Annotated in this window: 49 protein-coding genes, 1 tRNA gene and 3 pseudogenes (1 of these 53 running past the window's edge); 6 read left to right on the top strand and 47 right to left on the bottom strand. The window is 39.2% G+C overall.

Annotated elements, in window-relative coordinates; genetic code table 11:
- The 22 genes and pseudogenes from ON073_RS04295 to ON073_RS04190 all read right to left on the bottom strand — a co-directional run.
- On the bottom strand, positions 1 to 264 hold the beginning of the coding sequence (locus ON073_RS04295; protein WP_274760629.1) for a hypothetical protein. 1,566 nt of this gene lie to the left of the window's left edge; 264 of the gene's 1,830 nt are visible here — the first part of the coding sequence; its start codon is at positions 262 to 264; the stop codon falls past the left edge of the window.
- Positions 265 to 273: 9 nt separating this feature from the next.
- A complete protein-coding gene (gene rfbB / locus ON073_RS04290; RefSeq protein WP_274760628.1) occupies positions 274 to 1,353 on the bottom strand; it encodes a dTDP-glucose 4,6-dehydratase in 1,080 nt (359 codons plus the stop codon).
- The gene (rfbA, locus tag ON073_RS04285) at positions 1,346 to 2,221 is read right to left on the bottom strand and encodes a glucose-1-phosphate thymidylyltransferase RfbA (protein WP_274760627.1); all 876 of its coding nucleotides are present in this window, start codon (positions 2,219 to 2,221) and stop codon (positions 1,346 to 1,348) included. Before rfbA ends, rfbB begins: the two co-directional genes overlap by 8 nt.
- A gap of 8 nt (positions 2,222 to 2,229) precedes the next feature.
- Positions 2,230 to 2,784 carry a hypothetical protein gene (locus ON073_RS04280; protein ID WP_274760626.1) on the bottom strand — a complete coding sequence of 185 codons (555 nt, stop codon included), beginning with the start codon at positions 2,782 to 2,784 and terminating at the stop codon, positions 2,230 to 2,232.
- Positions 2,785 to 2,839: 55 nt separating this feature from the next.
- Positions 2,840 to 4,243, bottom strand: a complete 1,404-nt coding sequence (locus ON073_RS04275) for a hypothetical protein (RefSeq protein ID WP_274760625.1) — start codon at positions 4,241 to 4,243, stop codon at positions 2,840 to 2,842.
- Positions 4,244 to 4,530: 287 nt separating this feature from the next.
- On the bottom strand, positions 4,531 to 6,600 hold the full coding sequence (locus tag ON073_RS04270) for a secretin N-terminal domain-containing protein (RefSeq protein WP_274760624.1): 2,070 nt from the start codon (positions 6,598 to 6,600) through the stop codon (positions 4,531 to 4,533).
- A complete protein-coding gene (locus tag ON073_RS04265) occupies positions 6,587 to 7,072 on the bottom strand; it encodes a hypothetical protein (protein WP_274760623.1) in 486 nt (161 codons plus the stop codon). Before ON073_RS04265 ends, ON073_RS04270 begins: the two co-directional genes overlap by 14 nt.
- A 1-nt stretch (position 7,073) precedes the next feature.
- Positions 7,074 to 7,622 carry a hypothetical protein gene (locus ON073_RS04260; protein ID WP_274760622.1) on the bottom strand — a complete coding sequence of 183 codons (549 nt, stop codon included), beginning with the start codon at positions 7,620 to 7,622 and terminating at the stop codon, positions 7,074 to 7,076.
- A complete protein-coding gene (locus ON073_RS04255) occupies positions 7,619 to 8,722 on the bottom strand; it encodes a hypothetical protein (protein ID WP_274760621.1) in 1,104 nt (367 codons plus the stop codon). The genes ON073_RS04260 and ON073_RS04255 overlap by 4 nt, the downstream gene beginning before the upstream one ends.
- The gene (locus tag ON073_RS04250) at positions 8,716 to 9,609 is read right to left on the bottom strand and encodes a general secretion pathway protein GspK (protein WP_274760620.1); all 894 of its coding nucleotides are present in this window, start codon (positions 9,607 to 9,609) and stop codon (positions 8,716 to 8,718) included. The genes ON073_RS04255 and ON073_RS04250 overlap by 7 nt, the downstream gene beginning before the upstream one ends.
- Positions 9,610 to 9,612: 3 nt before the next feature.
- Positions 9,613 to 10,302 carry a prepilin-type N-terminal cleavage/methylation domain-containing protein gene (locus ON073_RS04245; protein WP_274760619.1) on the bottom strand — a complete coding sequence of 230 codons (690 nt, stop codon included), beginning with the start codon at positions 10,300 to 10,302 and terminating at the stop codon, positions 9,613 to 9,615.
- Positions 10,299 to 10,709 (bottom strand): type IV pilus modification PilV family protein, encoded by a 411-nt coding sequence (locus ON073_RS04240; RefSeq protein WP_274760618.1) that lies wholly within the window; start codon positions 10,707 to 10,709, stop codon positions 10,299 to 10,301. Before ON073_RS04240 ends, ON073_RS04245 begins: the two co-directional genes overlap by 4 nt.
- Positions 10,696 to 11,106 carry a type II secretion system protein gene (locus ON073_RS04235; RefSeq protein ID WP_274760617.1) on the bottom strand — a complete coding sequence of 137 codons (411 nt, stop codon included), beginning with the start codon at positions 11,104 to 11,106 and terminating at the stop codon, positions 10,696 to 10,698. Before ON073_RS04235 ends, ON073_RS04240 begins: the two co-directional genes overlap by 14 nt.
- Positions 11,090 to 12,289 carry a type II secretion system F family protein gene (locus tag ON073_RS04230; protein ID WP_274760616.1) on the bottom strand — a complete coding sequence of 400 codons (1,200 nt, stop codon included), beginning with the start codon at positions 12,287 to 12,289 and terminating at the stop codon, positions 11,090 to 11,092. Before ON073_RS04230 ends, ON073_RS04235 begins: the two co-directional genes overlap by 17 nt.
- On the bottom strand, positions 12,289 to 13,947 hold the full coding sequence (locus ON073_RS04225) for a GspE/PulE family protein (protein WP_274760663.1): 1,659 nt from the start codon (positions 13,945 to 13,947) through the stop codon (positions 12,289 to 12,291). Before ON073_RS04225 ends, ON073_RS04230 begins: the two co-directional genes overlap by 1 nt.
- Positions 13,947 to 14,342 carry a type II secretion system major pseudopilin GspG gene (gene gspG, locus ON073_RS04220; RefSeq protein WP_274760615.1) on the bottom strand — a complete coding sequence of 132 codons (396 nt, stop codon included), beginning with the start codon at positions 14,340 to 14,342 and terminating at the stop codon, positions 13,947 to 13,949. The genes ON073_RS04225 and gspG overlap by 1 nt, the downstream gene beginning before the upstream one ends.
- Positions 14,343 to 14,404: 62 nt before the next feature.
- Positions 14,405 to 15,556 (bottom strand): polysaccharide pyruvyl transferase family protein, encoded by a 1,152-nt coding sequence (locus ON073_RS04215; protein ID WP_274760614.1) that lies wholly within the window; start codon positions 15,554 to 15,556, stop codon positions 14,405 to 14,407.
- 4 nt (positions 15,557 to 15,560) lie between these two features.
- Complete coding sequence (locus ON073_RS04210) at positions 15,561 to 16,598, bottom strand: nitroreductase family protein (protein WP_274760613.1); 1,038 nt, start codon at positions 16,596 to 16,598, stop codon at positions 15,561 to 15,563.
- 52 nt (positions 16,599 to 16,650) lie between these two features.
- Positions 16,651 to 19,285 (bottom strand): annotated as a pseudogene (locus tag ON073_RS04205) (SLBB domain-containing protein).
- A gap of 108 nt (positions 19,286 to 19,393) precedes the next feature.
- Positions 19,394 to 20,167, bottom strand: a complete 774-nt coding sequence (locus tag ON073_RS04200) for a DUF481 domain-containing protein (protein WP_274760612.1) — start codon at positions 20,165 to 20,167, stop codon at positions 19,394 to 19,396.
- 12 nt (positions 20,168 to 20,179) lie between these two features.
- Positions 20,180 to 21,001 carry a mechanosensitive ion channel domain-containing protein gene (locus ON073_RS04195; RefSeq protein ID WP_274760611.1) on the bottom strand — a complete coding sequence of 274 codons (822 nt, stop codon included), beginning with the start codon at positions 20,999 to 21,001 and terminating at the stop codon, positions 20,180 to 20,182.
- A 95-nt stretch (positions 21,002 to 21,096) separates the two neighbouring features.
- Entirely contained in the window at positions 21,097 to 21,459 is a 363-nt protein-coding gene (locus tag ON073_RS04190; protein ID WP_274760610.1) for a YbaN family protein, read from the bottom strand.
- 140 nt (positions 21,460 to 21,599) lie between these two features.
- Here ON073_RS04190 and ON073_RS04185 point away from each other — a divergent pair.
- Positions 21,600 to 21,675: transfer RNA gene (locus ON073_RS04185), tRNA-His, on the top strand.
- A 408-nt stretch (positions 21,676 to 22,083) separates the two neighbouring features.
- On the opposite strand, the gene lpxC is transcribed toward ON073_RS04185, so the two are convergent.
- From lpxC to mraZ, 16 genes and pseudogenes are all read right to left on the bottom strand, one after another.
- Positions 22,084 to 22,995 (bottom strand): UDP-3-O-acyl-N-acetylglucosamine deacetylase, encoded by a 912-nt coding sequence (gene lpxC, locus ON073_RS04180; RefSeq protein WP_274760609.1) that lies wholly within the window; start codon positions 22,993 to 22,995, stop codon positions 22,084 to 22,086.
- A gap of 92 nt (positions 22,996 to 23,087) precedes the next feature.
- Positions 23,088 to 24,262 (bottom strand): annotated as a pseudogene (ftsZ, locus tag ON073_RS04175) (cell division protein FtsZ).
- Positions 24,263 to 24,310: 48 nt separating this feature from the next.
- Positions 24,311 to 25,543 carry a cell division protein FtsA gene (ftsA, locus tag ON073_RS04170; protein WP_274760608.1) on the bottom strand — a complete coding sequence of 411 codons (1,233 nt, stop codon included), beginning with the start codon at positions 25,541 to 25,543 and terminating at the stop codon, positions 24,311 to 24,313.
- A gap of 7 nt (positions 25,544 to 25,550) precedes the next feature.
- Entirely contained in the window at positions 25,551 to 26,339 is a 789-nt protein-coding gene (locus ON073_RS04165) for a cell division protein FtsQ/DivIB (RefSeq protein ID WP_274760607.1), read from the bottom strand.
- Complete coding sequence (locus tag ON073_RS04160; RefSeq protein ID WP_274760606.1) at positions 26,340 to 27,254, bottom strand: D-alanine--D-alanine ligase; 915 nt, start codon at positions 27,252 to 27,254, stop codon at positions 26,340 to 26,342.
- A complete protein-coding gene (gene murC, locus ON073_RS04155) occupies positions 27,251 to 28,660 on the bottom strand; it encodes a UDP-N-acetylmuramate--L-alanine ligase (protein ID WP_274760662.1) in 1,410 nt (469 codons plus the stop codon). The genes ON073_RS04160 and murC overlap by 4 nt, the downstream gene beginning before the upstream one ends.
- Positions 28,661 to 28,693: 33 nt before the next feature.
- On the bottom strand, positions 28,694 to 29,752 hold the full coding sequence (gene murG, locus ON073_RS04150; protein WP_274760605.1) for an undecaprenyldiphospho-muramoylpentapeptide beta-N-acetylglucosaminyltransferase: 1,059 nt from the start codon (positions 29,750 to 29,752) through the stop codon (positions 28,694 to 28,696).
- Positions 29,749 to 30,921 (bottom strand): cell division protein FtsW, encoded by a 1,173-nt coding sequence (gene ftsW / locus ON073_RS04145; protein WP_274760604.1) that lies wholly within the window; start codon positions 30,919 to 30,921, stop codon positions 29,749 to 29,751. The genes murG and ftsW overlap by 4 nt, the downstream gene beginning before the upstream one ends.
- Positions 30,918 to 32,225 (bottom strand): UDP-N-acetylmuramoyl-L-alanine--D-glutamate ligase, encoded by a 1,308-nt coding sequence (gene murD, locus ON073_RS04140; protein WP_274760603.1) that lies wholly within the window; start codon positions 32,223 to 32,225, stop codon positions 30,918 to 30,920. The genes ftsW and murD overlap by 4 nt, the downstream gene beginning before the upstream one ends.
- Positions 32,226 to 33,308, bottom strand: a complete 1,083-nt coding sequence (mraY, locus tag ON073_RS04135) for a phospho-N-acetylmuramoyl-pentapeptide-transferase (RefSeq protein ID WP_274760602.1) — start codon at positions 33,306 to 33,308, stop codon at positions 32,226 to 32,228.
- Positions 33,302 to 34,687 (bottom strand): UDP-N-acetylmuramoyl-tripeptide--D-alanyl-D-alanine ligase, encoded by a 1,386-nt coding sequence (locus ON073_RS04130; RefSeq protein WP_274760601.1) that lies wholly within the window; start codon positions 34,685 to 34,687, stop codon positions 33,302 to 33,304. The genes mraY and ON073_RS04130 overlap by 7 nt, the downstream gene beginning before the upstream one ends.
- Complete coding sequence (locus ON073_RS04125; RefSeq protein WP_274760600.1) at positions 34,684 to 36,144, bottom strand: UDP-N-acetylmuramoyl-L-alanyl-D-glutamate--2,6-diaminopimelate ligase; 1,461 nt, start codon at positions 36,142 to 36,144, stop codon at positions 34,684 to 34,686. The genes ON073_RS04130 and ON073_RS04125 overlap by 4 nt, the downstream gene beginning before the upstream one ends.
- Positions 36,131 to 37,978, bottom strand: a complete 1,848-nt coding sequence (locus tag ON073_RS04120; protein ID WP_274760599.1) for a peptidoglycan D,D-transpeptidase FtsI family protein — start codon at positions 37,976 to 37,978, stop codon at positions 36,131 to 36,133. Before ON073_RS04120 ends, ON073_RS04125 begins: the two co-directional genes overlap by 14 nt.
- Entirely contained in the window at positions 37,975 to 38,301 is a 327-nt protein-coding gene (ftsL, locus tag ON073_RS04115; protein ID WP_274760598.1) for a cell division protein FtsL, read from the bottom strand. Before ftsL ends, ON073_RS04120 begins: the two co-directional genes overlap by 4 nt.
- Complete coding sequence (rsmH, locus tag ON073_RS04110) at positions 38,301 to 39,236, bottom strand: 16S rRNA (cytosine(1402)-N(4))-methyltransferase RsmH (protein WP_274760597.1); 936 nt, start codon at positions 39,234 to 39,236, stop codon at positions 38,301 to 38,303. The genes ftsL and rsmH overlap by 1 nt, the downstream gene beginning before the upstream one ends.
- 17 nt (positions 39,237 to 39,253) lie before the next feature.
- Positions 39,254 to 39,712, bottom strand: coding sequence for a division/cell wall cluster transcriptional repressor MraZ (gene mraZ / locus ON073_RS04105; RefSeq protein WP_010561177.1), 459 nt, complete (start codon positions 39,710 to 39,712; stop codon positions 39,254 to 39,256).
- A gap of 392 nt (positions 39,713 to 40,104) precedes the next feature.
- Between mraZ and ON073_RS04100 the strand changes: the two genes are divergently transcribed.
- Positions 40,105 to 41,724, top strand: coding sequence for a S41 family peptidase (locus ON073_RS04100; RefSeq protein ID WP_274760596.1), 1,620 nt, complete (start codon positions 40,105 to 40,107; stop codon positions 41,722 to 41,724).
- A gap of 45 nt (positions 41,725 to 41,769) precedes the next feature.
- Here ON073_RS04100 and ON073_RS04095 read toward each other — a convergent pair whose 3' ends face one another.
- Positions 41,770 to 42,588, bottom strand: a complete 819-nt coding sequence (locus ON073_RS04095) for a DMT family transporter (protein WP_274760661.1) — start codon at positions 42,586 to 42,588, stop codon at positions 41,770 to 41,772.
- A gap of 116 nt (positions 42,589 to 42,704) precedes the next feature.
- Between ON073_RS04095 and ON073_RS04090 the strand changes: the two genes are divergently transcribed.
- Positions 42,705 to 43,445: a ferredoxin--NADP reductase gene (locus tag ON073_RS04090; protein WP_274760595.1), complete on the top strand. Its 741-nt coding sequence runs from the start codon at positions 42,705 to 42,707 to the stop codon at positions 43,443 to 43,445.
- 5 nt (positions 43,446 to 43,450) lie between these two features.
- Here the strand turns inward: ON073_RS04090 and pmbA are convergent, their stop codons facing one another.
- On the bottom strand, positions 43,451 to 44,800 hold the full coding sequence (gene pmbA, locus ON073_RS04085) for a metalloprotease PmbA (protein ID WP_274760594.1): 1,350 nt from the start codon (positions 44,798 to 44,800) through the stop codon (positions 43,451 to 43,453).
- A 171-nt stretch (positions 44,801 to 44,971) separates the two neighbouring features.
- On the opposite strand from pmbA, the gene yjgA reads away from it, so the two are divergent.
- The 3 genes from yjgA to ON073_RS04070 are packed head-to-tail and all read left to right on the top strand — an operon-like array spanning position 44,972 to position 48,012.
- Positions 44,972 to 45,502 (top strand): ribosome biogenesis factor YjgA, encoded by a 531-nt coding sequence (yjgA, locus tag ON073_RS04080; RefSeq protein WP_274760593.1) that lies wholly within the window; start codon positions 44,972 to 44,974, stop codon positions 45,500 to 45,502.
- Positions 45,503 to 45,530: 28 nt separating this feature from the next.
- The gene (locus ON073_RS04075) at positions 45,531 to 46,781 is read left to right on the top strand and encodes an Ig-like domain-containing protein (protein ID WP_274760592.1); all 1,251 of its coding nucleotides are present in this window, start codon (positions 45,531 to 45,533) and stop codon (positions 46,779 to 46,781) included.
- Entirely contained in the window at positions 46,771 to 48,012 is a 1,242-nt protein-coding gene (locus ON073_RS04070) for an Ig-like domain-containing protein (RefSeq protein ID WP_274760591.1), read from the top strand. The genes ON073_RS04075 and ON073_RS04070 overlap by 11 nt, the downstream gene beginning before the upstream one ends.
- A 71-nt stretch (positions 48,013 to 48,083) precedes the next feature.
- Here ON073_RS04070 and tldD read toward each other — a convergent pair.
- The 7 genes and pseudogenes from tldD to mreC all read right to left on the bottom strand — a co-directional run bounded on the left by tldD (position 48,084) and on the right by mreC (position 57,554).
- Positions 48,084 to 49,495: pseudogene (gene tldD / locus ON073_RS04065) on the bottom strand (metalloprotease TldD).
- The gene (locus ON073_RS04060) at positions 49,485 to 50,309 is read right to left on the bottom strand and encodes a carbon-nitrogen hydrolase family protein (protein WP_274760590.1); all 825 of its coding nucleotides are present in this window, start codon (positions 50,307 to 50,309) and stop codon (positions 49,485 to 49,487) included. Before ON073_RS04060 ends, tldD begins: the two are co-directional and overlap by 11 nt.
- Positions 50,306 to 54,208 carry a YhdP family protein gene (locus ON073_RS04055; RefSeq protein ID WP_274760589.1) on the bottom strand — a complete coding sequence of 1,301 codons (3,903 nt, stop codon included), beginning with the start codon at positions 54,206 to 54,208 and terminating at the stop codon, positions 50,306 to 50,308. The genes ON073_RS04060 and ON073_RS04055 overlap by 4 nt, the downstream gene beginning before the upstream one ends.
- Positions 54,208 to 55,680 (bottom strand): ribonuclease G, encoded by a 1,473-nt coding sequence (gene rng, locus ON073_RS04050; protein WP_274760588.1) that lies wholly within the window; start codon positions 55,678 to 55,680, stop codon positions 54,208 to 54,210. Before rng ends, ON073_RS04055 begins: the two co-directional genes overlap by 1 nt.
- A complete protein-coding gene (locus ON073_RS04045) occupies positions 55,677 to 56,252 on the bottom strand; it encodes a Maf family protein (RefSeq protein WP_274760586.1) in 576 nt (191 codons plus the stop codon). Before ON073_RS04045 ends, rng begins: the two co-directional genes overlap by 4 nt.
- Positions 56,252 to 56,728 (bottom strand): rod shape-determining protein MreD, encoded by a 477-nt coding sequence (mreD, locus tag ON073_RS04040; protein ID WP_274760585.1) that lies wholly within the window; start codon positions 56,726 to 56,728, stop codon positions 56,252 to 56,254. The genes ON073_RS04045 and mreD overlap by 1 nt, the downstream gene beginning before the upstream one ends.
- On the bottom strand, positions 56,721 to 57,554 hold the full coding sequence (gene mreC / locus ON073_RS04035; protein WP_274760584.1) for a rod shape-determining protein MreC: 834 nt from the start codon (positions 57,552 to 57,554) through the stop codon (positions 56,721 to 56,723). Before mreC ends, mreD begins: the two co-directional genes overlap by 8 nt.
- Positions 57,555 to 57,671 lie beyond the last annotated feature (117 nt).

Below are 57,671 nucleotides of genomic sequence, written 5' to 3'. Positions count from 1 at the left end.
ATAAGTAAGCATTTTACTAGAATAGACATACTTTTCATCAGAAAGTAATTGCGTTAATAATACTGCCAAACGCTCTACTAATTGGTATGACTCCAAATCAAGCTGCTCTTTATTAAGCTCTCTTCCGGCTGGTGCTTGGTTAAAGTTCAGTTTATATAACATTTGGCCATTAAAAAGTTCTATCAATAACTTCTCTGCCGCGTCATATTTCTTTAAGTTTATTAAATAGTCTAATTCTGACAATGAAATAGGTGTTTGAGACATTTTATTTCCTTATTGATGGTAAAGTGGTAGCCACCAATTATTATTATTTAAATACCAATTAACTGTAGTTTCCAAAGCATTTGAAAAGTTATAATTTGGGCAATAACCAAGTTCATCCATTGCTTTTGATGCATCGATGGCATAGCGTACATCATGGCCCGGTCTATCTTGAACAAATGTTATTAGTTTCTCACTTTGCCCATTAATTGCACTTAAAGCATTTGGATACTGTGCTTCTAAAGATGCATTATTGGCAAACTTATAGTTCATCAATTCACATAATCGGTGTATTAAGTCGATATTCTTCAACTCATTGTTACCACCGATATTATACGTTTCCCCAACGATGCCTTTTTGCAAAATCAAATCAATGCCTAAACAATGATCATCAACAAATAACCAATCTCTTATTTGCTGGCCATTTCCATAAACTGGAATTGGCTTATCATGCAAAATATTAAGTATCGCTAACGGTATTAGTTTTTCTGGAAAATGCAGTGGACCATAGTTATTTGAACAATTAGACGTAGTAACATTTAAACCATATGTGTGGTGGTAAGCCCTTACAAGATGGTCTGATGAGGCTTTAGAAGCAGAATAAGGCGAATTAGGTTGATATTGGTTTGACTCTTTAAATGGTGCATCATCACTTGTTAAACTGCCATAGACCTCATCGGTTGAAATGTGATGAAAACGATGATTTTCTTTAAAATTTGGGTGCGTTAACCAAAACTGTTTTGCGCATTCTAATAATTCAAATGTACCAACAATATTTGTAAAAATAAAAGGTGTAGCTCCAGAAATCGAACGATCTACATGTGATTCGGCAGCAAAGTTTACAATACAGTTAATCTCATGCTTTGCGAGCAGTTCACCAACTAATTCTTTATCGGCAATATCACCTTGATAAAAAGAAAAACGCTCGTTTGATTTGAACTTTGAAAGGCTGCTTAAATTACCTGCGTAGGTTAGCAGGTCTAAAACTATCACATTACCTTGATTGTTCTTAAGCCAATAATCAACAAAGTTAGAGCCAATAAAACCAGCTCCACCTGTTACTAAAATGTTTTTTATTATTAATTTAGACATCTGTCTCTTGTAAAATATTTAGTAAATATGCGCCGTAACCACTTTTCATTAAAGGTTCAGCTATTGCTTTTAGCTGTGCTGCATCAATCCAACCATTTCTAAAAGCTTGCTCTTCAGGGCAGTTTATTTTTAAGCCTTGACGATTATCAATAGTTTCAATAAATTGGCTTGCGGCTAGTAAATCAGCATGAGTACCTGTATCTAACCATGCAATACCTCGCCCCATAATCTCAACGTTTAGCTCTTGCTTTGTTAAATACTGTTTGAGCACATCTACAATTTCTAGCTCGCCACGCTCACTCAAGACTACGTTTTTGGCAAAACCAACAGCTTGCGAGTCAAAAAAGTAAATTCCTGGTATAGCAAAATGCGATTTTGGCTGTTGTGGTTTTTCCACGATAGATTTAACAATCCCTGCTCTGTCAAATTCCACAACGCCATAATTTTCAGGGTGCGCGACATGATAACCAAAAATAGTACAACCCGATGTTCTATTTGCTGCTTTTAGTAAATTTGTTGGTAGAGTTTGTCCATAAAATAGATTGTCACCAAGAATCATTGCAAAATTATCATTTTTTATGAAATTTTCTGCAATAATGAGTGCATGAGCAAGCCCTTTAGGTTCATGTTGAACTTGATAGGATAATTTTATACCCAGCTGACTGCCATCATTAAGTAGCTTCTTGAATGAGGGTAAATCCTGCTCAGTTGAAATTATTAATATATCTTTAATTCCCGCCTGCATTAAGGTAGCAAGCGGGTAATAAATCATTGGTTTATCATAAACAGGCATTAATTGTTTACTGAGCACTGCGGTGAGTGGATATAACCGGCTACCTGTTCCCCCGGCTAAAATAATCCCTTTCATCTTAAAACCTAATTATTTTGTATTTTGAGTGAATTAATGGTGAATTCAAACTCTTTTAAATTTAAATCTGAAGTACTTTGTAATCCAGCCACGCTGGTTATGTAGATCGTATTTAATTGTTTATCAAACAAGTATAAGTTTAGATACTCAAATGGTTGTAAATCTTGATTTAGCGCCTTAATTTTATAAAAGTGAAATGGCAGTTTACCTTGGTAAGATAAATTGGTTGCTTCTAACTTTTCTACGCTAAAGTCTTTAAATCCTTTTTGCTTCAACTGTGAGAGGGAGCTTTGTACATAGCCTGCAACTTCCTCTGCATTTCCAGTGTAATCAGCACCATTTAGCGTTTGACAATTAACGCTATAAACAACCGTCTCACCCTTAATAACAGCTCTAGCCTTATACTGTTTTGTAAATAAACTAATCGATTCTGACAAGGAGTGTGTATTGCGCGCTACTCTGGGGGAATTTTTAAACTCAACACCAACACCACACAGATCTTTAGCTGAAGTATAAAAACTTGAAAATAGAATAGGGGTAAGTATTAAAAATTTATATTTCATTATTTCCTGCAAAAAAAAAGCCCGGTATAAACCGGGCTTTAATGTAATATAACTATTACTTACCGTCAACTTTGTACTGAGAGTTAGAAACTTCAGAACGACCAGTTGAACTTTGTACTGTAGCGTTAGCAGCAACGTCATCAGCATCAGCATCGATGTTGAATGTTACGCTTAGTTTACGGCTATCAGTAATTGAGAATAAAGCAGCAAGGTCAGCAGCTTTAACACGGTTTACAGTGTTAGCAGCAAGGTCTGAACCTAGGTCTAATGGACCGTACTCAACACCTTGGTCATCGATTGCAGAAACGATAACATCAGCAGTTGTGTTTGCTTCGTTAGCAATGTGTACTTGTGATACAACACCTGAGAAGTTAACTGGGAAGTAAGGAACATTGATAACTACTGCATCTAGTGCCCACTGACCAGCATCATCAGTGATAACTTTAAAGTTATCTGTGCCATCTGTGAAAGTTGCAGTTGCAACAATTTCACCAGTTACAGGGATTACTGTTGCGTTAGAAGAGCTAAATGTAACAGTACCACTTTCAACAGTACCGTCTACTGCGAAATCGCCATCAGCTAAAGTAAAGTTAACAGCATCTTCATCACCGTTTACAGTAGCAGTTGGTGTTGCACCACCTGCATTGTGGTTAACAGTGAAGTTAGTACCATCTAAATCTTCGAAGTTACCTGCAAACTTAATTTCAGCATCAGCATCTTCAATAGCTGCTGGTAGAGATTCGTTAGAAGAAATTTTGTAAGTTAATGTATCGTTGTTTGCATTATCAGTGTCACCGTCTTTAACGAAAGTGATTTGCTCAACACGCTCGATAATACCATCCCACTCTGTAGAAACAGTGAAAGAGTACTGAGACTCTAATTCAGAGATTGCAACACAACCAGTTTCGATTACGTCACCTTTCTCACCTGAATTATTTTGGAAAGAAGTATAACAAACTTCTTCTGAACCAGTAATCTCGATGTCATTTGTACCAGCAGTTAAATCAGCAACAGTTAGACGGAATGCTGAGTTAGCAACTAATGGGTTACCTAGGTTTACTTTGAAAGAAAGAACATCTTTCTTTTCTGAAGTATCTAGTGCAACGTTATCAAAGGTGAAAGAACCTGTACCGTAATCAAATGTCATGTTACCGTCAGCTAGGTTAACATTACCTTCACCGTTAGTTACATCATTGTCGATTGATGACTCTTGAATAGTTACGTTTGACCAGTCAACACCTTCACTGAACTCAAGTTCAATGAAAGAAGATGCTGGAGTAAGCGCGCCTACTACAAAATCAAGAACAAGGTTATTTGTTGCATTACCAACTGCACCAGAGTTACCCGCAGCAACACCTTCTTCAGATAGTTTAATTTTAGCACTTGAAACGTCTACTGCGTGAGCAGAAAACGCACCAAGAACAGCAGAAGCTACTAGCGCTTTATTGAATAGTTTCATTTTTTCCATTCTCCTAGTTTCATGAAACTGATGCACTGATTGGAGTTTCAATGCACCAAGATTTTATTATTTCGACAGGAGTAGTGTCGAATCATTGCAAATTTAAGTGTAACACTTAAACATGTCAAGTGTTAACTCTTTGTTTTTTGCTTTAGAAGCAACCAATATTTATTTTTATTTACATTGGGCTTTCTTAAACACACATTTGCAACTTATTATACTTATACAAATAATTTATTGGGTAAAAACCCACGAATAAATTAACGATTTATTAGCAATTTATCAAGTTAAAACTTTAGGTTTTGTAAGCCTTTTTTAAAACTTTCAGTGATCATTTTCCAATCTTCAGAACTTTTTACGATTTTTGGCGTTACAAGTACAACCAACTCAGTTTTATCTTGCTCTGAACCATCTGTTCTAAACATATGCCCTAAAACTGGAATATCCCCCAGTAAAGGGATTGAGTTTGATGACGTATTATAATTATCGCTAATTAAGCCTCCTAGCATAACAGTTTCACCATCGCCAGCAACCACTTCAGTACTTATTCTTCGTTCAAAAACAGATGGCGAACCACTCAAACTTGGACCTGATGTAGATACGTTAGATATATTTTGTGAAATCGTCATTATCACTGTTCCTTGTGCATTAATAGTTGGGGTTACAGATAAGTCAACACCGGTTTTTCTATATTGAATTGTTGTGGTTTCTCTATCACCGCTAATCGGGTCTGATGTTGTTGCACCAACTGTTGGAATATCATTACCAACATTTATAGTTGCTGAAACACCATCCCTAACAACTAATGTTGGACGTGATAATACATTAATCATGCCGTCAGTTTGATTAAGGTTGATATTAAAATTACCATTTAAGCCAACAATCGAATAACTAAAGCCACCTTCGCCATCGAAACTAAAGGTATTTGTTTTATTGCCTGCGGAGCCATTTCGTATTGCATATTCAACCCCTTTAGAAAAAGAGCCTGTCAAGTTAACCTCTGCAATAACCACTTCCATCATCACTTGCTTTGGCATTACATCAAGTTTTCTGATTATGGGTAACAGCTCTTGATAATGCTTACCCGTTGAGTGAAATATTAATGCATTGGCTCGTTCATCTACTACCATATTCATTTTATCACCTGTGATAAGTGATGATTGGCTTGAAGTACTTGGTGTAGTATTTTGGTTTTGCGAAGCTAAAGGAGCTGATGTCCCACCAGTGCTTTGAGTTTGTACTGAATTAACTCTTTGCTTAGCATTTATTAAAGGTGTCAGCGAAGCTCCTAAATCAGAGGCTCTAGCAAACTGAGGGTGATAAATATAAAAACTTTGCTCACTTCCTGTTGCAGGTTTATCAATAACAATACTCCAGTAGCGAACCCTTTCTAGTATTTCTTCACTATTTGCAAATACAACAACCTGACCAAGATGCTCTATTGGAATAAAGTTAACATTAGCACTTTTTAAATTATCATAATTTGTACTAATACCATCCTGCCTTAATAATTCAGTAGATTTATTAATAAATGTGTTTGAGTCAATGTATTTAAAACCTACAATTGCAACACTTTTGTTATACAGCAACTTACTATCAAAAATCTCAACTAAAGAAAGCGCCCTTAATACTTGCTCTCTATTACCATCTATTGTTAGTAGGCCATCCTCTTCATTTAAATATACTTTGGCTTCGACAAGCGATGATACTGCCGCTCTTATATTATTGGTAGCTTTGTACTTCAAAGGAACTGTATGGCTAATAGCACCTGATGATAAAGGCACACTTTGCTCTGTTCTGCCAAATCCAAATGCTTTGTCAGATTTCATCCCTTTTTTGGGCAAAGGAGAAATAAAATAAACCCCTTCACTACGCTGAATACTAACGCCATTATTTGCTAGAACTTGACTGCTAAGCTTAAATACTTCTTGTGCAGATACATCATTTTTAATCTCAAGAGTAACAGAAGTTTTATTGCTCTTGACTGCAGAATCCACAACATAAGATACACCTAAAAGCTCTCCAAAAGCATAGTGAACAAACTCATTTAATGGCATTGCATTGATAGCTAACTTATACTTTGCTTTTTGGTCAAACTCTTTAGCTAATTCTAAACCTAATTTAGCTGTTTCTTGGTTTGATTTAGCTAAAACTTCAAACGATGATTCAACCTCTGACTCCGATTTACCTTCTATCTGGTCTTGGATGTACTCGTCTTTGTTATCGTTCTTGATAAACGAAGGCGACACCTCTAGAGGTTCAGTTTTATTCGAATTCCCAGGATTGATTAAAGCGCAACCGTTAAGGCTCAAAATCAATCCACAGAAAATAACACTTTTTGTATTAGCTTTTATCATTGTACGTACTTTTGAATAATTCAAATTCTATTTCTTTCCCATCATTAATAAAAATGATGTACCTATTGTCCATTTCCTTTAAGTGAAAACCATCAACAATTTGTTCACCTATATATACTTTTTTAAACTCGGAGTTTTCAGTTTTAAAGATGGCAAAGGATTTTTCTGGTTGTTGAAAAATACCAACAAGTGAAAAACCTTTTCCATTTAACTCAAAAGCGAACTCACTTTTTGGTTGTTTTTTTTGCGTATTAGATGTCGCCTGCGTAAGGGAAAGATCATGATCTTTTTGTATTTTTAACCATTCAGACTCTACATTTAACAACTCTTCTTTAAGACTTAATGGAACATCCAAGGCTTTGCTAGCCAAACTAGTTTCTGAGTTTAATTGTTCTTGGTTATCGCTTTGTAACTGAAACCAAGTAAATACAATTGCAATAACTGAAAATAATATTGCTAATTTATTTATCATGTTATGCCTTATCTTGAAGAATTGTTAACTCAAGGATAGCTGTGATCTTAGTTCTAACGGCTCCGTTAATTCTTCTAGCCGTGTATCTGTAGTTATTTATATTAACAATTGGGAGTAGAGATTCTATTTTTCTACTAGCCTGAATAATACACGCTGGATTACCTTGATATCTTAAGTTCAAATTCCACCTATATAAATTTTCCAGATCAACTTTACCATTCCAGTCAAGCGTTTCTATTTCACAGTTAGCCTCTTGTAAAATTTCTTCAATCTGCTTTTGTAGCTCTAACTTAAACTCAGATTCACTTTCTGATTTATAAAAAAACGATTCTGCATTTTTCAGTTTTAGTTCATTATCATTTAACAAACTTATAATCTGAGCTTCACTTTCAATCATTCCGTTGATTTTAGATAGCTTTTTTTCATTTAAATCTATTCTGTTTTGTTGTTCTAATATTGAAATAAAAAGAGGTTCAGTTATGTACAAATAAACGAGTAAAGCACCAAGAGCAATAAAATAATGCTTATATTTTAACAAGTCTTTCTTCATTTAATTACTCTCACTACTTTTAAGGTAAAAGCATCTTTTCTTCGAGACTTTCGAATAGGAGTGGTGAAAATAGCACTATTTACCATTTCTGATTCATTCAGTTTTTCCAACACTTCTGAAGCTTTGGGGGCTACGCCTCTCATTTCAATAAACTCATCATTACCAACTAGGTTCTGAATTTCCATTCCTGAAGCGATCGCTATTGATATAATATCCCAATCAGTATGTTTTCGATTTATTTTGTTAAATTCATCATTAAGAACTTCTAACTTCTCATTTAATGAAATAAAGTTTTGACGTTTTTGAAGCACATTTGTGGCTTCGGAGTTTAACGTTTTAGATTCAGAGTTTATCGTTTCGATATGTAAATAATTCATTCCATAAACGGCTACCAGAAATAGTGTTGCGAAAGTTAATGGCGCCAAATATAAAACATGTATTTTGCTTAGATTTAGAGATTTGGTAAAAAATACCCTTGAAGATCGAACTAAGTCAACAATGGAAATTTGCTTGAGAAGCTTTTGAAGCAAATTAGAATACTCTAAACGAGAAATATACACAGCCTGAGCTTTATCAGAAAGACCAACACTTTTGATAAAGGTATCAACAGAGTTTAATAACCCGCCTTTATAATCACTTACTCCATATTTTAATGGTTTAGCAAAATAGAGTTCTCCACCAGGAGTATCTATTGATAAACACTGTTTATCTGAGCAATAAAAACTTAGTAATTCCGTCTCAGGTAAAAGCATGGCTGATGAAGGTATTTTATCAATTAGATTAACATCATACGTAATCGTTTTAACATCGAAGCCATCTATTTGAGAGTTCACTGATACTTTTGAAATAGACAAGTTATTACTTGCTATGGAATTAAGAGCAAGTATTGCATCTAGATCTTTTTTGCTAACAGCTGAATATGATTTACGAACTTCTTTATAATGCTTCTTTGAAACTATTATCAATCTAGGTTGAAAATTCTCAGCAGTGCTACTAAATCTATCTAGTGTTTGTAATTGCTGATTAAAATACCCTACTTTATTTTTTATAAATTTTTGTAAAAAAGAGAGACGTTCCAATAAGCTTAAATTAATTACCACGATTTGTTCCAAATATGATTACTGAGCACTAAAGGAGATGTATTACTCAAAGGATTGATATTAGCAATAAACTCTTTTTTAAGTTTTGTACTTCCTTCTGAGACCTCTAATATTACCCTTATTTTACGACCTGTTGCAAAGTTTACATAAATATCTTGTTCAATCCCTGTAAGCTGATAAAAGTCTAATTCTGTTAAGTTACCTGCTCTTCTTTTATTAATTACATTTTCTACTGCATCTTGATTTAAAATCATAACTTTTAATAATTCGTCTGGTGCATTAAAAGGGTTTAGCCCTTCGGTTAATATTACAGTAAAAAAATTTCTTAGATCTTCTGGTCGAATTATATCGCCGCCCTTAACCAAATAGATTTCATCTAAATATTGTAAATGACCATTCCTTGGTACAATCAATCCTCGACTCTCATAATAAGGCTTTTCGGCTCCATTTAATCTATTTAAATCATCACGATCAATCCAGTCTTTTAAGGAATCAACAAACTCACGTTTTTGTGAATCGGATAATTCGTACTGTGTTAAAAAGCTATTAATGAGAGTATCGTTTACATAATTAAGATTTATTAAACCTTTTAAATCTTGTAACTGCACTTTTACACCATTACTCAAAACAAAAGGTGCATTATGAAAATTCCATTTGCTTGCAAGACCTGAGTCTAAGTTATTTCTGTAGAGATTTTTTGAAAGAAGTTCAGAAAGAATTAAGCTTTCTGCATTTTCAAGTCGTACTCTTAGCTGAAAGGAATGCTTAACCTGCTCAGTAATACCAACTTGCCTTTGCGTATTTTTAGAAATAAACATAGCTAATAGTGTCAGTACAATAGAGATAATAAGTACTTGAATAAGAGCTATTCCATTTTGTTTTTTCAAAATTTAAGCCCCCGACTCAGCATACAAAAATAGTTTTTTATGTGAATCACTTTTTAAACTTATTTCTAATAGATGCTGACTTCCAACAAACATGTTTATTTTCAAAGGTAAGATTTCATTTTCGTTAAAGTCATACACTTGAAACACTTTAGGTTGCATATCCTGCTGGAGTTGTTTCATTTCTAAATTAGAACTTTCATATTCACTTACCGCCTGCCAAGAAGGCCAGCCATACGCGTTAAAATAACTCTGTTCTTCAAGCTCCATAACAACAATTTCATGTTGCCAGTTTATTATACTTGCTGCTGAGTAAATAGGCTCTTTAGCAAGTGACTTTTCTTTATAGACCAAATAAAACTTATCTTCTTTGATAATTTCTAACTCAGCAACAGCAATTGCATTAGAAAAAATCGGCGAAGTTGTAATAAAGCGAACACTGGATGATGTCAAATAAAAATAAGCTGATGGCTTATCATTATTGTTAATAACGATATAGTCTGAGATGGCATTAATTGAACGATACACTGATTGGAGAGTTAGTCCTGCTTGAGCTTGTTGCCAGTAGTGTTGAGATCTTTTCTGCCAAGAAGATGAATACAAACTATAAGCACTGTACCCTGAAAGCATAACCGCTACAAGAATACTTGACGCTATAAGCAGCTCAACTAAAGTAAATCCTTTGACGTTCTTCACCACACAAAGACCTCAAAGTTAAAACTCTGACGTAAGCTACCCTGTTCAGCTAATACATTTACATTATAAGTATGAAATTTAATAGGGTATGGACTGGTATCATCAAACTGCATTGGAGGTCTGAAGCTATTAATTCTAGTTGCACTCCAATAGAAAACACCTTCGGCTAGTTGAACTTTTCCATTAAGTTGAATGCCATCCTGTGTACTGCTTGTTCTGAGTTTTTCCTTGATTTGCTCTATAGCTATAGGTGCCATTTGATATAAACTTGTGACATTTGTTGCTTTTCTTGAGCTTAAAGAAGCAGCTGAGAATATATCAGCCACAACTGCTATTGACGAAAATAAAATGATAGCAGCAATTAGCACCTCGATTAACGTAAAACCTGAAGAGCTAGACTTTTTCATTTTCTTTATATGGGCTTGGTAAGTTGATTGTAATCACTTCTTCACCTATGAGGGTTTCAAAGTATTTGTTATTTGAAGTACCGTTAGAATATATTTCTAACTTTTGAGAAGAAAAAATCAGCTGATTAAATACAAATTCTTTTTTTTCATATATTCCTGTTATTAAAATTCTATTTTCAATAAAATCGACTTTAAAATCACTACCAGTGTAAAACGCCTTGTATTTAAGAGATAAAACAAGTTGTTTTACTTTTTCTATTTCAACGAATCGCTCTTGTTTTGATACAACATTAGTAATCAAACCACCAGTTAGGCTCATTGAAACAGCCATAATCGCAAGCACTACCATTAATTCAATGAGCGAAAAGCCAAGTTGTTTTTTAGAGTGGAACATCATTGATTGATACCATACTCATCAACATTGTGATTACAATTCCACCAACAAAGCCACCCATAAACAAGAGCATTAACGGCTCTAACATAGTGGTTAGTTTTTTAATAACTTGTTCTAAATCAGTGCGTGAACGATTTGCAACTTCACTAAAAACACGGGGTAAACGCCCTGTTTCTTCACCTACTTTAATAATCGATAAAAAGAAATCAGGGAAAATACGCGTTTTACTTAATACAAAACTGAGTTGCTTGCCTGATTTTAACTGTTTAAGTGCCTGTTTAGCATCACGTTTAAAGTCTGGGTGTTTTAAGGTTTCTGATGTTAGCTCAAGGGTTGTATCTAATTGTAAACCTGCCTCTAACATCATCGACATACTTTGCGCAAAACGAATACGTTCAGCAGTTGTAATTACATTACCAACCAAAGGTAACTTAGAGCCTGTTACATAAAACCAATTTTTCACTTCTGACTTTTGTAAGGCATAAGCCAGTAAACCAATACCACCAATAACACCACCAACAATGAGTACTTGATAGTCGATGAAAAAGTTACTGGTGTTAATGATCATTTGCGTATACCAAGGTGCCTGTTCTAGGTCGGTAAAAATGCCCGCCATTTTTGGCACAATGAAGGTAAGAACAAAATATACCGCCATAATACACACAAAAAAGATCACTGATGGATAAGTAAGCGCAGTACTTATTTGAGAGCGAAGATCTTTTTGGAATTTTAGATCTGCGGCAAGGCGATTAAGTACTTCAGGTAAATTACCCGATGTTTCACCAATTTTTAATAAACTAATGTAAAGAGGGCCAAACAAGGTTTCATGCTTTGCAAATGCATCACTTAATGATTCTCCCTTTTTAATAGAGCTGGCAATTTGATTAAGTAAGCGACTAAGGGCAGGATGAGCATTCGATTGACGAATAATATCAATACCCTTATCAACACGCACACCGCTTTCAAGTAGCAATGATAATTCGCTAGTGAAAAACTCTAGCTGATCAAGCGTTACTTTTTGACCAAATAGATCAGCTAGCGTTGTACCTGACGTAATCGCTTTAAGCTCTATTGGGTGCAACCCATCAGCGACGAGTTTTTGCTGAGCCTGCGGTTTATCATTGGCTTCAATAGTGCCTTGATGACGCGCGCCAGAGTTATCAATCGCCTTATACTCAAACTCCATTAGCCCGCAACCCTTAGCACTTCATCAATGGTGGTTACACCTGTAATCACTTTATAAAAGCCATCTTCCATAAGGTTACGACGTTTTAAACTTGCGTTATGTGCTTGCGCTTTTGGAATAAACTGGTCGTTTTTAGGCGTCGCCTTTATTTCATCATCACAGCGCAAATATTCGTTTATTGCAATTCGCCCTTTATAACCTGCATTATTGCAATGCTCACATCCTACTGCTTTTTGGATAGTTAAATGTTGAATGCCTGCATTCTCAGCAACTCGTTGCAGTGGGTATTTTGCTAATAATTCGTTGGCATTTTCGTCTGGTGCTGCACAGTGCTGACATAAGCGTCTAGCGAGTCGCTGTGCGACTACAGATACAAGTGCCGCATTTAGTAAAAACTCTTCAACGCCTAAATCAAGTAATCGAGTATAAGCACTTGCGGCATCATTAGTGTGCACAGTACTGAATACAAGGTGACCTGTCAGCGCTGATTGAAGGGCAATTTGCGCGGTCTCTTTATCACGAATTTCACCAACCATGATGATATCAGGATCTTGACGAACAATTGAGCGCAACCCTGCCGCAAAATCAAAACCAATTTCACTGTTTACTTGAACTTGGTTAATACCTTCAAGCTGATATTCCACAGGGTCTTCAAGTGTAATAATTTTTACATCTGGGTTGTTAAGCTCATTTAAGAAGGTGTAAAGCGTAGTTGTTTTACCTGAACCTGTTGGGCCTGTTAGTAAAACTACACCGGTGGTTTTTTTAAGGTCTTCACCAATGAGCGTTTGCGTATCACCTGACAATCCGAGCACCGACATATCATAGCGAATTGAGTCTTTACGCAAGAAACGCAAAACAATACTTTCGCCCTCGTTTAAAGGCAGTGCCGACACACGAATATCTAGTTCTTGATTGGCAATTCGCATTTCAATTTTACCATCTTGAGGACGACGCTTTTCGGCGATATCCATACCAGATAGTATTTTTAAACGTGTTGTAATTGGCAATTGCATTTTAGGTGCAAGTGAGTCTACTTCATGCAGTACACCGTCTATGCGATATCGCACTCTAAAGCGACCTTGATAGGGTTCTAAGTGCATATCGGATGCACCACGTGCTAACGCTTTAGTGATAAGTGAATTTAGTAAGTTAACCGTTGGCGCTTCAGATGCGAGTTCCCTTAAACGTGCTTCTTCATCACCTGTTAATTCTTCTATTTCAACATTCGCTTCTGTTTGACTTTGAATTTCAAAGAAAAAAGCTTGTAGTTGAGATTCAGTCGCAACTAAAACGTTTAATTCAACATTATGAGATAACAAATATTGTGACAGCTCAATACTTAAGGGATCTTTACATGCAAGTGTCCAACAATCTGCGCTAGCTTCTACCAGCAAAGCATCATATTGTTTTAACTGCTCATATACTGAAATAGTTATCTGTTCATTTAATTGCCAGTTTGGGTAATCCTCTGGATCAAAAAGCGAGTAACCAAGCAGTTGATGATATAAAGGTGCCAAGTCATCCTCGGTTAAACACCCCATATTAACCAATATATTCTCTAAACGACCACTGTACCTTTCTTGATAGGTAGTCGCTTTTTCTAAATCGGATTGGCTTACTGCAAACTGCTCAGTAAGTAGCTTTTTAATATCCATCATTGATGAACAACATCCTCACTTTCGCCTTCTCCGCCAGGCTGTCCATCTAGACCATAGGTCATTAATCCATAAGGATTACCATTTTGACCAGGAACAGTATAAACATAAGGCTTACCCCATGGATCCATAGGGATTGCTTTTGGTAGATATGGACCATCCCATCCTGGAGCATCACCAGTACGTAATTCTTCTAATTTAGTTGGTACTGTACCCACATCTAAGCGATATGTATCAATAGCCGTTTCAAACATTTGCATTTGAGCAACTGCTGTTTTCTTTTTTGATGAACTTACTTTAGAAAAAAGTTTAGGCGCTACTAAAGAACCTAAGAGACCTAAAATAATTAGTACGATTAATAGCTCCATCAAGCTAAAGCCGCGCATCTTTTTCATTTTTACAACTCCCATAAATTCGACTTGGCAGTTTATCAAGGGCGATTGCCTATGTCGATAAGTCACGATTTGATGATTGCAACAACTTGTTGCCACATCTTTTTGTTCTGTAATTTAACTTTTTCAGCGTGTTCTAGACTGACACTTGCCTGATTAGTCAAGTCATTCAAAAACTGGTTCAATTTATTTTTTAATTCATCGGCTTCAAGTTGAAAATCAATCACATTTTCAGATAAACCATATTCTCCGTAGAGCATTTCGTATTTATGACTCCAACTTGTGGCTAAGCAAGGAACTCCCTGACAAAGTGCACTTACGCAACCATGAAAGCGGCTGCTTACAACGGCATCACAGCTGCCAATAAGGGCTTTAATTTCGGTTGAGCTTAAACCATCTATCAAAGCTATTTGCTCACTGCAAATAGCGTCAAAAATTGCGTTGCAAATATCTCTATCTTCTTTGCCTTCATGGTTTAATAGTTTTACAAAAAAGCCTTTATCGATAAAAAACCTTGCAGTGTCTATCCAAAAATCATAATACGCTTTCTTTTGCTGCTCTGCATTCGCATGATTAAATTTAGACACCATTTTATTATTAGGAATTAAACAAACGGTTTGCTGCTCTGTTGTGTTAAATCGTTCCACTTCAAGCAATGCTGTAAAGTCAGGACTTTGAAACAATTTATTGCTTTTATTCAATTTTTCACATTCAGCAAACGACGTATCGTCTCTTGCAAAAGTAAGCGCGGTATCGTTGATTAACGACTCTGCAAATTCTTTTAATTCTTCACGCTGAAACGGTCCTAATGCTTGAGGCAATAAAATGTATGGCTTACCTAATGCTTTAAATCGTTTAATTTCTTTAGCTGTATTTCGCAGATCAGCCAAAGGCCACTGGTCGCCATAGGCAAAACCACTGGCATTAAGAATAACATCCACATCAGCCTCAGTTACGATGCCATAACGCTTAAGAAAGTTACGCATTTTCTTTGGTAACTTAGCAAAGATACCTGTCAAATCTAAATTGCCACGGCGAAAGCTAAGCTTTTGCCATGCCCCTAGTTTGGCTCTTTTTACATAGGGTAAATTACGGCCAGGAGAAAGTGTAAGCTGATACTCATCTAAATGTAGGTCCAGCTGCTGCAATATTGCTTCTAACATTAACTCAGCCCCTTTATTCGAGAACTGAACACCTTTAATTTCAATATTTAGCAACAACTTACTCCTTTATAAAATTCATCAACTGCTGTGCTGATTTTTTTTCTGAAAATGGAATTCCACCGGAAGGTTTTGCATAACCAATAGCAATAAACATCACAACCCGTTTATATTGAGGTAGCTTTAGTAACTTGCTAACTTTTTCATCTAGTTTTTCAAGCTCTGGCCAATTAATTGCACATGTAGACAAGCCAAGTGTTTCAGCAGCAAGCATTAATTGCATACTCGCCAAGCCTGAATCGATATAAATAACATGCCTATCTCGATCCGTTGGATAATAAGATTGATCACCAACAACAGCGATTAAGCAAGGGATATTGTCTGAAAAACCAACTGTGCCGCCTGGCAATTTTGCAACTTTCTTTCTAAAGCTGTCACCTTCGACAACCATAAATTCAAACGGTTGGCGATTACATGCACTTGGTGCTTGTGATGCAACAGAGACTATTTTCTCAAGTTTTTCTGATTCAACAGGTTTATTTAAAAACCAACGAGTTGACCTTCGAGCCTGGGTTAAATTAGAAAATGATTCAAAATCGATATTATGTGTTTTACGACTTTCACTTGAGTAAGGCTTTGATGAAATATCAACTCGTGGCGAAATAGAATCAAAACGTTGCTTAGCCTGAAGCACCTCTTTATGAGTTGTTTTAACCGCCTCAAAGTATTCAATTAAAACAGAGTAAGCCCAATCTAATTCTGTTTTTGAAAAATCCGCTGATTCACTCGCAAGCAAATAAACATCTACTGTTTCGAGAATGTAGTCCAAGGCAAAAAAATCTCGTCTTGGCTCCATTATCAAGCCTTTTTCTAAGCGATGTATATTCCTACGCAATAGAGAACTTGTACCATTTTGAATGCCTTCTTTGGCAAAATAAGCAAGTTTAGCTTTTATTAATGCCTGTTGCTCGTAACCAAAGCTCCGATCAAAAAAACAATAATATACTCTACAAAAAAAACGAGACTTTGCGGCAAGTGGCCAAATTAATTTTTGACCTTCAATAATGAAATGTTTTACGAACTTTTTAAGCTGTATCAAAAGCCACTCCACAGATTTAAATAGAGGCCCTAAAATATAGGGCCAAACATGTTTATAGAGCGGATATAGCTGCAGCAGCTAAGCCTAACTGATAAACAATCTGAGTAGCTGTGCTCCAAAGTGTTAATTGGTTCATATATTCAGCATCTAATGGCACAACAATAGTATCACCTGGTTCTAAACGATTTTTTGATTCATTAACTGCAAACCAGCTAGAATCATTGGGAATGTAAACAGAACCATTTGCCTTAATAACATAGATACGCTCTTCATCTGCACGTTGTTTCAAGCCACCACTATATTCAAGATAATCGTCAACAGAGAGGTTATCGTTGTATAAATGAGAAGTCGAAACATTTACTTCACCAATAACACTTACTGTGTTCTGTTTTGCTGGAATATATAACGCATCACCATTTTCTAACTCTAATGATACAGACCCAGATTGGATTTTTGGTAAATCAATAACTAATCTTCCTAAAGCTTGAACTTGTCCTAAGTCTTTAAGTAGTTTATCCATATCATCGTAGCTTAAAGACGCATCTGTAACTGAGTTAGAAAAACTCTTAGAAGCGATTTCACGGCGTAAATCATCTGATAATTTTTGTAGCTGAGCACGCTCTTTTGTTCTGATTGAAGCGCGTGTAAATATGGCTCCATTTTCTGCAGCAAAATCAGTTAAACCACCAGCTCGCTCCAGCACATTTTCTAAGGTTTCACCTCGCTTAATAGAATACGTCCCAGGGAAGCGCACTTCACCGTATAAATTAACTTTATATTCTTCCGACCAATTAGGAGTAGGGAAAACATTTAATGAATCTTTGCTTTGTAAAATAAAAGAGTCGGTCTGTCCCATTGTCTCGGTTAAATTAACCGCGATATGCTCAATACTCACATTATCACCTTTAGTGATACGTGTTACCTCAGCACTTTGCAAGTAAGCAGATTCTAATAACCCACCTGCAGCATTAATTGCATGCTTAATTGAAGCTTTTGAAACTAGAGGGTAAACACCTGGGTAACGCACTCGTCCATTAACAGCAAAAAGAGCAACATCCTCAAAGATTGAAGCTTGTTTTTGTAATTTTAAAATAATTGGTGCAAGTAATTTTTTTCGGCTAAATACAGAGTATTCGTCTTCATCCAGTTCATCTTTTTGACCCGTCAACAGCTTAGTTAAGCTATCTAATTGCTTGGAATCGACTTCCCTTGCTTCTTCTACGCTTTCACCAATAAACTCTAAGAATTTACGATTTTCAAATTTTTGCCATTGCTCCACTTTTGCTTGATGCGAAATTTCTTTCTCACTTAAAGCCAAATCGCTTAACAAACGCTTTTCTTCTGCTTTTTCTTCAAAGCGACTAAAAATAATAACTGTATCTCGCGGCATTAATTCATAATTAGTCACTTGACTCTCTAATGCATCAACTAACGAGAATTGTAGTAATTCAATATCTCCACGGATACTTTTCTCACGTACAATTAGTGAATAGTCAAAATCAGCAATAGGTAACACATCTGATTTTAATGATGTTATTAAATCTGAAATACGATCGCCTTTTTGCCACTGGTAATTACCAGGATGCGATACAGCGCCCATAATAGTCACAGCATTTTCCAGTTCTTCACTAGAACCCTGTACCTTTATTACATCACCATCATAAGGTTTGTAGCTGATTTCTTTTTGCGAAAAGTCTCTTGTTAGAACCGTTTTAAAACTATTGCCTGCATAGCGTTCTATCACTGTTTTTTGAGGAAAAGCCTCCGCTTTAAAACCACCGGCTAAGCGAATTAAATCTTGCGCTGTTTCATTTTGCGTTAACTCAAAAATAGCTGGGCGCTTTACTAAACCAGAAACTGTTACCTGCTTACCAACTGGCGGAATAAAAACAACATCACCAGATTGCAATACGATATCGTTTGAGCTATCGCCTTTTGTAAGCAAGTCATACAAATCTAAAGTTGCAACAACCTTGCCTTGACGCTTTACCTGAATATTACGTAATGAGCCAATCTCAGTAATGCCGCCACTAACAAATAGTGCATGGGTTATAGAAGCAAGTGACGTTACACTGTAAGCACCTGGCTTATATGCTTCACCTAAAACCAAAATACGCATTGAGCGAAGACGACGCTTGAACACCAATAACTTCTTGTTCAATTTTGGCTTTTACAAGCGCTTTAACTTCTGAAAACTTTAGGCCTGCAACATTCACAGGGCTTAATTTAGGTATAGTCAAGCGACCTTCGCGGTCAACTTCAACTTCAAAGCTATCACTTTCTTTACCGTAAAAATTGATTTGAAACTCATCACCAGGACCTACAATGTAAGAATCAGGAATAGCTGCATTTTCACTTGGCATAAACGTCATAGGTTCGCCAGCAAACAATTCATAGCCAAATGGTTTTAATTCTTCCATTTGCGGTTTGAACTTTTCTTCTTCAGTTTTCTCTTCTTCAAAACGTGGCTGTACTAAGAGGGTTTCGTCTTGCAATGCTTCGTTAACTTGCTTGTTTGACTTATCTAGTTGATTAAGGTTAATGCCGTACTGTTTAGCGAGGGCCTTTTGTTGCGATTTTGGCAATTTTTTAAATTGCTCGATTTGTTGCGAGGTAGGCGTCATAGAAAAAGACGGCTGACTGAATGATACGACTAACAAGCAAAGAAAAAGCTTAAGATAACGCACAGGATCCCTTTAAAATTTAAGTTCAAATTCAACCAATAATTGTACCTGAGTTAGTAGGTAAAAAAAAAGAGCGTTAAACGCTCTTTTACAATTTTGTTAAGCTAGAAATTAAAAGCTATATACTAAAGTCAGCACAGTTTCTGTATCTGTATTTACTTTATCAGTATCGACATCTGAGTTGTGAGTAACATTAAAACCAACTTTCATTTGCAGTGAACCATTAATTTTTGTTAATAGGGCTGTTTCAGAAATACTTTTGGTGTTAGTGCTACCTGATTCAACTTTGATTCCCTGAGTAAATTTAGCATTATCATTAATGGTCCAGCTGAAATCAGCTTTCGCTAATGCAATCCACTCATCATCACGCTCACCCGCTTTTGGGCGACCATCTTTGAAAAAATCATTATTTTTTTCAGAGTACTGAAAATACTTATAACCCGGACCAAAATCAAAGCCCAAGGTCATATTCGATTCATCAATTAAACGGAAACCATAACCGCCTGAAAGCACTGTTTCGTGTCGATATGCACCAAAGTAATCACTATCATGCGTTAAACCAACGAATAAATGCGAATGTTTTTCCCCTAGATTGTAGTTTGCTTGAATTGCAGCGCCGTATTTTTCATTCGTGCGCTGCGTTTCTTTTAAACCACTTTCTAAAGTTACTTCATCTTCTTTATAAAGTGCATTCAGTTTATATTCGTTAGTCCACTGACCAATATCATGTTTAGCATTTGCACCAAACTTAAACGTTGTCGTTTCTGTGTTACCACTGGTGATAATAGCACCTAATTCACTACTCGCTTCCCATGCTTTTTCTTCAGCAATAGCTACATTAGTAAGTGTAAATGCCATTAGAGACGCTAAATATTTTAATTTCATTATAAGAGCCTATTACTCGCTAATTTTATTTAAATGCACATCCATTTGCGGGAAAGGAATTGAAATACCAGCTTCGTCCAGAGCCAGTTTAAAGTTTTCTTGTAGGTAGAAGTACACCGCCCAATAATCTTCAGTTTTAGCCCATGAGCGTGTTACAAAGTTAACGCTTGAATCACCTAAAGAGTGTACACCGATGAAAAACTCAGGATCTTTTAGCACTTTATCATTTGACTTAATTACATTTTCAAGTACTTCGCGTGTTTGTTTAAGACAAGCATCATAACTTACACCAACAGTAATATCGACACGACGTGTTGCTTGACGACTGTAATTTACGATTGCACCACCCATAATAGCAGAATTAGGTACTACTATTGTTTTATTATCCGGTGTAAGTAATTCTGTTGAGAAGATTTCAATTTTAGACACACTACCCGAATGCCCTGCCGCCTCGATAAATTCACCCGATTTAAATGGGCGTAAAATAATAATCAATACGCCAGATGCAAAGTTTGATAATGAACCTTGCAATGCTAAACCAACCGCTAAGCCCGCAGCACCCAAAATAGCAATAAATGATGTCGTTTCAACACCTACTTGAGAAAGCGCCATCAGTACTGTTGCAGCAAAAACTAACGCATACACTATACTGGCTAAAAATGAGCCTACAGCTTTATCAACTTTCTTTTTCTCAATCGCTTTTTTTGTCAGTTTTTCGCACACTTTAGCAACGCGAATACCAATCAAAAAGATTATTATCGCAAAGATAACCTGCAAACCATAATGCAAAATTAGATCTGAGTTATCGTTTAACCATTTTGTAGCATTGTCCATGTTTAATTCCTTTTTTGGAGGTGAAATAGGTACTCACAAAGTATAAAGTCTTTTATTATCAGCGTCATTCACTTTTATTATTTTACATCAAGTTATCAGCTTTTTATCTCTGGTTTTGTTGGTCGCGTCCAAATAAATACAAGTACTGATACAATACTTATAATTACAATTGCTTTTAACCAATTAGCAAAGGGCATAAAAATCAACGGGTAAGAAACCAGTAACAACATCGAGGTCGTTGCGATGATTTTTACCTTAGTGCGTATGACACCATGCTTTTCCCAATCATTTATTAAATGCCCAAACAACTTGTGATTTAACAGCCATAGATGTAACCGAGAGGAAGACTTCGAAAAGCAAAAAGCTGAAAGTAAAACAAACGGAGTAGTCGGTAACAAAGGCAAAAATACACCAAGAATTCCTAACGATAAACTCAACAAACCAATAGCTAACCACATTGAACGAATTACAGTTGCTTTTATCACCATCAAGCCATTTAAAATAAATTATTTACCAAAAGCATAACATAACTCTTCCCATAGTAAGATTTTTTATGTATTATGCGCGCCACACCAAACAAGGTGTATCTCTTTTTGTGGCGGCTGTAGCTCAGTTGGTAGAGCCCTGGATTGTGATTCCGGTTGTCGCGAGTTCAAGTCTCGTCAGTCGCCCCACTTCTTATTTGATGCTTCAATTTATCTTCTTTAATACTTTCGAATCACAAGTAATTCCGACAATATAAAATTATCGCGAACTCAAGCCTCTTCAGTCGCCCCACTTCTTTCTAGTTCCAAAATCAATTTACTTTTAAAAAACTAGTTTTAATACAATTCTTTCGCTCTGAATTTAATTCAAGCGCACTTAAATATTAATCTCCATACTTGCAATTTAATCATCATGTCATCTGTATTTGAGTTTATTAATTTAGTGAAACTACATTAAAAGTCACGCATTGTGATCTTTTTAAATTATTTCACGATAGCGCTCTTTATGAAATCAAAAGGGTTAAATAAGTCTCTTCTTAATTTTATCCATAAAAAAACGCGACCTAAGTCGCGCTTTCATGTTTATTTTTTAAACTATTATGCTTTTGCAGTTTCTAAACCTGGCGCAGCCATGGTAACTGACTCTTCGAATGTCGCCCATTCCCATGCTGTTTCAGTCGCCATTAACTTGCGCAGTAGCTTATTGTTAAGGTCATGACCAGATTTGTATGCAGTTACCTTACCTAACAAGTTATGACCTGTCATAAACAGATCACCAACACAATCTAAGATTTTGTGTTTAACAAACTCATCAGGGTAACGTAAACCATCAGGGTTAAGCACTTTAAAATCATCAAGTACTACTGCGTTATCCATGCTGCCACCTAATGCAAGGTTATTAGCGTGCATGTATTCAATATCACGCATAAATCCAAATGTACGCGCACGGCTTATCTGCTCAATGAAGTTTTTTGCTGTAATGTCTAAACCAATACGTTGACGGCTCTCATTAATTGCTGGGTGGTTAAACGCAATTTCAAAATCGATATGAAAGCCATCGTAAGGTTCAATTTCAGCCCATTTATCACCGTCTTCTACACGCACTTTTTCGGTAATACGAACAAAACGCTTCGCGGCATTTTGTTCTTCAATACCCGCTTTTTGAATAAGGTAGATAAATGGCAATGAACTACCATCCATAATTGGTACTTCAGGGCTATCTAATTCAACAATTAGATTATCTAAGCCTAATGCAGCAATTGCCGCAATTAAATGCTCAGTTGTCGATAAGCGAACGCCGTCTTTATTGATTAAGCATGTACATAATTGAGTATCGCCCACGGCTTCAGGTGTTGTTTCAAAATCAACAACAGGATCAAGGTCTACTCGGCGAAATACGATCCCCGTATTCGCACTAGCAGGTCGGAGAGTGATAGATACCTTTTCACCCTTATGTAATCCAACACCTACGGCACTGACTTTTTCAGTTATGGTACGCTGCTTTATCATAGGCTATCCACTTATTCGTTAAATTGGGCGGCGATCTTACCACAGATAAGACCAGCTGCCAAATTATGCATAATATTTAAACAATCGAGCAATTAATCTGCTTGATTACGCAAGAAAGTAGGTACATCAAAGTAATCTGCTTTCTCTTGTTTTGTATCAAGCGATGCGTTTTCTTTGACTTCAGATTGAACACTTGGTTCAACTGTCTCAGGTGAATCAACACTGCCTGATTGTGCAAAACTTGGTACAAACACACCCGGTGTAGCTGTACTGTTTGTTTTAATGTTGCTAACTTGGTTTGTATCTGAGCCTGATACCTTCTGGAAATCAGTACCTACGATACCAAATTGTGGTTTACGCTCACCACCTAAACCAGTTGCAACTACCGTTACACGTAACTCTTCAGACATATCTGGATCAATAACTGCACCCACTACAACTGTTGCGTTTTCAGAAGCAAGCGCTTTAACGTGGTTACCCACTGTCTCAAATTCTTCAATCGCAATGTCCATACCTGCGGTGATATTAACAAGAATACCTTTAGCACCTGTTAAATCGACATCTTCAAGTAGTGGACTTGAGATTGCTGCTTCTGCAGCCTCTTGAGCACGATCAGGGCCTTTTGCTGACGCAGTTCCCATCATTGCAGTGCCCATTGCTGACATAACTGTACGTACGTCGGCGAAATCCACATTGATTAGACCAGAGCGTGTAATTAATTCTGCAATACCTTGTACCGCACCAAATAGCACATCATTTGCTTTTGCGAATGCGTCTAATAATGTCGTACCTTTACCTAAAACTTTTAGCAGTTTATTGTTAGGAATTGTAATTAATGAATCCACATGCTGAGAAAGCTCATTAATACCCTCTTCAGCTGAAGCTGCACGTTTCTTACCTTCAAATTCAAAAGGGCGTGTTACAACTGCAACAGTTAAAATTCCCATTTCTTTTGCGATACGTGCAACTACAGGTGCAGCGCCAGTACCTGTACCACCGCCCATACCAGCAGCGATAAAAATCATATCCGCACCTTCTAGGCTATTGCGAATCGTATCAGCATCTTCCTCGGCTGAATCACGACCCACTTCTGGGTTTGCCCCAGCACCTAAACCTTGCGTAATTTGCGTACCTAATTGCACCGTTACATCTGCAGATGACTTACGTAATGCTTGTGCATCTGTATTGGCCGCAATAAATTTACACCGCCAACACCGATTACTTTAATTACGGCTTCTTCGCCGTGTTGTTCCATTAAATCAAACATGTTTAACTCTCCGACTAACTACCAATTGAAAACTCAAAAGGTAAAAGCTTAAAACTCCCCTTGAAACCATTTTGTTAAACGGCTCCACCAATTTCCATTACCAGATTCTGTGGTGCGGTTGCTCTGGCTATGTTGCATAGTTCGCCCATACTGCAACAATCCAACTGAAGTTGCGAATGACGGATCATTCACATAATCAGTAAGCCCAGCGATCCCTACCGGTTGACCAACGCGCACTGGCATTTGGAAAATCTCTTCTGCTACTTCAACAACACCTTGCATTTTGGCTGTACCACCAGTTAACACGATGCCTGCAGCTATTTGTTCTTCTAATCCCGAGCGGCGGATTTCATTCATCGCCAACTCAAAAATCTCTCTCATGCGCGGTTCTACGACTTCCGATAACGTATGACGCGACATAATTCGTGCAGGTCTACCACCCACACTTGGTACTTCAATACTGTCTTCCTGACTCGCTAAACGACTTAGCGCGCTGGCATATTGTACTTTAATTGCCTCAGCATGCGAGATAGGAGTACGAAATATTTTCGCAATATCGCCTGTGACTTGATTTCCCGCAACAGGTAGTACTGCTGAGTGCCGTAATGAGCCTTGTGTATAGATAGTGATATCCATTGTACCACCACCAATATCAACAACTGCAACTCCGAGTTCTCGCTCATCTTCAGTTAATACTGAATCGCCCGATGCAAGCGCAGAGAAAATAAACTGGTCAACATGTAAACCACAGCGCTCAACACATTTTTCAATGTTTTTTGCCATGTCGTTTGAGCACGTAATAATATGGGCGCGAGCTTCCATTCGTACACCACTCATACCTAGCGGGTTACGAATACCTTCTTGCATATCTACGGTGTATTCTTGCGGCAACGCGTGCAGCATTTTACGTTCAGCTGAAATAGGTACTGACTTAGCAATATGAATAACATTATCAATATCATCATGGGTAATCTCAGCATTATTAATAGCCACTACACCATTTTCATTTTGGCATTGGATATGCTTACCAGAAATACCAAGGTAAACAGAGCTAATACGACAATCCGCCATCAATTCCGCTTCATCTAACGCACGCTGAATTGATTCTGAGACAAGATTAAGATCGTTTACACCACCTTTATCCATACCTTGTGCGTTCTGACTGCCAACACCAACAATACTCAACTGATTATCAGGCGTTACTTCCCCAACAACAGCAACCACTTTAGATGTACCAACATCTAAGCCGATTATGAGATTACGTTCAACTGCCTTGGTCATACCCTTGTTATACCTTATTATTTTTAGTTTGCTGTTCAGTGGGCTGCAGCCAACTTACAGCCAATCCCGTATCATACCTTAAATCTATCGACTCTACCTCTTTATCCGATGAGTTTTTTATCTCCGGATATAAATCGATAAAACGCTGTACTCTGAGAGCAATATCTTTACGCCCTAAATTCAATTTCACACCACTTTCGAGCCATAACTGCCACGAAAAGCGTTCAGATAAAGCCAAACTGCTGAGCTTAATTTCATTTAGCGCTAGCAATTCTTTGAAGGTTTTAAATGTCTTCCATGCTTCATTTTCACTACCTTCAGGGCCATACAACATAGGTAGCTTATTAAAAAACTGCTCAGCTGGTGCTTGGAAGATATCACCCTGCGTATTTAACAATAAATCTTGGTTCCAAATTGCCACAGCTTGGTGCTCAGTAACATACACACGCAACGTATCAGGCCATTGTTTGCGTACAGAAACACTGGCAACCCAAGGAAGCTCTAATAGTTTCTCTTGTACTTGGTTTACATCAACATCAAAAAACGTTTTAACTTTTAGTGACTTAATTTTAGCAACAATAGCTCGCTCACTTGTATAGACAGGATCGCCATGTACCAACACTTTGCTCAACTTACTATTTTTTTCAGTTGCTAAGTAATCGGTTAATGCGTTTACTCCTTGCCAAGTAACAAATAAAGTTAAAACAAAAAAGCTCACACCAAATAGCAAAGACCAATTGGTTGCAGCAACCAATCGTTTTACTAAATCTGTAGCAGTGAGCAGTTTTTCTTTCATTTATAGTGTCGAATCCAAAATTTCTAATACCAGCTCGGCAAAACTTCTGCCGGAATCTTTCGCAGCCATTGGCACTAACGATTTTTCTGTCATGCCTGGTACCGTATTCACTTCTAAAAGGTAAAATTGACCATTTTCATCACGCATTGCATCAACACGCCCCCAATCTTTAGCACCAACAAGCGCAAACGCCTGCGTTGCAATACGTTGTAAGTACTCCGTTTCAGTTGACACTAAGTCCGCAGGGCAATGATAGCTTGTGGTCGAAGCTTTATATTTTGCCTCGTAATCATAAAAACCACGCGGCGTACGCATTTCGATCACAGATAACGCTTGGTTATTCAGCATGCTTACGGTGTATTCAGAGCCAGTAATCCACTGCTCTAACAATACCTCATCATCAAATGAGAAGGCATTTTCAAGCGCGCTATTTAACTCTTCAGCAGAACTTGCTTTCGCCATGCCAATACTCGAACCTTCATGACTTGGCTTGACCATCACCGCACCAAATTCAGCAATGATTTCTTGCGTATTATAATTCTCGCCTTTTTTGACTGTGGTAAATTTCGCAGTTGGTAGGTTATTGGCAATAAATAGTTGCTTACAACGCACTTTATCCATTGCTAAGGCACTACCAAGTACACCACTGCCGGTATAAGGTAGGCCCATAAATTCAAGCGCACCTTGAATTGTGCCATCTTCACCACCACGACCGTGCAACGCGATAAATACGCGATCAATGCCAAGCGTTTTTAACTCAGCGAGCTCTCTTTCTTTTGGGTCGAATGCAATTGCATCCACTCCATTTGCTAACAAAGCATTTAAGATGGCACTTCCAGAATTGAGCGACACTTCTCGCTCTGCTGAATTACCACCCAATAAAACGGCGACTTTACCATACTGCTTTTGGGTCATTGTGCTACCTGCTTTAGCTTAGTTATATTCATTTCTGTTTCTGCTATTTGTTTAACCAATTGACCAATATTACCGGCCCCTTGCGTTAACACTAAGTCATTGTCTTTTACCGCATCAGCCAGTGCTGTAAAAAGCTCATTTGGCGTTGCAACATATCTTGGCTCTTTACCACGTTGCCTTAAACTTCGGCACAAACTCTTACTGTCGGCACCAACAATTGGCTCTTCACCCGCAGCGTAAACTTCAAGTAGCAGTAATTCATCTACTTGGCTTAGTACATCAACAAATTCTTCGTATAGATCACGAGTACGAGTAAAACGATGAGGCTGATAAGCCATTACTAAGCGTTTATCAGGCCACCCTTGTTTTGCGGCTTTAATTGTTGCTGCAACTTCAGATGGGTGATGACCATAGTCATCAACTAACATTATTGAGCCAACTTCATTATTGAATTCACCATAATGCTGAAAACGTCGACCTATACCTTCAAACTCTTTAAGTGCAACTTTAATAGCACTTTCATCAACACCTTCTTCGTACGCAACAGCAATTGCAGCGGTCGCATTTAACGCATTGTGCTTACCCGGTAAGTTCAATGTTATTTCAAGTGACTCTCCATTAGGCAGCACAACTTCAAATGCGCTACTGCTTGCCGATTGAGAGAAATTAATTAGTTGATAATCTGCATCATCTGACTCACCATAAGACACAAACTTTCGGCTAAATCGCGGTAATAATTCACGCACAACAGGGTCGTCTATACAAGCTACCGCCAAACCATAAAATGGTAAATTATGAATAAACTCAATATAGGTGTCTTTCATATTTTCAAAGTCACCTTGATAAGTATCCATGTGATCAGCTTCAATATTTGTAATCACACTGATCATTGGGTTTAAGTGCAAAAAGCTTGCATCACTCTCATCCGCTTCAGCAATCAAATATTGACCACTACCAAGCTTGGCGTTTGTGCCTGCGCTATTTAATAAACCACCAATCACAAACGTAGGATCAAGCTCTGCTTTTGCAAAAATACTCGCCACCAAACTGGTAGTGGTTGTTTTTCCATGGGTACCTGCTACGGCAATGCCCTTTCTGAAGCGCATTAACTCTGCAAGCATTTCAGCACGGCGAACAATTGGAATATGCTTTTCTTTTGCACAGGTAATTTCTGGGTTGCTATCGTCAATTGCACTTGAAACAACAACCACATCTGCATTCTCTACATTTTCTTCTCGATGACCAATAAATACGGTCGCGCCAGCAGCACTTAAACGCTCAGTCATTGCACCACGATTAATGTCAGAACCAGTGATTGAATAACCTAAATGTAATAATACTTCGGCTATGCCACCCATACCTGCGCCACCAATTCCAATAAAATGGATAGTGTTGATTCGTCTCATGGCAGGTAAATTATCTTTTTTCAATGTGCTTCTCTACTTACTATATTCGATACATAAATTTGCAACATCACGGGTTGCATCTAACTTGGCAGCCGCTTTCGCTTTATCTGCCATCTCATTAACCAATGCTTTATCAACAACAAATGGTTTTATTAAATTAACTAAACTGTCTTTCGACATGTCTTTTTGCTGAATAAGCAATGCTGCATTTTGCTTGACTAAATAATTTGCATTGGCTGTTTGGTGGTCATCAACTGCGAACGGAAATGGAACAAACACCGCCATTTTTCCGGCTGCAGCAATTTCACTTACAGTAAGCGCTCCAGCACGACATACAACAATATCAGCCCATGCATATGCTTTATCCATATCATGAATAAATTCGCTCACTTCAGCATTTAAATTCAGCTTTTCATAACGTTTTGTCACTTCTGCTAAGTGACCTTTGCCTGTTTGGTGGCGAATTGCAATATCGGTTTCGCTTGCCAATTTTTTAAACACATCAGGCAGTTGATCGTTAAATACTTTTGCCCCAAGTGACCCACCCACAACTAACAAATTGCAATGTACATTATTTTTTTCAACTTTAGCGTCGGCAACGCTGCTGCGAACTGGATTACCAACAATTTTACAATTTGGTTTATCAAATGCTGAAGGAAATGCCGCCATAACTTGATTTGCTATTTTTGCTAGCAATTTATTACTTAACCCAGCTACCGCATTTTGCTCATGAATAAGTACTGGGATGCCTAGCAACTTGGCTGCCACCCCAGCAGGGCCTGTTACATAGCCGCCCATGCCGAGTAAAACGTTTGGCTTTTCTTGTTTCATCACTTTGCATGCTTGCCAAATTGCTTTGATCACCATAAACGGCGCTTTTAATAAACGCATCAAGCCGTTACCGCGAACACCTTTAACGTCGATATAACGAATAGCAATATTGTGACGAGGAACCACGTCCGCTTCCATACGATCAGACGTGCCAAGCCATACAATTTGCCAACCCTGTTCTTTTAAATAATCTGCTACGGCAATGCCAGGGAAAATATGACCACCAGTTCCACCTGCGACAATCATTATCTTTTTGCTCATGATTTTCGCCCTCTCGTTGTGGCCTGTTTTGTCGCCATTTTCACCTCAAAATCAACTCTTAATAAAATGCCTGCAGCAATAGTCATCACTAATAAACTAGACCCGCCATAAGAAACAAACGGCAGTGTTAATCCTTTGGTTGGCAAAATACCTGCACTGGCTCCCACGTTAACCATACTTTGAAAGGCAAACCAAATAGCAATACCCAGCGCCAAATAACCTTCGTATTCTTTACCGGCTTTAAGTGCGTTAAAGCCAATATTTAACGCTCTAAAAATTAAAACAAACAGCACAGTTAACACACTGAAAACACCGATAAACCCAGTTTCTTCTGCCAAAATCGCAAATATAAAATCGGTATGAGCTTCAGGTAAATACTGTAGTTTTTGCACACTGTTTCCGAGCCCTTGACCAAACCAATCACCTCGGCTATACGCCATTAATGACTGAACTAACTGGTAACCTTTACCAAAGGGATCATCCCACGGATCCATAAAACCAGTAATTCGCGCGCGACGATAAGGCGAGCTTGCAATCAATAGAACAACGAGGCCAACACCCGCCATCATTAACGCAAAAAATTGCCAAAGGCGTGCCCCAGCTAAAAACAACAGACCAATGGTGGTTACAAACATAACCACTACAGTACCTAAATCTGGCTGCATTAAAATTAAAAATGCATACACAGTAAAAACAGCAAGTGGCTTAATAAAACCTTTAAGGTTTTCTTGCACTTCAGATCTTTTACGAACTAAGTAACCCGCTAAATAGCAAAAGAAGAAAAGCTTCGCCACTTCAGAAACCTGAATATTGATTGGTCCAACACCAATCCAGCGTGTCGAACCATTAACTTCTCGACCAATCACCAATACCGCAATCAGCATTGGAATGCCCGCAAGCAAAAGGGGTAAGTTGGCTTTTTTCCAAAAACTCATAGGTAGGCTGGTTGAGATCATTAATAGAGTTAAACTCAACACCAAGTAAACCACATGGCGAATAGTGAAATGAAATGGGTTATCAAACATGCGAATAGCCGTTGGCATGGATGCACTTGTCACCATAATAAAACCAACGCCTACCAAAATAACCATACAGTAAATCAGTGGTACATCGTATAAATTATTTGAGCGCACATGAAATTGTGCTTTTAAAAACTCTAAAGCCTTCATGCGTTTACCACCTTGTGCACAAGCTCACTAAATACCTCACCACGATGTTCAAAGCTTTTAAACATATCAAAGCTTGAACACGCAGGCGCTAGTAGCACAATATCACCGGAAACAGCACATTCATTTGCTAGTTGCACTGCCAATTCAAGTGATTCAACTTGTTTAGTATTATCACTTAAAGCGGCTATTTTTGCTCGATCTTCCCCAAATGTAATAAGTTGCTTAACGTAGGTTTCAATTTCGCTTTTTAGCGGAGAAAAATCAGCACCTTTACCCACACCACCTGCGAGTAAAATAATGTTTTTACTATTTGCTAAACTCATTAATGCCGCTTGTGTTGCACCTACATTGGTTGCCTTAGAATCATTAACATAAAGCACATTATTATGTTCAGCTATTAACTGACAACGATGCGCTAAACCAGAAAATTGATTAAATGCCGCTTTAAAAACGTCTACTGATAAATCTAAATTTTTCAAAAGTGCCATAACAGCAAGGGCATTAAGCTGATTGTGTAAACCAATTACACTGAGTTCGGCTGTCGTTAGCAAAGATTCACCAAAGGCAGAAAAATACTGATTGGTGAGTTGGTAATCACCTTGCTGAGCTGAAAAGCTTACTTGCGGTTGATGTGAAGTATGAGTTAACGCGTCATCACAATTAACCACAGCGAGTTTACTGTTTAAATGAATACGCTGCTTAGCATTAGCATAATCAACAAGGCTATCGTAACGATCCATATGATCTTCACTGATATTAAGCACACAACTTGCTTCACATACTAATGAATAAGTAGTCTCTAATTGAAAACTTGATAGTTCCAAGACGTAACAATCAAAATCTTCATCAACAACATCTAAAACTGGAGTGCCAATATTGCCAGCCAAGGCAACGTTAAATCCAGCTTGCTTTAAGACATCGCGAGTAAGTGTAACTACTGACGATTTACCATTAGATCCTGTCACGGCATAAACTGGTTTTGTATTGAGTCTTGCAAAGAGCTCAACATCACCAATGACTTCAACGCCACGCGAAATTGCATCTTGTATATACATGTTAGATAACGCAATCCCTGGGCTAATCACAATCAACTCTGCATCTTCAAATACAGAATTGGTAAGTTTTCCAAAGTGAAAACTATTTGCTAGCTGTTTTGCGACATCTTCATTTGGAGGCACTTCTCTGCTATCAACAACACTAAAATCAATATTTTTACGAGCAAAAAAACGCATCGTGCTCAGGCCGGAAACCCCCAACCCAAGCACAATAATTTTTTTGTTTTTTAGTTCGTCTAAATAATTCATTTATCTCAACTTTAATGTTGCCAAGCCCGCTAAAACAAGGACCACAGATATAATCCAAAAACGCACAATTACACGCGGTTCAGGCCAACCTTTTAATTCATAATGATGATGAATTGGTGCCATACGGAAAATACGCTGACCACGTAATTTGTAAGAGCCAACCTGCAAAATAACCGACAGTGCTTCCATTACAAACACACCGCCCATAATCACAAGTACTAACTCTTGGCGAACTAATACGGCAATAATGCCAAGTGCGCCACCTAGGGCGAGTGATCCCACATCACCCATAAATACTTGTGCAGGATACGTGTTAAACCATAAGAAACCTAAGCCTGCACCAACAATCGCAGTACATAGCACCACTAACTCACTTGCTTCAGGGATATAAGGAATATGAAGATAGTTAGCAAAATTCACATTACTAGTGACGTAGGCAATAAACGCAAAAGCACCTGCAACTAAAATAGTCGGTACAATAGCAAGACCATCTAAACCATCAGTTAAGTTAACCGCATTTGATGTGCCGACAATTACAAAGTACGCCATCACGATATAAAACAGACCTAACTGCGGCATAATTTCTTTAAAGAACGGGACAACTAATGCCGTTTCTTGCGGAAGTGTTGCGCTATAAAATAAAAATGCTCCCGCCGTTAATGCAATGACTGATTGCCAAAAATACTTCCAACGTGCAATAAGTCCGTCGGTGTTTTTTCTCACAACCTTGCGGTAATCATCAATAAAACCAACAGCACCTAACGAACCAATCACAAATAAAGTGACTAACACATAACGGTTACTTAAATCTGCCCACAATAATGTACTTGCGAATATAGAGCCTAAGATCAGAATACCACCCATAGTTGGTGTACCCGATTTAGATAAATGCGATTCAGGACCATCATCACGAACAGTTTGGCCAATTTGCATTAGTTGTAAGCGGCGAATTAATTTAGGGCCAAAATAAAGCGACAACATAAGCGCTGTTAACACGCCCAAAATTGAGCGGAAAGTTAAGTACGAAAATACGTTAAAGCCGGAGTAAAATTGGGTTAAATATTCAGCCAACCACATTAACATGACTGTTCACCTTTCTTATTATTCAGCTCGTCTACTAATAGTTCCATACGAGAACTACGCGAACCTTTTATGAGTATTGTTGTGCGCTCTAGAGTATTTGCTAAGTCGCCATCTAACGCTTGCTTTAATGCTTCAACGAGCTTTTCACGTGTTGAGAAGTGACGACCAGGTTGCTCAAAAACATCACTGGCAGATTGGCTTAATACACCTAATGTATATACATGATCAATGCCTTTTTCTTTAGCATATTCACCCACTTCTTGGTGATAGACACGCGCATCTTCGCCAAGTTCAGCCATATCACCTAAAACAAGGATTTTTTCGCCATTTATACCACTTAATAGGTCAATTGCTGCACGAACAGAACCTGGGTTAGCATTGTAGCTATCATCAATTAATGTTAAGACATCAGACACTTCAATAATATTTACGCGACCCTTAACCTGCGGCATATTGCTGAGTCCTGATGCCACCTCAGATAGGCTTACACCAAGTGGTAACACTAATGCTGCGGCAACAAGACTATTTGTTACATTATGCGATCCTGGAATTGGCAATTTAACAGATACAGATTCACCTTTATAAACAAGGTTAAACTGTGCACGGCCAAAATCATCAAGCACGATGTTTTCAGCCCAAATATCTTTTTGTTTGGTTGCAGAGAATTGCGTAACCTGTTTATCTTCAAGGCGCGCTAACCAATAATCAATAAACTCACTGTCGGCGTTAACAACTGCAACACCGTCATCTGGCAGGCCTAAGAAAATTTCACCTTTAGCACGTGCAACGCCAAATAAATCACCAAAACCTTCTAAATGTGCTTCAGCAACATTGGTAATGGCAGCCACATGAGGTTTAACTAAATCAGTAGTGTAGGCAATTTCGCCTAAGTGATTAGCACCCAATTCTATCACTGCATATTGGTGTTTTTCTTCAAGGCGTAATAGGGTTAGAGGTACACCAATATCATTATTAAAATTACCATTGGTCGCTAGCACTTCACCCAGTTGTGACAAAATTGCAGCGGTCATTTCTTTAACGGTGGTTTTACCCACACTGCCTGTCATAGCCACTGTTTTAGGGCTGACATGCGCCATTACAGCTGCACCGAGTTTACCAAGTGCAAGACGAGAGTTTTCTACAACAAATTGAGGAATATCTACATCTTGAAGAGTTTCCACAATCAATGCTTTAGCGCCAAGTTGTTGCGCCGTTTTAGCAAATTTATGGCCATCAAAGTTTGGCCCTTTTAGCGCTAAAAAGACTTCACCTGCTTGTAGCTGGCGAGAATCAGTTACGATGGTTGAAAATGGCGTATTTTCACCTTGATATGACACACCTAAGACATCCGCTATCCAATTTAGATCAGCCGAAATCATGCATTTTCCCCTTTTAAAATCTGCTGTGCAGCTAAACTGTCACTAAAGTGAACAGTATTAGTGCCTATAATCTGGTAGTCTTCGTGCCCTTTTCCGGCAATGAGTACAATGCCATCAGGTGAAGTAGAAGTAATCGCAAGCTTTATTGCGGCAAAACGGTCATGCTCTACCACCGCTTTTTCTGGGAATTTAAATCCAGTGAGAATTTCCGTTGTAATAGCCTCAGCATTCTCTGTACGTGGATTGTCATTTGTGACAACCACATTTTTTGCATATTTTTCTGCAATCTGAGCCATTAATGGACGTTTACCTTTATCGCGATCACCGCCACAACCAAAAACACATGTTATGTTGTTACCAACATGGTGTGATAAAGCAACAAGTGCTTGCTCAAGTGCATCTGGCGTATGGGCATAATCCACAATACAGGTAGGGTAATTATCTGCGCTGAAAGCTTGCATTCTTCCGACTACCGCATCTAATCGCTCAATCTTATCAATTAACCAATCAAAGTCATATGCTAAATTCAGTAATGTCGCGAGCGCAGCTGTTAAGTTGTAAAGATTAAACTTACCAAAAAGCGGTAAGGTTATTTCACTAACGCCCCAGCTAGAACGAATTTGGCACTTTAATCCTTGCTTTGAGTAAATAGCATCATCAAAAGAAACAAAAGGATAGCCAATATCAGTTGGTAAGTTTTCACCAAACACTACTGGGTTAGGTATTCTATTATCAGCTAACCACTGTTCCACTTGCGCGTCATCAAAGTTAACGACATTACATTTTGTCGAAAACGCGGTAAGTAAAGTAAGCTTTGCTTCACCGTAAGCATGCATCGTGCCGTGATAATCTAAATGATCGCGACTTAAATTAGTAAATACAGCAATATCAAACTCACTGTGTTCCACCCGACCTTGCACTAACCCATGTGAAGACACTTCCATCGCAACAAGTTCATAATCCTGCATTTGCGAGAACAGGTGTTGTAATTCAATAGCTGAAGGTGTGGTATTTGCAAGTGGCGTAAGATCATCTGTTTGCCCCCAGCCAAGTGTTCCAATAACACCTGTGTTTTGCTCGGGTGCATTGGCAAGGTTTGCAATCATACTGGTGACAGTAGATTTACCATTAGTGCCTGTCACACCTACCAACTTAAATTGCGCACTTGGCTTGTTATAAAAAGCACTTGCAAAAAGGCTAAGCTGATTTGCCAAACCATCAATCACCAATACATTTTCACGCTCAGGTAAGTATTCGCATTGGCTATCAACCAAAACAAGTGATGCGCCTGCTGCCAATGCAGAATCAATAAATCGTGATGCATCAAGCTGATGACCTTTAATTGCAATAAACGCAGTACCGGGCGCAATGGCCCGGCTGTCTAAAGTCAGTGTGTTTGTTTCAATGCCGCAGCTAGGTTGACCTATTGCGAGCAGTGCGCGATCAATAGGTAACATAGTCTCGCCGTTGGTTTAGTTGTGCGACCGCCTCTAAATCAGGAGCAACATTTAGAATGCGAAGCGATCCAGACATTATTTCAGAAAAAGCAGGGCCAGCAACATCACCGCCATAATACACATCACCTGCGGGCTCATTAATCATTACTACCACTGCTAAACGCGGATCCGATACAGGGGCAATACCTGCAAAGTAACCGACATATTCGTCACCATAACCACCAAATGCTGCTTTTTTCGAAGTACCTGTTTTACCACCAACACGATAACCATCTAGTTTAACTCGGGTTGCAGTACCACCTCGTTCAAATACACTTTCCATCATTTCAAGCACAGCATAGGCATTACGCTTTTCAAACACACGTTCGCCATGCACCTTGCCATTTTGTTTTAGAATAGTCAGCGGGCGGTTGATGCCACCAGAACCAATAGCTGCGTATGCGCGCGCCATTTGCGCCGTGCTTACAGAAATACGATAACCATAAGAGAGCGTTGCAACTTCAAAATCAGACCAACGACCATGTGGTGTGAATAAACCATCACTTTCACCTACCATGCCCGTACCCGTTTCTTCACCAAAACCTAAACGCTGGAAGAAACCAATAAAGTCTTGTTTTGGCATTGTTTGCGCTATTTTTGATACACCGACATTTGACGATTTCTGTAGAATAGTTCGCAAATCCATTGGACCATTATTTTTACCATCAGTTACAATACTACCGCCAACACGCATCCAACCTTTCGTATTAATCACACTATCATGGTCGATAGTGCCATACTCTAAGCCCGCTAAAACTGAAATTGGCTTCATCGTTGAACCTGGCTCAAATAAATCGGTAATCGCACGATTACGACGTTTATGCGGTGCTGCGTTTTTTAAATTATTTGGGTTGAATGATGGACTATTTACCATCGCCAAAACTTCACCGGTATGCACATCAACGACCATGGCACTGCCCGAGGTAGCCTTGTAGCTTAATACAGCAGATTTCAGTGAACGATAAGCTAATGATTGAATTCGCTGATCAATACTAAGCTGAATATTTTCAGGCTCAATGCGCGCGCGCTCATCTAAGATTTCAATCTCTCGCCCTTGTGCATCTTTACGAATTGTTCGCTTACCCGCTTCACCAGTAAGTGCTTCATTGTAAAGTTTTTCAATACCTTCGATACCTTCACCATCGATATTGGTAAAGCCTAAAACATGTGCTGTCACTTCACCCGCTGGGTAAAAGCGTTTTGATTCATCTAGTAGGTAAATACCTGGTAATTTAAGTTCAGAAATATAACGCGCTACAGGAGGTGTAACTTGGCGCTTTAAATAAACAAAACGACGCGAACTGTCGCTTGTTAATTTACCATCGATAAGTGGCTTTTGTAGTCGCAAAACTTCAGCAAGATCCTGCCAACGTGAATCACTATTATAAATCTCTTCTTTTTGCTTTGCTAAACGAGCTGGATCTTTATCAAGTGCTGCAATTGCTTGTTTTAAATCTAATTGATTCTCGCGCGCATGCTTACGCGTCAAGCTATAAGCCTTAGCAGTTAATGCTTTATCAAGTTGCTTTGGATCACCATAAACACTCACTACTGGTACACTAATAGCTAACTCGTTACCGTGGCGATCTAAAATCAAACCACGCTGTACATTTACTTTTTCAACACGCACTGTACGTTTATCGTTTTCAGACACAGCAAAATCAGGTTCAATCACCTGTATATAGGCAGCGCGTGCTACTAAGGTGGCAAACACAGCAAAAATCGTGGCACACACTAATAAGTATCGCCAGCGAATTAATGCGCCTTGCTTAGGTTTTGTGTTATTTCGTCTCATGGCAGTACCACCAGCTTTTCATCCTTGCGTTCTGGTCGTTTCATATCGAGCTTTTTCTTGGCAATATCTTCAACACGGGCATGTTGTGCGTAAAATTCACTTTCTACCACTAAGTAGCCCCACGCCAAATCTAGCTCATCCTTTTGCTGTAATAATTTATCCTGTTTGATGACTTCTGCACGCGATGCATCAGTCACCATCACAACGGCAAGTGCCGATGCAAAAATAGAAAAAAGCAGCCCCAAAGTGACTTTCTCCCTAAAAAGTCCCTTAGCGATCTCGATAAAAAGGTTTGGCTGACGCGTATTATTTTTACTAGCCACTACAACCTCTTGGCGACCCTAAGTACGGAGCTGCGCGCACGGCTATTGCGAGCTATTTCTTGCTCGCTTGGTTTTATAGCCTTTCCTATCGCTTTAAGCGTTAGGTTTTTATTAAGCTGATCTTCTGTTAAAGGAAGGCCTCTTGGTACCGCCTCTCCTTTACTCTGTTTTTTTACAAACTGTTTTACAATACGATCTTCAAGTGAATGGAATGAAATCACTGCAAGGCGACCATCTTGCTTTAATACATCAAGAGAGCCTTGTAATGCCGTTGTGATCTCTTCTAATTCACTGTTAATGTAAATTCGAATAGCTTGAAAGGTACGTGTTGCCGGATGCTTATGTTTATCTTTTACAGGCACAGCCTCATCCACTAACTTTGCAAGTTGTCTTGTAGTGGTAATTGGCGTCTCATCACGGGTTTCAATAATTTTTGTCGCAATACGGCGACCAAACTTTTCTTCGCCATATTTTTTAATCACAAAAGTAATATCTTCAAGTTCAGCTTCCTGAAGCCACTCTGCGGCACTTCGGCCAGAGCTTGGATCCATTCGCATATCAAGTGGACCATCGTGCATAAAACTAAAACCGCGATCCGCTTCGTCTAGCTGTGGGCTAGAAACACCAATATCGAGCAAAATACCATCTACTTGATGCAACAGATTCAGGTTTTCTGCTACTTGACGAATATTAGAAAAGCGATCATGCACAATCTGAAAACGTGCATCATTTGCAAATTTTTTCGCGGCTTCAATTGCTGTTGGGTCGCGATCTATCGCAACTAAACGACCATTTTCACCTAAACGTTTTAAGATTTCGCCTGAATGACCGCCACGGCCAAAGGTACCGTCAATATAAATACCATTTGGCTTTATATCTAAAGCCTCGATTGTTTCATCGAGTAACACGGAAATATGTTGTTGGCTTTGAGACATAGGGCGCCTATTTATTATTAAAAATTGAAATCTTGAAGTCGTTCGCTAACGGTCAGATCTTTTTGTTGCTCTTGGGCGATATCTTGTTGAAGTTTTTCATTCCAAGTATCCTCGTCCCACAGCTCAAATTTATTCAACTGACCTACTAGCATTAATTTTTTATTGAGCCCTGCATGTGCTCTTAGTGGAGAAGACAATAAAATTCTACCGTTTTTGTCGAGCTGACATTCCATCGCACTACCTAGCAAAATACGCTTAACACGACGCTCAGCCTCAACCATGTTCGATAACTGGCTAAGCTTTTGTTCGACTTCTTGCCATTCACTTAATGGATACAACAACAGGCAGGGATCTTTTAAATCAATTGTGCACACTAATTGGCCTTCGCAATCTGCCTGCAATAAAGCACGAAACTTGGTAGGTATTGCCAAGCGTCCTTTATCATCGAGGTTAATTGCATGTGCGCCACGAAACATGTAAGCGTTCCCATTTTGTTATTAGTGCCGATCCACTGAGATCCATTTTTTACCACTTTTCTCCACAACGATAGAGTCTAGGGCTTGACACAGGTATTTGTCAAGAATTGTAACAATAATATTTTTCTCGCAAGCCCTTTATTGATAAGGGCTAGAGCAAAGTTGATGAATTTAGTGGAAAAAAGTGGAGAGAGATCTTAGATCACGCCTTTACTAGCCTTGCATTGAACCTTTTTGCATAAAAAGCGATCAAATTAATAATGTTTTTTGTACAAGCTGTTTACGCCATGCCTTATGGGCTTTTACAAATGTTAACTGTAATTAGTTGTTGTTATTTTGACCTTCTGGTAATTTGATGTCATAAATTGCGATCTTATTAAAGGAAGATGTTTATGAAGTTCAGTAAATTGCAAAAAGGAATTACCTTAGCATTATCGTTCTCGATTCTGGCTGCTTGTGGCGGTAGCTCAAGTAATGACAGTGAAACAGTTGTTGATGGTGGTACAACTGGCGGTGGAACAACAGGTGGTACTGACAACCAATGGGTTGCCAATGAGTTTAAAGCAAAAGAAGATTTTGCAAATAAATGCGCAATTGTTCGCACAGGTTCCGATCCATACACTGGCGAAGTTTATACAGATACTGCGGGTACATTGACTGATGAAAAAATGTGGCTGCGCTCATGGAACCATGAATCTTACCTTTGGTATAACGAAGTTGATGATGTCGATCCTGCCAACTACGATACACCGCAAACTTATTTTGAAATTTTAAAAACTTTCGCTAAAACCGATTCAGGTGCTGATAAAGATAACTTCCATTTTTACCAAGATACCGCAGAATACCGCGAGCGCACTCAAGGCGGTGCATCATCGGGTTATGGCATTCGTTGGCGTTTCGGCAGTACCACACCACCTCGAGAGTTATTTGTTGTACAAAGAGAACCTAATTCACCGGCTGCGCTTGCAGGTTTTAATCGTGGCGATCAAATTTTAGAAGTGGATGGTGTTGATCTAATCAATGGCGATGATGTCGATACTTTAAATGCAGGTTTATTCCCTCAAAATGATGGTCAGACGCATACAATTAAAGTGAAGGATACCTTCGGGGTAGAAAAAACACTAACGGTAACCTCTGGCAGCTATGAACTTGCTCCCGTTAAAGCGACGAATACTTTTGTACATGATGGCAAAACCGTTGGTTACATCCAATTTGATACCTTTAGCATTGCCGATGCACAAACTGATTTGATTGAAAAATTTACCGAATTTAGAAATGCAAATATTAGTGAATTAGTAGTCGACTTACGCTACAACGGTGGTGGTTTACTCGCGCTCTCATCGCAATTAGCTTATATGATTGCAGGTGATGTAAATACCAATAACCGCAACTACTACACCCTAAAATACAATGGTAAATGGTCTGAAGATCAAGCGCTAGGTTTTTATAATCAAGAAATTGATTGGGATAACAGCCGCTTTACCGGTGTTGATTTACCTACGGTTGCATTAAACAAAGTGTATGTGATTTCAAGTGGCTCAACTTGCTCTGCCAGTGAAGCACTGATCAATGGTCTTGCGGGCATCGATCTTGATGTGGTGTTAATAGGTGGACAAACTTGTGGCAAGCCTTATGGTTTTGTACCAACAGATAACTGCAGTACAACCTATTTCACTATTCAATTTAGCGGTGTAAATGCTAAAGGCTTTGGTGAATACTCAGATGGCTTTATTCCTAAGCAAAATCCAAATTTCCAAACTGAAATTAAAGGCTGTACGGTAAGCGACGACCTAACTCGTCCAATGGGGGATATTTCAGAAGGCATGTTATCAACTGCACTGTATCATATGGAAACTGGCAGTTGCCCAACAGTAAAAGCGACAAAAGCGGTAAAACAAGCTGGGCTAAGTAAGCAAATCACTGGACCTGCCATACATGTGCCAAATAATCGTTTTGAACAGATGATTGAAAATAATGCGATTATCACGCCAATAAAAGAGGCGACAAAGTAACGCCAGTAGAAAGAAAAAAGGTGGCAGTTGCCACCTTTTTTTCGCTTATCGGAAAATAAAAAATAACGATATACCCACTATCGCCAGTAGTGTGCCAATAATTGTTTTTGTTGAAGGAACTTGCCCTTTAACGATAGCGAAAAACAAAATAAATAAAGGCGATGTAGCAATTAATGTTTGCGCTACAGCAGGGTTGGCATATTTCAAAGCAACTTGCTGCAACCAAAGTGTTAAAAATGTACCTACAATAATGGCAAGCAACAACAAAGCAAATTCGCGGCTGGCTAATTTACGAAAGCCACCAGCTATAGCAAAGAACTCTTTACGCTTAAACAGCACCAACATAACAAGTATAGCACTAATACCTGCAACTAAACGCAATAAAGCTCCTAACAATGGCTCTATATCACCTGCAACAAGTGCATAGTGTGAAATAACTACACCCGTTGCCTGGCACACACTTGCCAATAATCCAAACCCAATACCCGATGCATTCACCGCTTGCTTATTTTCTTCTGGTTGCATCACCACTAATGCCACAGCAAATGTTGTAACCAATACACCTAGCCAGCTTTGCCAACTCAATAAACTACCAAGTAGCAAAACAGCTAAAATACCTGAAAGCGGTGGCGCAATGGATTCAAGTAATAAAGTTTTATTCACCCCGATCCGCTTTAAAGAGGCAAAATAGGCACTATCGCCAATGGCGATCCCGATGACTCCCGATAGCAATAAAATAATCATATGTTGCTGTGATAACTCAAAATTTACTTCGGGTAATAAAGGTAGGGTTATCAACATCAGAGAAGAAGCGAAAATACCTTTAATCAAATTAAGCTGTAACGCACTAAAGTGATGACTAATGCTGCCAATGCAGCAACTTCGCCTAACATCTTATTTCCTCTGAATAATTTAAATTGAAATTTTAAATTTAACTGCCACAGTTAAACTAACCCTAAATAAGTTTTTAAGGAATAGAAATGGCAAATTGGATCGATGGCACAGTAACAGACATAAAATGGTGGAATCAAAAATTATTCAGCCTAACGCTTAGTGCACCATTGCCAAGTTATAAAGCTGGGCAATTTACTAAACTTGCCATGACAATTGAAGATAAAAAAATTGCCCGCGCATATTCCTTTGTAAATACCCCTTCACAATCTGAGTTACATGAATTTTTGCTAGTCACTGTGCAAGATGGTTTGTTATCACCACCCTTATCTGAATTATCCATTGGGGAAACGGTTCACGTTGCAGAACAAGCTTCCGGTTTTTTTACCCTGGATGAAGTACCATCGTCTAAATACCTATGGCTACTTTCAACAGGTACGGCCATTGGGCCTTTTTTATCTATGCTCGGTGATCCAGAGCTCTGGCAAAAGTTTGAAAAAGTTATTTTAGTTCACGGTGTGCGTAAAAAAGAAGATCTTGTATATCAAGAACTCATAGTTAGCACTTGCCAATCTCATCCTCTCACATTCGTACCTATGGTCAGCCAAGAAACCATAACGGACGGCTTATCTGGGCGGATCACCAGCGCTCTTACATCAAAAACGCTATTTAATTATGTTGGAGTAGAGGCATCACCTGAAAACAGCCAGTTTATGCTGTGTGGTAATCCTGAAATGGTAAAAGAAACCACTCAGATTTTATTAGACTTAGGCTTTACACGAAATCGCCGTGCAAAGCCTGGTAATATTACTGTTGAGCAATATTGGTAAGGTAATTATTCGCCTGCAATCGACATATTTTCGATTAATACAGAACCAGTCTGAATACTGCCGCGTAAGTCAACATCTCCACCAATTGCTGCAATTTTTAAGAACATATCTTTTAAGTTGCCAGCAATTGTTACTTCACTTACTGGGTACTGAATTTCACCATTTTCTACCCAAAAACCAGCTGCGCCTCGTGAGTAATCACCCGTTACAATATTTACGCCTTGTCCCATCACCTCTGTAACAAGTAAACCCGTGCCCATTTCATTTAGCACTGTTTTTAAATCTTGATGTGACGCTTCAACTAACCAGTTGTGAATACCACCAGCATGACCTGTTGCTTGCATACCTAATTTACGTGACGCATAACTTGCTAGTAAATAGGTTTGTAATTCACCATCTTTAATTATTTCGCGGTCGATGGTTTTAACCCCTTCACTGTCCACAGAGGACGAAGCTAACCCGCCTAAAATGTGTGGACGCTCCTCAATATTGACATGCTTACTAAACACTTGTGTGCATAAGCTATCTAACAAGAAGCTTGATTTGCGATATAACGCGCCACCGCCAATCGCTGAAACTAAGTGGCCAAACAGTGAACTTGCAATATCGGCACGGAAAACTACCGGGTATTTACCGGTAGGAATACGACGGCAGTTTAAACGAGCAATAGTCTCTTCTGCAGCTTCAATACCAACGCTTTGGGCGCTGCGAAGTCCATCTTGCTTACGAGCAATGGTATAAGCAGAATCACGCTGCATCATGCCATTTTCTTCGCCAATCACCATACAACTGATGCTATGACGACTACGTGGAAAACCTATAAGCTGACCATAACTATTACCATAAACACGTAATCCATTATGACTTGAGAAACTAGCACCATCAGAGTTAGAAATACGCTTATCAAATTGCATTGCTGCACTTTCAGCTTGTTTACACAACTCTATTCCCTGTTCAGCAGACACCTGCCAAGGATGATATAAATCTAAATCAAGCGGCGCAAAATCAAGTAGCTCTTTATCTGCAACCCCATTGCATGGGTCTTCAGAAGTATACTTTGCAATTTCTACCGCCTTAGCAACCACTGTTTTAAGTGCATCGGCACTTAAATCAGCAGTAGATGCAGACCCTTTTTTATTACCAACATAAACGCTAATGCCCAGCGCACCATCTTGGTTGTATTCTATCGTTTCAACTTCGCCTAAACGTGTTGATACTGACAAACCAGATGTGCTCGACATCGCCGCTTCAGCAGAGCTTGCACCTAACTGTTTTGCATAATCGAGCGCTTCGCTCACTGCCTGTTTAACTTCGTCAAGGCGCTGAAAAATTGGATCGTTTGAATCTGCGTGCATAAGGAATTGAGCTTAAATTTAACTATTTTTTTAAGCATATCAAAAATAGCGTCATAAGGCAGAGCATCACAGCGTATTTTTCACGTATAATATAAAGAAATTACGTATTTACCTTTTGGTTTCACACCAATTGCAGTAATCGACGTAACAATATTAATTTGTGGAGACACCATGGCCAAAAAGAACAAAGTTGATTTCGATACGCCAGAGGAAGAAATTATTTATGTATCGCGTGCTGAATTAAAGCGTGATGCGAAAGAATTACATGAACTTGGTGCTGATATTGCTGCGCTAAGTAAAAAGCAGCGAAAAACAATTCCGCTCAATGAAGAATTGATTGAGGCAATGGAGCTTGCTGATCGCCTCAAAGAAAAAACCGAAGCTTACCGCAGACACTTAAACTATATTGCTAAGTGTTTACGCCTAGCGACCAATATTGAAGAGATCACCAAAGCGGTAGATATCCTAAAAAACAAGCATGCACAAGGTAATGTGCTATTTCATAAATTAGAGCATATTCGTGATGAGCTAATTGAAGTTGGCGACAATAAGATCAATGAGTTAGTATCTGAATATCCAGAACTCGATAGACAAAGATTACGCCAATTAACACGCCAAGCGAAAAAAGAAAAAGAAGCGAACAAGCCAGCAAAAGCTTACCGCGAAATTTTCCAGTGTTTAAAGCAGGTAATCACACAATAAAAACCAACAGCAACGGTTAAGGATAAGCATGAGCACAATAAGGCAACTTAGTATTTTACTTACTGCATCTGCGCTTGCAGCGTGTAACGGCTCTTCAGGCAAAAATGAAGAAGTCACACCACCCGACCCAGATGCGCCAACCTTAGTTGCTGTCTCTGTGCTTGATGAAAATTGCCAAGCAATGACATCACCTTCGCTTGTTGCTGGTTCTACTTTTTGTATTGAAGCCTATTTAAGTAAAAATAACGCAGCGGTTGTAAACACCAGTGTCACTTTTGAAACTCCTTTAGGCTCACTCTCGCCAAGTAGCAAACTAACAAATTCTGATGGTGTTGCCCAAGTTCTGCTTACCAGTTCTAGTTCTGATATAGGCGCAGCCGATGTTACTGCGAGTTCGCAAGGTGCCAGCGACAGTGCAAGTTTTGAATTTTTGCGAGACACCAATCAAACAACCACGTTACCAGTTGTATCACTCTCAAGTTTTGTTGGAGATGCTGCGATTAATAGCGCAAAACAAGGTGAAGTAATTACCTTGAAGGCAAACTTGGTTGATAAAGAAAATAACCCGATTAGTAATCAGCCTATTCGCTTTACAGCTGAAATAGGTGAGCTTAATACAAGCTCTTGGCTTACTGACACAAATGGCAATGCAAATGTATTACTCACATTAGCAAGTGATAGCCAAATAGGTGCTGCAACAGCCGTTGCTACTTATCAATTAGATGAGAGCAATAGTGTTAGCTCACAGATTAATTACCAAGTACTCAGTGCCGATGATATCGAAACACCTGTAGTACAAGTTGGTTACTTTGATAACGATGGTAATTTTGTTGCTAACCAATTGAAACTGAGTGTTGCGCGTCAAAGTGACGGCAGCGTCGATTTAGCGGCGGGCGGTACACTTGGTTTATCGTTAGTTTTAGTTGATGAAAATGAGCAAGTTATTACAACACCCACTGCGGTTAACTTTAGCTCTAACTGCGTGCTAAACAGCAAAGCTAATATTGATGAGCAAGTACTTACTATCAACGGCGAAGCCAATTCAACTTATAAAGATATCAGCTGTGCTGGCGCCAATGGTAATCAAGACCAAATCATTGCAAGCGTAACAGTAAACGGCAGCAATATTATCTTAACACAAGATATCAACTTATTAGGTGAAGCACTCGGTGCCATTGAGTTTGTTTCAGCAGAACCTAACTCAATTGTGCTTAAAGGTACTGGCGGCGTTGGGTGGCAAGCAAGGAAATTTATTAGCCCAACAGCCAGTGAATTTTAGTGCAAGTACCGATGTTGGTGGATTAGAAGTGTCACCAAAAACAGCCATCACTAATTCACAAGGTGAAGTCAGTACAAAAGTTATTTCGGGCACGGTACCAACATCTGTGCGTGTTACAGCCAGTGCGACGACTACAAACGATGCAGGCGAAAGTGTTGAGATTATTAGTCAATCTGATTTGCTCTCGGTTAATACAGGTCTTGCCGATCAAAACAGTATTTCGCTTTCAGCTGCGGTTCTTAATCCGGAAAGCAACAGTATCAATGGCGTTACAACGGAAATTACAGCTTGGTTAGCTGATAGCTTTAATAACCCTGTGCCTGATGGCACAACGGTTAATTTTACCACGGAAGGTGGTCAAATAGAGCCAAGCTGTCAAACAACTAATGGCTCATGTTCTGTTACTTGGCAAAGTAGTGAACCTCGCGTGTTTAACCATAGATCTACTATTCTCGCAACCGCCATTGGCCATGAGACCTTCTTCGATACTAATGGTAATAACCTTTTTGATAATCAAGATGGTAATCCTGTCGTAAATAACGAGGTATCAAGTGGCTTCGGTCGTGCACAATACTTACCATCTGGTTTTATTGATATGTCAGAAGCATGGCGCGATGACAATGAAAACGACCAATACGATCAAGGCGAAACCTTTATCGACTTTGATAACAATAAAGTATTTGCGAGCGCTGATGATAAGTTTAATGGCCCGCAGTGTTCTGGCGATTTATGTGCAGCGCAAAGTTTAATAAATGTGCGTAAGTCATTAGTACTTATTATGGCAAGTGGCGCAAGTAAATGGGCACTGTATGAAACAACGGGCAGTGAAAGGCTAATTGCAGATAACAGCAATACGTTAACACCAACTGCGATTGCAAGAGCATCTAGCCAAGCCTACACTTTATATTTTGCTGATACAGCAATGCAAACGCTGCCATTAAACTCAACAGTGTCTATTGCGACCGATGAAGGTGAACTAGTTGGCCAGACAAGTTTTACTGTTGGTAATACGACTGGAACCCCAAATCCAATTAGCCAAGCTGACATTGATGCTAATGTATCTATATCAACTGCAAGAGCTAAAAATGTATTTGGCGGACAAAGCATCAGCTTTGATTTGAAAAATACGCTTGCAGAAGACGATCAACCAGCTACTGCAAATCTCACTATTGAGATCACAAGTCCAAGCGGTAAAACAACATTTAAACTGTTGAAAATACAGTTACTCTAACTAATCTAAGAGAACCAATAAAAAACGCTGCAATTGCAGCGTTTTTCTTTTTCAAGAATCAGTTTAACAACTTAAGCAGCTGTGCCACCCACCGTTAATTCATCAATTTTAAGGCTAGGCTGACCGACACCAACTGGTACACTTTGACCATCTTTGCCGCATACGCCCACGCCATTATCAAGTGATAAGTCATTACCTACCATTGAGATTTTATGCATTACGTCTGGGCCGTTACCAATAAGAGTAGCCCCTTTGATTGGCTGCGTTACTTTGCCATCTTTAATTAAATACGCTTCTGATGCCGAGAATACAAACTTACCCGAAGTGATATCGACTTGGCCACCAGCAAAATTCGTCGCGAAAATACCATTTTCAACACTTTCGATAATTTCTTGTTGCGTGCTTTCACCGGGTAGCATGTACGTATTAGTCATACGCGGCATAGGTAAATGGGCATAAGACTCTCGACGACCATTGCCCGTAGGTGTAACCCCCATTAAGCGTGCATTGAGTTTATCTTGCATATAGCCTTTCAGCACGCCGTTTTCAATCAGCACGTTATAGCCCGCTGCAACCCCTTCGTCATCCACATTGAGCGAACCACGGCGGTTATCTATTGTGCCATCATCAACAACGGTACATAAGCTAGACGCCACTTGTTGTCCTACCTTGCCGCTGAATGCTGATGAGCCTTTACGGTTAAAATCACCTTCTAAACCATGGCCAACTGCTTCATGTAATAGTACACCAGGCCAACTACCGCCTGTAAATTAACGTTAGCAAGGCGCACCGCTTCATCGGCATAACTCATCCAGCGCGGTTTACCATCTACTAATTCGTAAAAATAACCATAATCTAAACGTGCGCCACCGCCAGCACTGCCACGCTCACGCTTACCGTCTTGCTCTAATAACACTGAAATATTTAAGCGAATAAGTGGGCGAATATCTGTAGCAAAGGTACCATCACTTGCAACAATCAACACCTCTTCATACACAGCGGCCATCGAACATACCACTTGAGATGCATTTGGTGCGATTTGACGGATGTAAGCATCCACTTGTTTAAGTAAATCAATCTTCTCGCTGTCTTTTAAACTGCTGATTGGCATAATCGGTTGGATAATATGCTTATCTAGTTCCACCACCTGAACTTTACTTGTGGTAACTTCAGCACTGTTTTTATCAGCAACGGTTCTTGCTGCAAGTGCAGCTTGAGTAATCGCATTTTTGTTAATGGCATCAGAGTAAGAAAAACCCGTTTTCTCACCTGAAATCGCTCTAACACCCACACCGCGCTCAATGTTGTAGCTTCCATCTTTTACAATACCATCTTCAAGTACCCAAGATTCATGGTGACTTGACTGAAAGTACAAATCGGCATAATCAATTTGATGTTCTTGAATTAAAGACAAACTGTCGAGCAAATCTTGGCGAGAAAGGCCGCTTTGCGTTAATAAATGCTGTTCTACGTTATTGCTCATGTTTAAACTCATAATTAAATTGGTTATGTGACATCAGCGGCATTTTTTGCCTAATTTCTGTCAATTTATCCATATTGGGTAAGTATACGATATTGTTTGGCTCTGTTGCTAACATCGCTTCAATTTCACCCCAAGGCGATATCACCACACTGTGACCATAGGTTTCGCGTCCTCGGTCATGTGTACCTGTTGTTGCGGCTGCTACGATAAATACCTGATTTTCAATTGCACGCGCTTGCAAAAGAGGTTGCCAGTGCGCTTTTCCGGTGGGAACTGTAAATGCCGAAGGTACCAGAATAATATCAGCGCCGCGTGCTCTAAGGGCGCCGAATAACCCAGGAAAACGCATGTCGTAGCAAACCGTTAAACCTATTTTGCCAAACGGGGTATCAACCACAACAAGCTCTTTACCCGCTATGGTTGAATTCGATTCACGGTAATTTTTTTTACTATCATTTACGTCCACATCAAATAAATGAATTTTATTGTAACGAGCAACCACCTCACCAGATGAGTCAATAAGCAGTGATGCTGCGTAATATTTATCACCGTCACCGATGGGAATGGTGCCAGCACTAAGCCAAACATTATATTCTTTAGCAAGGCCACAAACTTCGCGAATAAATGGTTGGCTGGCATGTGCAAAAGCCATTAATTCACTCGGCTCGGCATCAAAACAGGCAAAGCCTTCAGGTAGGCAAACAAGTAATTCTTCATTTTTGTATTTGTTGCGAAGCTGATTGAGCTCTTGGCGCAAATAAGCAAGGTTTTTATCCGGTACTGAGCTTACCGTCCATTGTAATACTGCGATCATTGAGTTTGCTCCTGTGTACTTTGTTCACTCGATTGCGACTCTTCAGTAACAGGGACCACTTTCTTTTCTTCAGGTAAGTCATCTTGCTTTGGTTGCGGGATTTCAATCTCGCGACTTTTCTTACCTTTTTCTGTTACAACGGGCTCTTCAAATGTGCCAGTAATGGTGTATTCAATCTCTGAAATTACCCTTGCTGAATGCAGCACTTTATCGATAGCAAGCGCAGCTAATCCAGTTACCGGGTTGACCATCCAAGCTACAATGACAGGAATGCTTGAGGTCACTTCTGGGGCAACCCACATGGTGTAATCGATTTTTCGGGTATTTAAGTCCGCATAGCCCTTAATTGTTAAATCGGCTGGTACCCCGTTGAGTTCCGCATCCTTAGTGTATGCAACCCCTTTATCGATTTGCATGGTGCCTTTCATACTGTTGTAGAAAAACCCTTTTGCAAACACATCGCGGAAATCGAGCTTGAGTTTTCTCACTAATGAATCAAGACTAAGCAGCGAGAAAACACGCGCGCCCCCGTCGCTTATGTCGGTAATATAACCATCACCTAAGCGCCACTTTAAATCACCCGACAACGATTCAGTATTGAACTCATATGGCGTGCCATACCAAGCTAAGTCGATATCTATTTCGGCGTTTGATTCTTTAATTGAACTAGTTAAATCAAACTCGTCAGTTAGCTCACCAATATCTTTACTAACAAGCTTGCCAGCAAGGTTGGTTTTTTGTTTTTGCCAACTGCCCTGCCCAATAAACTGATGCTTGCCTTTATTAATATTCAATTGGCTTATCAGTAAACCGTTGTCTGCAGGGTCTAAATCTAGAATGACTTTATCCAGCTGATAAGTATCAATTTTGCAATCTGCACAGTTAAAACGAATAGCGGGTAAATGCATCAACCATTGATTATCTTTCGGGCCATCAAAACTATCTAGTGGTGTTAAACCGACTTGTACTTCTTCTTGTTGTTTAAAGTTAAGCCTTAAATAGTCTGCCTCAATATACACAGGACGCTGTGCTAGCACGCGCGGAATACTCACTTCAGCACGCACTTCCTTACCATTAATTTTCAGCTGGGTTGATTGCGCAAGGGCCGTTAAATTAATATCTAAATCGTTAAACTCAATTTCAGATAACGTTGCATAATCAATATTCGCGTTTACTGCTTTTAATGAGGGAAATACCTGATTTGTATTACTTGATTCACTCGGAGTGGTAATTAAGTGATCAATAAATGGGATCCATTCAACAATATCGGCTTTAGCTAAATGCACCGACACATCAAAACCTGAAGCATTTATGCCCAAATCTTTTTCACCGACAATTAAATGCGCATTAGTAACTTTGCCTTCACGGTTATCAATGATGCTATTGAAAAATAACTGCTTGTTGATATTGGCGGTAACCAAGTTCGAAATTTCATCACCTTGAACAGTTAACGAAAGCGGCCAAATTTCATCACTTTTTTTGCTGTAAGGAACTGGTAAGTTAGTGCCCAAGCCAATCAAGTTTGAATTTGCACTGGCATTATAATTAAAACCTTGTGGTTTCAAGGTCATATCAAATGCAATATCAAACGGAACAACGCCGGTTAAATACCCATCCATTACACCCTGGGTATGTTTAACAATGTCTTTAATTTGCCATAGTGCATCGCCGCTCAGTGAAAGTGCGTAATTCTCGCCACTTTGTTTGCCTTCTAAACTAAAGTTAAATGGCATATCAAGCCACGTTGCATTAGCATTTTTAAGCGTGATATCACTGTTATGAAAGGTCAGCGTGCCATTTAGGTTTTTAAATGGAATACCTGGCTTGGCAATGTAAATCGGCGTATTTGAAAAATCGACAGAGCCGGAAACATCCACTTTTCCATTTTTACCCGCTTTTTTACCAAGCGGCACCTGAATGCGTGTTTTGCCAATAACTTGACCTTGTCCTTGAATTGTCTCAAGCACTGCGCCAACCGAGTTATTTAATGGGGTAGCAGCAAAAAATGGCTGTAATTTTTCAGCTTGTTGTGTTGTTTCAATATCAACATTCAGCATATTTGCATGAGATAAGTCATCAATACTAACAACTACCCCTTGCCCCAAACGCAGGCCTGCCAATTCACCTTGCTTAGAGACAATATCCATACGCTCATTTGAGAATATCAAATCAGCTTCAAGGTCAGTTATATCTGGCCAAGATTGATTAAAATTAAATGTTGCGTCGGTTACCTTTGCATCAACTAAAAAACGCCCATTATGCTCTCGGTATGGGAAATCACTTAACTTACCTTGCCAAAGCACTTTAGCTAAATCAATACGACCGCCACGTAGTGAGCGATTTAAATAATCTATTGTGCTTTGTGGCATATAACCACGGGGGAAGTAATGACGAGCTTTAAGTACTTCTGGGCCTTGCATTTCAGCGTATAAACTAAGCTCTGTTTGAGCATACAAATCAAGTGAGAACTCCGCAGCAAATGTAAGCTCTTCGTTATGTAGCCAAATGGTGTCACTTTGAACCTGCCACCCCTCAGCCTGCTTGATAAAATCGATTGAAATATCTAACTGCTGATATGGAATGGCGCGCGAGAATAACTCTCCTGTCATTAAGTAGTCATCACTGCCCTGAATGCTTAACTTAGCCGCCTGCTGATCTGCAACAAACTCAAGTGCAAGGTTTTGTACCCCAGGAATGCCTTGATAATGTTGCCATGAAAGTCCCTCAACTTTACCTGTTACAAAGTAATCTTGCTGGTTGTGATAACGAATATATAACTCAGGAATGCTGCCATTAAGCTTTAATTCTTCGGCAAAATGAATTTCATCAAAAGGCATTAATGGTGCAATATCACTGACTAAAGCAAGCGGAAAATCTCGCCAGTGAGCAACCAAATTATCACCAAGAAAATTAAGTTTGCCGCCAAATGTTGGCCACTGACTTTGATTTGCACCAATACTTAGCTCTGAAGTTTCAAGCGTCCAAGCATCATTATTTGGGCGAAGGCGTAAGGTACCACTGTTTATTTGAAGTGACTTTTGATCTTTTGCTTGTTGCCAGGTTATTTGGCTTGGCGCCCAATCAAGTTGCACATTTTCGATTTTAAACTCTTTAAAGCGCGCCCAAGCTTTGAAGTTAATATCACTTTTAACCCCAGAAACTTTTTCTGATAACACATCTTGCAGCCAACTACTGGCATTGAGTTGCTTACTCTCAACAAACAAAGTGCCAAACGACTCTGAAAAATGCTCACCGTATAAATCTAAAATCACTTCTAAACGGTTGTCAGAAATCCCCGGTAAAGTAATGTAACCAACACCTTGATGCTGAGTATTACGGTTTTGCCAAGTTACACGCTCTACAGCAATTTGGCGGTTTTCATTGCGCTTAGTTTTAATAAATAATTGACTATCCTCGACCGCGAAGTGACCACTTTCAGCAAGAAAAAGGGTTTCGAGTACATCGATTAAGTTGGCACCGTCCGCACTTTGTTCACGGCTAGGCATAGGCTGGTTTAGATCAATCTTGGCATTTAAACCAGACAGTACAAAGTAGTTTGAAACTAATCTGCGCTGTAAAACTGATTGCCAAACATTAACATGCAAACGTGATTGCTCGACATACAAGCCAAGCGCTAACGATTGCTCTTTGCCGAAAGAAACTTGATTGAGTACTAGTGCAGGTCCAGTATGTTCCCAGCCCGCGGAAATTGAACCAATCGCAATGTCAGTACCGACCTGCTCGGTTAATAACGCTTCAATTTCACCTTTGTAGTCATTAGCATAAGGCAAGCTGTATTTTAACAACGACACAAGCACAGCGATCAGCACAAGGCTGATCGCGAATATTTGCCAAATTTTACGTAAACACCAAAAACAGGCGTGCCTTACTTTTTGCACTACATCATCACCACATCAAACTGCTCTTGATTATACAAGCTTTCTGTTTGAATACTGACTTGTTTCTTTATAAAAAGTTCAAGCTCAGCCAGGTTATGATATTCATCATTGATCAGTGCTTCACTCACTGCAGGCGATGCGTAGACCACAAATTTGGTGGCATCGTAAGCGCGATTTACCCTTACAATTTCTCGTAAGATTTCATAGCACACAGTTTCAACTGTTTTTAATGCGCCGCGCCCTTTACATACAGGGCATTCACCACACAAAATATGCTCTAAGCTCTCTCGCGTGCGTTTGCGAGTCATTTCCACAAGACCAAGCGCTGAAAAGCCATTAATATTGGTTTTTGCGCGATCTGGGGCCATTGCTGTTTCTAAGCTGTGCAACACGCGGCGTTTGTGTTCAGCACTCGCCATATCGATAAAATCAATAATAATAATGCCGCCCAAATTGCGTAAACGGAGCTGCCTTGCAATCGCTTGAGTAGCTTCGATATTAGTATTGAAAATGGTTTCTTCGAGATTACGATGACCAACAAAGGCACCAGTATTTACATCAACCGTAGTCATCGCTTCTGTTTGATCAAAAATCAGATAACCACCGGATTTTAATTCAACCTTACGTTCTAGCGCTTTTTGAATCTCATGTTCTACGCTAAACAAGTCAAAAATTGGGCGCTCACCTGGATAATACTCAAGGGTTTTTGCCAGCTCAGGTACAAACTCTTCTGTGAAGGCTGTTAATTGCTGATAAGTCAGTTTTGAGTCAACGCGAATGCGTTCCATATCTTCACCGACATAATCGCGTAAGGTACGAAATGCTAGGGTTAAGTCTTCATGTAAAATTGACTCTTTACGCGTTTTTTTGCGTTTTTTTGCAATTTTATGCCACAGTTTTTTTAGAAATTTAGCGTCATGCTCAAGTTCAGTTTCGGTTGCGCCTTCTGCAGCTGTGCGCACAATAAAACCACCTTCTTGATCATGAAACGGCGCTACGATTTTTTTTAAGCGTTCACGCTCATCTTCACTTTCAATACGTTGTGATACACCAACATGCGTGGCGTCTGGCATAAATACCAAATAACGCGATGGAATTGTGATATCGGTTGTTAAGCGGGCACCTTTAGTACCAAGCGGATCTTTAACCACCTGCACCATAATATATTGCCCTTGCCTAACAAGCTCACGAATATCTTGTACTTTTTTGATTGGCTGATCGTCTACACCTTCGGCAATCGAGGTACTATTTACAATGTCTGAGGCATGTAAAAAAGCCGCTTTTTCTAAGCCAATATCAACAAAAGCAGCCTGCATTCCCGGTAATACACGGCTGACTTTACCAAGGTAAATATTGCCTACAATTCCAAGATTACCTTCTCGCTCAAGCTGCACTTCTTGTAGCACACCATTTTCAATCAGTGCAACACGGCTCTCACTGGGTGTAACGTTAATTAATAACTCGGAGCTCATACACCCTCCTTGATAAATTCTGCTAGTAACTGCTCTGTTTCATAAAGTGGTAAGCCCATTACCGCAAAGTAGCTACCATTAAGCTGTGTTACAAAACGCCCCGCACCGCCTTGAATGCCATAACTACCGGCTTTATCAAAAGGCTCTTTAGTAGCGCAGTAATCTTTAATTTCTTGCTGTGATAACTCTTTAAATGTCACATCTGTCGTGACTAACTGTGACTTAACAGTTTTAGTATTTGCAAATGCGATTGCAGTCATCACTTGATGCGTTTTACCCGACAGAGACGATAATGTTGCTACAGCATCAGCTAGGTCTAGTGGTTTGCCAAGTACCTTGCCATCTAAAACCACAATAGTATCTGAGCCTAGTACTGGGAAATTTTGTACGGCAATTGCCACACCTGCTCTGGCTTTTTCTTCTGCAAGACGACGAACAAAAAACTCAGCAGACTCACCTGCTTTCTGGCTTTCGTCAATATCAGTGGCAAACTGTTCAAACTCAACATCCAATTGAGAAAGCAACTGCTTTCGTCTTGGCGATGCCGAAGCGAGATAAATTTTTGTAGGCATTAACGGATCCTAAAATGGCGTCGATATTTTCGCAGTAATAAAAACAACCAAGGCCACGCTAATGCGCCTGTTAATACTGGCCAAAGGTATTGAGGTAAAAAATAAATATCGAGTAAAAAGTGGTTTAACCAAAAGACTAGCAGATAATAAAGCGCCAAGAAAAGCGCGACTAACATTGCTTGTTGCCAAACACTAAAGTTTCGAATTTTCTGATAGTTACTGGCGGTAATATAAATTACGATAGCATAAGTGAGTGAGCGCACACCCAGTGGTGAACCAAGTGCTAAGTCGATTATTAACCCCGCCATCCAAGCAAAGCCAATATTCACGCGATGCGGTAGCGCTAGTGACCAATACATAATCACAAGTAGTACTAAATCCGGTCGGTACATCTCAAATGCAATCGGTAAAGGCATGAGCGCCAATACTAAAGAGACAAACACGGATAATAAAATAAAACCTAAATGCCTAGTCATTGGCTACCTCATTGCGCCAAAGTAAAATCAGCAGGCGAATACGATCAAGCTCAGCTATTGGGCTGGCATATACTTCAGAAAACGGTCTTCCCTCATTGCGGTTGATACTAGTCACAGTTGCAACAGGGTAACCTTCGGGAAATACGCCTCCTAAACCTGAGCTCACGAGCACATCGCCAATGCGAATATCCATACTATGAGGCACATGTGATAGTCTTAGTTGATCTATTTTACCGATGCCTTCAACTACCGTACGCACATTGTTACGAAGAATGCGCACTGGCGTTGCATGCTGTGTATCAGTAATTAACAGCACGCGACTAGTTGTACTGCCTACGCTCGTTACTTGCCCGACAATACCTTTGTCATCAATTACTGCAAGACTTTCTTTCACGTCGTCGAGTAAGCCGCGGTTGATTAACACTTGGTGACTATAAGGATTTGAATGAACAGACAACACTTGCGCAATTAATTTACGGTCTTCAAGTTTTTTGGAAGAGCCTAATAATGCACGCAGCTTTTGGTTCTCGAGTTTTAAAAATTCGTACTGCTGTAGTTTTTGATTTTGTACCAATTGGGCTTCACGTAAAGCATCGTTCTCAACCATGAGACTCTGGTGAGAAGACAGGTTTTTGCTGCCTTCACGAAACATTTCATAAGGGAGGTTTGCAAGGTAAAACAAGGGGCTAACAATTGTATTTAAGCTAGCCCTAACTTTGGAGCCACCATCAGTAAAGCGGTCACCGATAATTAATACCGCACTTAACACAATGGCAATCACCAAGCGTAATTGCAACGAGGTATTTCTACCAAAAATTAAATTCATTGCGCCCTCAAAGAGCAATCAAAATAGTTATGTTAGCTACTTAATCGTAGCTAAACACATCACCGCCATGCATATCGATCATTTCAAGTGCTTTACCACCACCACGAGCAACACACG

Origin of the sequence: Pseudoalteromonas sp. G4 (genome assembly GCF_028875915.1) — a bacterium.
Lineage (GTDB): Bacteria > Pseudomonadota > Gammaproteobacteria > Enterobacterales > Alteromonadaceae > Pseudoalteromonas.
The sequence above is the reverse complement of the archived record's forward strand: the minus strand, read 5'-3'. Positions and strand labels throughout refer to the sequence as shown.

Excerpts from the sequence above, each read along its gene's own strand:
- rfbB (WP_274760628.1), bottom strand. The coding sequence starts at position 1,353 with ATGTCTAAATTAATAATAAAAAACATTTTAGTAACAGGTGGAGCTGGT.
- rfbA (WP_274760627.1), bottom strand. The coding sequence starts at position 2,221 with ATGAAAGGGATTATTTTAGCCGGGGGAACAGGTAGCCGGTTATATCCA.
- ON073_RS04280 (WP_274760626.1), bottom strand. The coding sequence starts at position 2,784 with ATGAAATATAAATTTTTAATACTTACCCCTATTCTATTTTCAAGTTTT.
- ON073_RS04275 (WP_274760625.1), bottom strand. The coding sequence starts at position 4,243 with ATGAAACTATTCAATAAAGCGCTAGTAGCTTCTGCTGTTCTTGGTGCG.
- ON073_RS04270 (WP_274760624.1), bottom strand. The coding sequence starts at position 6,600 with ATGATAAAAGCTAATACAAAAAGTGTTATTTTCTGTGGATTGATTTTG.
- ON073_RS04265 (WP_274760623.1), bottom strand. The coding sequence starts at position 7,072 with ATGATAAATAAATTAGCAATATTATTTTCAGTTATTGCAATTGTATTT.
- ON073_RS04260 (WP_274760622.1), bottom strand. The coding sequence starts at position 7,622 with ATGAAGAAAGACTTGTTAAAATATAAGCATTATTTTATTGCTCTTGGT.
- ON073_RS04240 (WP_274760618.1), bottom strand. The coding sequence starts at position 10,709 with ATGAAAAAGTCTAGCTCTTCAGGTTTTACGTTAATCGAGGTGCTAATT.
- ON073_RS04235 (WP_274760617.1), bottom strand. The coding sequence starts at position 11,106 with ATGATGTTCCACTCTAAAAAACAACTTGGCTTTTCGCTCATTGAATTA.
- ON073_RS04230 (WP_274760616.1), bottom strand. The coding sequence starts at position 12,289 with ATGGAGTTTGAGTATAAGGCGATTGATAACTCTGGCGCGCGTCATCAA.
- ON073_RS04225 (WP_274760663.1), bottom strand. The coding sequence starts at position 13,947 with ATGGATATTAAAAAGCTACTTACTGAGCAGTTTGCAGTAAGCCAATCC.
- gspG (WP_274760615.1), bottom strand. The coding sequence starts at position 14,342 with ATGAAAAAGATGCGCGGCTTTAGCTTGATGGAGCTATTAATCGTACTA.
- ON073_RS04200 (WP_274760612.1), bottom strand. The coding sequence starts at position 20,167 with ATGAAATTAAAATATTTAGCGTCTCTAATGGCATTTACACTTACTAAT.
- ON073_RS04195 (WP_274760611.1), bottom strand. The coding sequence starts at position 21,001 with ATGGACAATGCTACAAAATGGTTAAACGATAACTCAGATCTAATTTTG.
- ON073_RS04190 (WP_274760610.1), bottom strand. The coding sequence starts at position 21,459 with ATGTGGTTAGCTATTGGTTTGTTGAGTTTATCGTTAGGAATTCTTGGT.
- lpxC (WP_274760609.1), bottom strand. The coding sequence starts at position 22,995 with ATGATAAAGCAGCGTACCATAACTGAAAAAGTCAGTGCCGTAGGTGTT.
- ftsA (WP_274760608.1), bottom strand. The coding sequence starts at position 25,543 with ATGACCAAGGCAGTTGAACGTAATCTCATAATCGGCTTAGATGTTGGT.
- ON073_RS04165 (WP_274760607.1), bottom strand. The coding sequence starts at position 26,339 with ATGAAAGAAAAACTGCTCACTGCTACAGATTTAGTAAAACGATTGGTT.
- ON073_RS04160 (WP_274760606.1), bottom strand. The coding sequence starts at position 27,254 with ATGACCCAAAAGCAGTATGGTAAAGTCGCCGTTTTATTGGGTGGTAAT.
- murC (WP_274760662.1), bottom strand. The coding sequence starts at position 28,660 with ATGAGACGAATCAACACTATCCATTTTATTGGAATTGGTGGCGCAGGT.
- murG (WP_274760605.1), bottom strand. The coding sequence starts at position 29,752 with ATGAGCAAAAAGATAATGATTGTCGCAGGTGGAACTGGTGGTCATATT.
- ftsW (WP_274760604.1), bottom strand. The coding sequence starts at position 30,921 with ATGAAGGCTTTAGAGTTTTTAAAAGCACAATTTCATGTGCGCTCAAAT.
- murD (WP_274760603.1), bottom strand. The coding sequence starts at position 32,225 with ATGAATTATTTAGACGAACTAAAAAACAAAAAAATTATTGTGCTTGGG.
- mraY (WP_274760602.1), bottom strand. The coding sequence starts at position 33,308 with ATGTTAATGTGGTTGGCTGAATATTTAACCCAATTTTACTCCGGCTTT.
- ON073_RS04130 (WP_274760601.1), bottom strand. The coding sequence starts at position 34,687 with ATGATTTCGGCTGATCTAAATTGGATAGCGGATGTCTTAGGTGTGTCA.
- ON073_RS04125 (WP_274760600.1), bottom strand. The coding sequence starts at position 36,144 with ATGTTACCTATTGATCGCGCACTGCTCGCAATAGGTCAACCTAGCTGC.
- ON073_RS04120 (WP_274760599.1), bottom strand. The coding sequence starts at position 37,978 with ATGAGACGAAATAACACAAAACCTAAGCAAGGCGCATTAATTCGCTGG.
- rsmH (WP_274760597.1), bottom strand. The coding sequence starts at position 39,236 with ATGTCTCAAAGCCAACAACATATTTCCGTGTTACTCGATGAAACAATC.
- mraZ (WP_010561177.1), bottom strand. The coding sequence starts at position 39,712 with ATGTTTCGTGGCGCACATGCAATTAACCTCGATGATAAAGGACGCTTG.
- ON073_RS04100 (WP_274760596.1), top strand. The coding sequence starts at position 40,105 with ATGAAGTTCAGTAAATTGCAAAAAGGAATTACCTTAGCATTATCGTTC.
- ON073_RS04090 (WP_274760595.1), top strand. The coding sequence starts at position 42,705 with ATGGCAAATTGGATCGATGGCACAGTAACAGACATAAAATGGTGGAAT.
- pmbA (WP_274760594.1), bottom strand. The coding sequence starts at position 44,800 with ATGCACGCAGATTCAAACGATCCAATTTTTCAGCGCCTTGACGAAGTT.
- yjgA (WP_274760593.1), top strand. The coding sequence starts at position 44,972 with ATGGCCAAAAAGAACAAAGTTGATTTCGATACGCCAGAGGAAGAAATT.
- ON073_RS04075 (WP_274760592.1), top strand. The coding sequence starts at position 45,531 with ATGAGCACAATAAGGCAACTTAGTATTTTACTTACTGCATCTGCGCTT.
- ON073_RS04060 (WP_274760590.1), bottom strand. The coding sequence starts at position 50,309 with ATGATCGCAGTATTACAATGGACGGTAAGCTCAGTACCGGATAAAAAC.
- rng (WP_274760588.1), bottom strand. The coding sequence starts at position 55,680 with ATGAGCTCCGAGTTATTAATTAACGTTACACCCAGTGAGAGCCGTGTT.
- ON073_RS04045 (WP_274760586.1), bottom strand. The coding sequence starts at position 56,252 with ATGCCTACAAAAATTTATCTCGCTTCGGCATCGCCAAGACGAAAGCAG.
- mreD (WP_274760585.1), bottom strand. The coding sequence starts at position 56,728 with ATGACTAGGCATTTAGGTTTTATTTTATTATCCGTGTTTGTCTCTTTA.
- mreC (WP_274760584.1), bottom strand. The coding sequence starts at position 57,554 with ATGAATTTAATTTTTGGTAGAAATACCTCGTTGCAATTACGCTTGGTG.